Consider the following 57,671-nt stretch of genomic DNA (forward strand, 5'->3'; position numbering starts at 1 on the left):
GCCAGAAGTTTATTCTTACAAATATTCGAGTGTATTTCGATAAAACATGGGAAAAGTTTATCTCTGCATTAGAATATAAACCAGTAAAGACATCAAAAGGAAGACAAAAGGTTCCAGATAAACCGACGAAAGAAATATTCTACGGAAGTGTTGCGCTAATTGGTGAGAAAAAGAAACGTATTAAAAGGAAAATAAAGTAAAGAAAATACCAAAAAATGGGAACAAACAACAATTTTATTCATGATTGTTGTTTTAGCTCCCAAGCAAAAAAACTAACTGTAAATATATTACTTTTTATCAAAATAAATGCAATTATGCAAAGCTAGTGAACCTGTCCCCTTGTCCCTTTATTTATTTAATTTAACTCGTTGTAATCGTAATGCGTTTAAGACAACCGACACGGAGCTAAACGCCATTGCGGCGCCTGCTACCCATGGTGCAAGGAATCCTGCTGCAGCAATTGGAATCCCAATTGTGTTATATGCGAATGCCCAGAATAAGTTTTGTTTAATATTACGCATTGTTTTACGGCTCATTAAGATCGCATCCGCAATGCTGTTAAGGTCACCACGAATGAGTGTGATGTCTGCAGCTTCCATGGCCACATCCGTACCTGTTCCAATGGCCATCCCAATATCCGCAGTAGCTAGTGCTGGTGCGTCATTTATACCGTCACCAACCATCGCCACCTTTTTACCCTGTTGCTGTAGCTTTTTCACCTCTTCTGCTTTGCCTTCAGGAAGTACTTCGGCAATAACGGAATCAACGCCTACCTCTTTCCCAATGGCTTGTGCTGTATGCTCGTTATCACCAGTCATCATAATGACTTGAATGCCCATGTCATGTAAGCGACGGATTGCTTCTCTAGAGGTTTCTTTAATCGTATCCGCTACTGCAACTAAGCCAGCATACTGTCCGTTGATTCCTGCTAGCATCGCAGTCTTACCATCAATCTCTAATTTTTCCATCTCCGGTAAAACCGTTTGGATGTCAATCCCGTATTGTTGCATAAGCTTCCGTGTACCAATAACAATCCCTTGACCTGAAACTGTTGCAATGACACCATGACCTGGAATCGCTTCAAAGAATTGAACATTTCCAAGTTCAATACCTTTTTCCTGGATACCTTCAACAATCGCTTGTGCAAGTGGATGCTCAGATTGTTTTTCTGCTGCCCCAATTAGTGATAAAAATTTCTCTTCATTCTGACCATCTGCTACTAATATATCTGTTAAAACAGGTTTACCATGGGTTACCGTACCTGTTTTGTCGACAACAACTGTATCTACACCTTGTGTTTGTTCTAAGTGCTCGCCACCTTTAAATAAAATCCCAAATTCAGCCGCACGACCACTTCCTGCCATGATGGAGGTCGGCGTTGCTAGCCCAAGGGCACATGGACAGGCAATCACAAGGATCGCAATTAACACCTCAAGTGCTGGTGTAAATTCTCCCGGACTTACCCAAATGATCCACACTAAGAATGCAAGAATGGCAATTCCTACTACAATCGGAACGAAAATACCTGAAATTTGGTCCGCTAAACGCTGGATCGGTGCTTTTGAACCTTGTGCATCCTCAACTACTTTAATGATTTGGGCTAAGGCTGTGTCGCGCCCCACTTTTGTTGCTTTCATTTTAATGAAACCATTTTTGTTAATCGTTGAGCCATATAAGACGTCACCTGACGTTTTATCGACTGGTAAGCTTTCACCTGTTAACATGGATTCATCGACAGCTGTTGCTCCTTCAACTACTTCGCCATCAACAGGAATTTTTTCACCAGGCTTCACTAAAATAGTATCGCCGATAACAACTTCCTCTAACGGAACCTCTTTTTCAACTCCATCACGAATGACAATCGCTGTTTTTGCCTGAAGCCCCATTAATTTTTTAATCGCTTCAGATGAACGCCCTTTTGCTTTTGCTTCAAATAATTTTCCTAAAAGTATAAGTGTAATCAGAACCGCACTAGTTTCAAAGTATAGGTGTGGCATGTGATGTGTTCCTGCTGTAACAATTGCTTGATATACGCTATAAAAGTAGGCTGCTGATGTACCCATGGCAACCAGCACATCCATGTTCGCACTTCCATTGCGAAGCGCTTTATACGCACCTACATAAAACTGTTTGCCGATAATAAATTGGACCGGTGTCGCCAAGATCAGTTGAATCCAAGGATTCATTAAGAAGTCTGGGACATATAAAAACGATGTAAATGAAAAGTGCCCAACCATCGTCCATAAAAGTGGTAACGATAAAATGGCTGAAATGATGAATTTTCGTTGTTGATCTTTAATATGCTTCTCGCGGTAGTCTACCTGCTCTTTATCCTCTTGCTTTTGGTGTGCCCCATAACCTAGTTTTTCTACCTTTGCAATAATGTCTGCAATCGCTACTTCAGAAGGATTAAATTCAATCGTTGCTTTTTCGAGAGCTAAATTGACATTTGCTGTTGCAACACCATCCATCCGATTTAGCCCTTTTTCAATGCGCGTTGCACACGCTGCACAAGTCATTCCTGTAATATCAAACTCAGCTTTTTGTTTCACAACACCATAGCCTAATGCTTCAATTTTCTTTTCAAAATCGGCTTCACTCAATTTTGAAGGATCATATTTAATCGATGACTTTTCAAGTGCTAAGTTAACGGAGGCCTGCTCGACACCTTCCATTTTATTTAGCCCTTTTTCGATACGTGTTGCACACGCAGCACAAGTCATACCAGATATTTGTAGACTCGCTTCTTTCAACTTACTAGCTTCTGTGGCTTCGGTACTCATGATCTGTCCTACCTCCCTCATACCTCATAGGGGTATATTTTTACGAAAATGAGAGAGTGCTATGGAAGCACTCTTACTCTACGTCATATCCTTGATCTTCAATTGTTTCTTTAATTGTATCAAGAGAAACTTGTGATTCATTAAAGGATACTTCAACTAAAGCTTCATCTAATTTTACGCTTACTTGATCAACACCGTCTAATTTACCAACGCTGCCTTCTACAGCCTTTACACAATGACCACATGACATTCCTTGTACGTTTAATGTTACTGTTTGCATATTTTTTCTCTCCTTTTATTATATTGTTTCATACTCCAGTGGGGTATATATGACTTAAAAAGTTTTATTTTTTCATAAGTTTTTGGATAGTTACAACTAATTCATCTAAAACCTCGTTGTCACCCTCTGATAAACGGTCCACGACACACCCTTTTAAATGACCTTCTAAAAGAATTTTAGCCACACTATTTAATGCGGATTGTGTTGCAGAAATTTGGGTAATCACATCGTCACAGTAGACGTCCTTATCAATCATTCCCTTAATGCCTCGAATTTGACCTTCGATACGATTTAAGCGATTTGTTAAATCCTTTTTGACTCGCTCAGGATGATGGCTTTTACGTCCGGACGTTTCACAATCTGTATGACAAGCTACATCTTCGGTTTTATTTTCCATAGCACAACCTCCTAACCTGATTTCATCTTACCATACCCCTGTTAGGTATGTAAAGTAAGAAGTGGCACTATTTTTTGAAATAATTGTGACGCCTATTCCCACTTATACCCAATACCCCAAACTGTTTTTAAATGGCTTTCAATCGGAAAACCCGTTTTTCTAAATTTATCCCGTATATTTCGAACATGTGAGTCTACTGTTCGATCCTCAATACTGGCATCATACCCCCATACGGTTTCTAATAGTTTCTCTCGACTAAAAACAATATTCTTGTTATTCATCAACAGACCCACCATTTCGAATTCTTTTGGAGTTAGAATAATACTTTCTTCATTAAAATACAGGGAGTGATTATTTTCATCCCAAACCAATCCGTACATTTCAATTTTGGGAGATTGTTTCGTTCTTCTTAGGACCGCTTGAATGCGAGCAATTAATACACTCTCATCAAATGGTTTCGTAATATAATCATCGGCTCCTATACTCAATCCTCTAACGATGTCTGTACTAGTATCTCTTGCAGTTAACATGATAATGGGTACATCAGAAAACTTTCTGATTTCTGCAGCCGTCTCCCAACCATTTAGATGGGGCATCATAACATCCAATAGAATTAAATCAACATGATTATGTTCGAGATACTTCATTCCTTCCTCACCGGAATTGGCTGAAATACACGTAAAACCATGATGCTCTATATATAATGTTAGTAATTGCAGCATTCTTAATTCATCATCTATTAGTAAGATTTTGGACACATGAATCACTTCCTTTAAAAAACTAAGTTATTGAAGTCCCTTCTAATAGTATAATTTAAAAATTTGCAGAAACTGTGGATTGAACTGTTCTTTTTTGTAGTTTCAAAAAAGAAAAATAAATTACAACATTCTAGATGTTGTTTCGAAATTTCTTCATAAAAAAAGAGATTGGTCTCGTTCGCCAATCCCTTAGTAAATCCATAGTCATTATTCAACAGGTGAAAGCTCATCTTCGGTTACCCACTTATGATTTGTTATCTTTTCTCCTGTTTTTGTATCGGTGAAATCCACCATATACACAGTCGTTTGTTTAGCTGTATCGATTGTTGCAGTCGCACCCTTCATCCCTTCCATATGATCAGCATTTAAAACCACTTCATCGCCCGGCTTGTACGACTCAACACCTGCATTTTCGATTTCTTCATGAATTACCCACTTGTGGTTTTCCACAGGTTCACCACCAGTTGTCGGGGTATAAGTAACTGAATAGACTGTTGTCGTAAAAGCTCCCGAAACGGTTGCTTCAGCTCCATTCATTCCTGGCATATGATCAGCATGCATCATCACATTAGTACCAACTGGATAGGTTGGATTTTCTGCCTTAGCCAAACCTTCTGGAATTTCGCCCGAACCTGAGTGATTCATACCTGTATGATCCATATCTTCCTTCGTTTCAGATTCTTCCTCGTTCATATCCATATTCTCATGTGCACCCGAGTCAGTATCAGCATTTTCATTAGTAGTTTCATCATTACCGCCACATGCTGCCAAAAAGAATACCAACAATAAAGATGTTAGGGTCCATACCATTTTTTTGTTTTTCACTATTACCAACCTCCAAAACTTATTTAATTCCATCTTAAATTATCAATAAAATTTGCAGATTTTATGCAATACCTATGGGACTTTCTCCGCAATTTTCAAAAGATCATGACACGACTTTTTACCTTCTTGCAACAACACGCATTAATCGAAAACTTTCCAATAATAAAATGCTCATACTTAGCCATAGTCCTCCAAAAACGTAGCCCGCAACTATATCACTTGGAAGTTGAATGTCAAAATAGACTCTACTAATCGCCATAAAAAGAAAAAGGATAAGAGCACCAATGACTACTCCTGTTTGAACCCGAACACTCTTAATGTGGCGTACGAGCATATATATCAAGAATCCATAAATGACAAACGCCATTAAGGACTGTTCACTAGGAAAGGAATAAGAAATGGGTTCCGTTTGTTTAACATGATTTGGAGCGAGTTGATGAAAAATCCGTCTTAAACTCTCTTCATAAAGTTCACCTCCCACTAAAACGATCATTAAAAACACACTTTCTAGCATTTTGTCTCTTCCTTTCCACAATATAAAAAGAAGGGTTACAATTGTTAGACTGATGAGTACTTTCTGCATACCTACATTGGAAAGGATTGCCATAAATGGCTCCCAATTTTCATCGAAAATGAGAGGTACTAATAAAACGACGATGTCATTGAAATCAACAAACTCATTTGCGAGATAGTCTTGTATCATACCAATCATTACTAAAACAAATCCTAAAGTAACCAGTAGAATTCCTACTATAAATACCCCGGTACGTCTTTGTGTGTGAAATAAATCGATTCCTTTATTGATCCACACCATCGTACCTTCCTTGATTTGAGTTTTGTATTTTTTTATCACATAAATAATACCTATCAATATTGCAGCAATTATCCCTGCAATCACTAGATATTTCTTAACAGCTCCATGAAACTGCTCCCACTGTGGACCTAATATTTTCCCTAACGAAATAAAAACACTAACCCAAATAAATGCGCCTCCATATGCAAAAAGTGCATAGCTTCGAATTGGTATTTGTGTAATTCCTGAAAAATAACCCGTAATGTGACGAACACCAGGAATATAATAGGCTATCATAATCACTTTATTTCCATAGGTTGTAAACCATTGTGATACCATTTTTAGTCTTTCTGGACCTAGATGGATTCGGTGACCATGTTTTTCAAAAAACGGCGAGCCTAATTTAAAGCCAATCCAGTATGAAATGGTCATCCCAATCGAACTTCCAAGTCCTGCAACTAAAATACTGAAAAACCAATTAAGACGTCCTTGATAGACGAGATATCCTGTATACCCCATTACCACTTCTCCAGGTATAGGCAGTGCCAAAAGCTCTAATAATAATGCAAAAAATAATACCACGTAACCATGTTGATCAAGATATGTCGTTATAAAGTCCATTTTGGTTTTTGTCCCCTTTTAAAGCGGCTAAGAGATTATTAACACATATCATAGGTTTACCCTATTTAAATGAAAGTATATGAATACGTCCACAAAGTGTCTTAAATTTTTCACTCTTTTTTCAGATTCAATTGATATTATTAGAGTTAAAAGACGCTATTAAAGAAGGTGTAAAAACGTAATGAATATCTTATTTGCAGAGGATGATGAAAGTCTAGGAAAATTGATTTTTCATTTACTGCAGAAGGAATTTCTCAGAGTCGATTGGGTAAAAGACGGCCAGAGTGCTTATGAATATGCCATGTTGACTAATTATGAAGTGATTATTCTGGATTGGATGATGCCAAAATTAAATGGAATTGAAGCCTGTGAAAAGCTTAGAAAAAAAGGATATAAAGGCAGCATTTTATTTCTAACCGCTAAGGATGCATTGGCGGATGTCGTCAAAGGATTGGACTCCGGGGCAGATGATTACCTAATCAAACCGTTTAAATTTGAGGAACTAGCAGCAAGGCTTCGGGCACTGTCGCGTCGGACAGAGAAGCCTTTTGAAGAGATCCTATCTGTGGATGATTTGCAGTTGAATCTTAATACACATGTTGTGCAACGTAATGGACAGGTGATTGAGCTTTCAAAGAAAGAATTTTTGCTGCTCGAATTATTGCTTCGCAACAAACATCAAATTCTAACTAGGGAAATCCTGATTGAAAGAATCTGGGGATTCGATGTGGATGTAACAGAAAACGCATTAGATGCATTGGTTAAGCTCGTTCGAAAAAAAGTAGACCTACCCGGCAAGCCTTCTATCATCAAAAATGTAAGAGGAGTTGGCTATAAATTGAGGGGTGATCATGGAATTTAATCCCGTAAAATCAAAACTCAACCTCATTTATACAGGATCACTTCTGATTATTTTAAGTATTTTTATCGTGGTGCTGTATCTTTTTATTTCTGGAGCGATAAAAAACGAAGAAATCGAACAGTTAAATCGATTTTTTGAAAAGGAAAAACACGATTTTGTTGAGGAGATACAGGAACATGGCCATAGGATTGATAAAGACGATGAACGTGAACATGAACGTTTAGAATATCAACCGGGTAAGAATATCTTTTATTATATATTTGATAGCAGTGCAAATCTGGTAGAGGGTGAAGAGACTGTAGAAGGGTTAGCGCAATTTCTCACCAGAAAAGATCTCGATTCATTACCTATGAAATTTACGAAAGAAATGGAATTGAAGGAGACACATGTGCTTTTAATCCAATATCCTCTCCATGTTCAAGAAAATAACCTCGGAAGTGTAATCATCGGGATGGATATTACAGATGAGAAGCACTTAATTCAACGTATTATTTGGATACTTCTGTTGCTCACTCTCTTGTTTAGTATCCTATTTGCTTGGGCGGGTAATTTTTTTGCAGGGCAAGCAATGAAGCCTATACAAATGGCTTTTCAAACACAACGAAAATTTGTCTCAGATGCTTCACACGAACTAAGGACCCCGCTGAGTATCTTTTATAGTTCAATAGATGTTCTGGCCAGAGAGGAAAGCGAACATTTAAGTCCATTTGGCAGGGAGATTTTAGAGGATGTCAAAAATGAGTCTGAAATGATGAAAAAACTGCTTAATGATTTATTGTTTTTGGCAAGAAATGATCAGAAGAATTTTGAATTAGATATAGAAGAGTTGGATCTTTCCCTTTTACTTCACTCTTTAGTAAATAGATTTAGACGGATTGTTCCATCACATCTTTCGCTTGAAGAGCATATTCAAAATGGTATTTCAATGAAGGCAGACAAGGTCAGAATCGAGCAATTGGTCTATATCCTTTTAGATAATGCTGTTCGATATTCAAAGGAAGGTAAAATTACGTGTTCATTAGCAAATCATGGACCAGAAATTGTGATTAGTATTAAAGACACTGGGCCAGGTATACCTCAGGATGAAATCCATCATATTTTCGACCGGTTTTATCGAGGGGATTCATCAAGAAAAAGAGATGGGTCAGGTCTGGGACTCTCGATTGCAAAAGCCATCGTAGATGCACACAGAGGAAAAATTGAAGTAAAAAGTGAAATAGATCAAGGAACTGAATTTGTGATAAGCTTTCAAGTAAAATAAACGCCGTTATGTATTACGGCGTTTTTTTCACTATCTTTCTTTTGTTGTTACCAGTAGACTCAAGGAGACCTTCCACATAACGAAAGACCAGTAACATTATGACCAGTACAGTCCCGCTACCATATATAAAAGCAGCCCATGGTTGGGCAGAGTCTGTCCCGATGATGATGCCATGAAGGACCATTAGAATCCATGCGGGTATGACAAGAAAGTGAATTTTTTTCCACAATGTACGTCCTAACGCTTTGATGAAAAAATCTGAAGTCCCTAGGGTCACCAAAAAGAAATAAAAGGATATCGTTCCAAGTCCTGAAAAGAATGGGTCATTTTCGGATGAAAATGGAATCAATATTTCAAAGATAGTGTATGGCATATATGAATCTACCAAAAGTAATGTTGCATGAAAAACAACTGTCAGCATTCCAATCCACCCGCTTAATTTATGCAATTCAAGCATTAGTGGCTTTTGCTTTTTGAAAAGAGATAGACGGTTCATCAAACCGGCTGCAATTGAGAGTGTAAAAAGAAAGTATGCTAAGAAACCGGATATACGAATTAAACTCCAAGTGGAAAGCCAATCAATGTTCATTTTCTCTACTTCCCCCAATTTCTATTTTCCCATTAGATTCAACAAGAACATAACTAAATTTCCGGTTGATGTTAGAGAGCACTGATTTTACTGTTGTCACATCGTCCATAAAAAATAGTTTCGCACTGATTTCGGCATCTAGACAACGTTCCGTTACAACTGTTGCCTGAACGACCTCTGATACTGTAGGCATTCCGGTTCTTCCGTCCAAAATATGATGTTTCTTGGTTTCCCCCTGCAGCCAGCTTCTATAGATGGTATTGGATGTCGCAACGCCTCCATTTCGAATCGAAAAGGATCCGATTTCTATTTCTTCATAAAAAGGGTCCCTAATTCCAATCGTCCATGCTTTATCCCCTTTTGACCACATCGCCATATCACCGCCACCATCGACAATTCCATATGTGCTACGCGTGTGGTTCTGCAACCACTTTGAGATAGCTTCCACGGCATAGCCTTTCGCAATTCCACCAAGGTCCACTTTTTGATCTGTCTTTTTCATAACCTGATAACCTTCTGTAAAAATAAGTGGCTTATCTTCATTTTTGAATCTCGGAATCGTTTCTTCGTGTTGTGCAACCTCAAAGGGAAATGATTGCTTATATCCATGAACCTCTAGCCGTATCAACAGATAGGGTGAAAAACGGTCCTCTGTTTTCAACCGATATTCTTCTGCCTTTTTTAAGATGTCAAAAAGGATTGGCGAAACAACAATGATTGAGTCCCTTTTAGCTTCATTCAAGCGGCTTAGTTCATTGTTGCTAAGAAATCTTGAAAATTCCCGTTCCATGTATTGGAGAAAAGAAAGAATGGTTTCCTTCCAATTCGTGTTGTACTCATTCGAAATGGCAATATAGAAGGAAGTGTTCATCACATTTACTTCTACAGAATCAATCTCATTAAGATCTTCTGGTGGTACGATCACGTTTAACCACCTCTTGATTGTCATTTACTTGAATGGAAAAGTCACTCCAGTCAAGCTGGATTAACTCTTTTTCCCGTTCACTCATTGAATCATTTATTTCAACAGCCATTGCAGTTGAATTCTTTGTATCCACATCGGAATCATTTATTTGACCAATTACGATTGCAGAAAATGCAGCACCTGTGATACCAACAATCCATTTTGCTTTATTGTTCGCTTTCATCTATCATCACCTCTTACATGATTTTATTCATCGTAATAGTACTGCTAGCTTCATCCCAGTTCACTCTATAACCGAAAGCATTTGCCATTACCGAAATTGGCAGAAAGACAGACTTCTCAAAGTACTGAGCCTTCGTTGGCATCGGTGTTTTCACCATATTCTCATAGACTACATTGGAACCTGCACGAACAATCAGCTCATCCTGATTAGTTGAAGCTTCGAAGATTCTACTTTCTTGATAAAATGTGTATTCCGCTCCAAAAAACTCAGCCATTTTCTCACCAGAAATGAGCAATTGACCGTCCATAGGTACAATATAAAAACGTTCACTTTTTCCATTCAGTACAACTGTTACTTCTTTTGCCTCTTGAAAAGGAAGGGTTTCAGGTAGAGAAGCAACGGTGTCTCTCGTCCAAATATTCCAATAAGATGGTTGAATCTGATTTTCTTGGATATAGTTTCGATTTTCATATTCCCCCTCTTCCTCCCATTCATCATGATCATCATCATCGTCTTCGTATCGTTCATACCTTTCATGTTCGTCTCGTTCATAATCGTCATCATCGGCTTTTACAATATTGACAGAATGAAAAATGAACAAGAGCAAAACCACCGATAAGATCCATACAAATTTTCTTGTTTTCACACTTTTCGCCTCCTTGTAAAAACATATTAATCATCATTTCTGAAAAAATAATGAAAGACCGATTACTTTTTTATACAAAAAAGCATTCAATTAGTTTTTCAGTTATTTTTCATTTTCCAAGTTTAGTCTAGTAACCATAAATCTTAATTTAAGAAGGAGAATTTTATGAAATACATTAAAATCTTGCTACTCCCATTTTTTATGGTTTTTACACTTAGTTTCTTAATCGTAGGAAACCCCACTGTTTCGGCAGACCATGATTTTAACGAAACATATGAACACGATGATGACGAGGATGGAATATATGAGGATGTAGGTAAAGCTGTTGGCTGGGGGACAGTCATTACACTAGGTGCTGCTGGGTTCATTTTTCCGATTAGACGATCCATGAAATGGCTAATCAGTCATTATCCAAAGTATAAAAAAACGTTTATTTCACTTTCTAAGTTTTTGGGAAAATATCATATCTCAATTGGGATTCTTGCCTTGGCTATAAGTATCATTCATGGAATAACCATGTATGGAAGTGAAGGGGAATTGGAGAGTGACGGGATTATTGGATTGGCAGCCGTTCTATTAATGATAGTTGCTAGCCTATTCGGCTTTATTTTATCCAAGAACAAAAAAGGAAAAAGTCTGCGAAATACACATATGACTTTGATTGCTTTTACACTTCTTATTGTGTTTGTTCATATCGTTTTGTAATAGAAAGGGCCAGCTTCCCAGATTGATGGGGTCTGGCTCTTTTTTTGTGGCTTTTATTAGTCAATTGTTCGTTATTCATAAGGTTACTAAATCAAATCGCACAAACAATATTTACAATTGTCCTTATTTTCGAATTTTTACATTGCCAGATGAATATTTTATAAGTAATTACTATTTAACCCTAAAATTTCCAAGTTAGCTTTTTCGTAAAAGAAAGGATTGATCGAATGAAAAAAGTCGAACTCATTAATATTTCGAAATCCTATGATAAGACAACAGAAGTCATTTCAGATATCACTGTCACGATAAACCCTGGAGAGTTTTTTGTATTAGTAGGACCTTCAGGTTGTGGAAAAAGTACGATGCTTCGAATGATTGCTGGATTGGAAGATATAACAGGAGGCGTTTTAAAGATAGGTGATAAAGAAGCAAATCTATTGCCACCAAGTAAAAGAGATATTTCAATGGTCTTTCAAAACTATGCCTTGTATCCTCATCTCTCTGTCGAGGAAAACATCGTGTTTGGTTTACATGTTAAAAAGGTTTCAAAGGATGAACGAAAGAAACGCTGTACGGAAGTAGCAGACATGCTAGGTCTATCAGAATTACTTAAGCGAAAGCCAAGAGAACTCTCTGGAGGTCAAAGACAAAGGGTAGCATTAGCAAGGGCAATAGTGAATCAGGCGCCGATATGTTTAATGGATGAACCTTTATCAAACCTTGATGCGAAATTACGTGCACATATGAGATCTGAAATTAGACAGATCCAGCGAAAGCTTGGTATTACGATGATTTACGTCACACATGACCAGGTTGAAGCCATGACAATGGGTGATAGAATTATGATTTTACACAACGGAAAAATCCAACAAATTGGAGAGCCGATTGAAATCTATAACCAGCCTGCAAACCCTTTTGTAGCCACCTTTATTGGATCTCCCCCAATGAATTTAGCAAGGGGAACTGTACATAAGGAAAAAAGAGAAATTTCATTCGGAGACCATGTTACTATCAAAGTTCCAGAAAAAGATACACATCTATTAACCTCTGAACAAATCATTGTTGGAATTCGACCAGAGCATTTAAAGCCTGCCGTTAAGGAAGCAACAAACATGAATCATATTTTTGCAGAAGTAAAAAATGTTGAGGTTTTAGGAAATGAAACGATCCTCGCTTTTGCTTTAGAGGACAAGGGATGGTTGGCAAAATGGAATGGGCAATGGAAAGTTCAATTAAATCAAGTCATACGGATTGCAGTAGACTATGACTCTATTTGTTTGTTTGACGGTGAGACTCATGAGTTACTCAAGTCACCTTCTAACATTGAAAATTATGTGATTGATCGTGAGGTGATCATCGAATGAGTTCTGCTTTAGACAGCAAAGAATACAAACCTCCAAAAATAAGTTTTTGGAGACGGTCCCTGAATGCACGAACTGCGCTTTTGTACTTATTACCCTCTATTGTCTTATTTAGTGTGTTTGTTTTCTATCCGATGTTTCGAACGATATACTTAAGTTTTTTCCTTACCGATCAACAAGGTCAGGCAGCCCTTTTTGTTGGACTAGAAAACTACAGCTATTTATTTGAGTCAGATAGCTTTAAACAAAGTACAAAAGCAACCATATTATTTGTACTTTACACGGTACCAGCAACCATCATTCTTGCCTTATTTCTAGCATTATTAGCCAATGAAAAATTGAAAGGGATTGGTTTTTTCAGAACGATTTTTTCATCGACGATGGGGATTTCAGTTGCAGCCTCTTCTGTTGTTTGGTTGTTTCTTTTTCATCCTAGTATTGGAATGTTTAATCGTTTTTTAGGAATCTTTGGTTTAAAGGACATTCAATGGTTATTAGACCCCGAATGGGCCTTACTATCTGTCTCCATTTCAACCATTTGGCTTAATCTTGGATTCTCGTTTTTAATTATTCTTGGTGGGTTGCAAAACATAGATGAACATTTGTATGAGAGTTCAAAAATTGATGGTGCCGGTTATTTTTATCGGTTAAGAAGAATTACGATCCCTATGCTCTCTCCTACTTTGTTTTTTATCATCACCATCACGATGATTAATGCCTTTCAAACGTTTGGCCAGATTGACATCTTAACAAAAGGTGGTCCTTCAGAATCTACCAACCTTATTGTTTATTCAATCTACAAGGAGGCGTTTATCAACTATCAATTTGGAACAGCTAGTGCACAAGCAGTCTTTTTATTCATTACGATTTTAATCGTTACAATTCTTCAGTTTAAGTTTGGAGAAAAGAAGGTGCACTATCAATGAACAAGCCCACGAAAATTTTATTTTATGTTCTTTTAGTATTGGCTGCTTTCTTAGTATTTTTTCCGATTTTATATGCACTCATGATCAGTTTCATGGGCAGTAAGGAAATCTTACAAGGAAGCTTCTTCCCCGAGTCCATTAACTTTGATAACTATGCCAAAGCATTTGACCGATTACCCTTGATGAAATATTTATTAAATAGTTTTATCGTCTCCGCAACTGTAATGTTAGGCCAATTAATTGTTTCAAGTATGGCAGCCTATGCTTTTGTTTTCATCCCATTCAAAGGTAGAAATTTCGTTTTCTTTCTATTCATCTCTACCATGATGATTCCATGGGAAGCAACGATGATTCCAAACTTTTTAACAATTCAAAAGTTAGATTGGATTAACACGTATCAGGGATTAAATGTCCCCTTTTTCGCTCTAGCATTCGGGACGTTCTTACTGCGTCAGCATTTCAAGACCATTCCAAAGGAACTGCATGAAGCTGCGCAGGTTGCCGGTTTAAGTAGATTCCAATTTTTTATTCGGGTGATCCTTCCTGTTTCTCGAACTAGTTTGGTTACCTTGGGGGCTTATGGATTTTTAACAACATGGAATATGTATTTATGGCCACTTTTAGTCACAAACAACGATTCTGTAAGAACCGTACAAATAGGCTTAAAGCAGTTGCAAACACAAGAAATGGCGACAGATTGGGGGGTGGTAATGGCAGGGGTTATGGTAGTAATTATCCCAACGTTAATTTTATTATTCTTAGGACAAAAGCAGTTACAGAAAGGTTTATCACAAGGGGCATTAAAATAAGAGGGAGGTTAAAAGAGTGAAGAAATCCACAAAGTTTTTTGCTGTGTTATTCATCATTGGCTTACTTTTTACCACGGCTTGCACGAATAGTGCTAATAAAGATAATGAGCCTAAAGATGAAGGATCGGAATCAACAGGACCAACAGAAATTGTCTTTTGGCATGCAATGTCAGGTGCTGGTCAAGAAGCGCTTGACGAGATTGTGAATGACTTCAATACATCACAAGATAAAGTAAAGGTGAACGCCGAATTCCAAGGTACTTACGAAGAATCATTAACTAAATTTAGAGCGGTTGGAGGCACGAATGATGCTCCAGCTATTATTCAAACCTTTGAAGTTGGAACAAAATATATGATTGACAGTGGTTTTATTGAACCCATGCAATCATTCATAGATAAGGATAACTATGATCTTTCACAGCTTGAAAAAAACATCTTAAACTACTATACCGTTGATGATAAATTGTATTCAATGCCGTTTAACTCTTCTACACCGATTTTGCTGTATAACAAAGACGCTTTTAAAGAAGCCGGTCTAGACCCTGAAAATCCACCAAAAACCTTTAGCGAAGTGAAAGCTGCAGCAGAAAAATTAACAAAGAAAAATGGGGACAATACAGAGCAATACGGTTTTTCTATGTTAACCTACGGCTGGTTCTTTGAAGAACTCGTAGCTACCCAAGGCGGTTTATATGTAAACAATGATAATGGTCGTTCAGATGATGCGACAAAAGCCGTTTTTAATGGGGAAGAAGGATTACGCGTATTCAAGTTTTTAGATGAGATGAATAAGGCTGGTACATTTGGTAATTTCGGCACAAATTGGGATGACATTCGTGCTGCCTTCCAAACTGGAAAAGTAGCCATGTATATGGACTCCTCTGCTGGAACGACAAACGCTGTTAAAACGGCTCCATTTGAAGTAGGTGCTGCTTTCATTCCACATGCGGATGAGGTTGATAGCAATGGGGTAATCATTGGTGGGGCCTCCTTATGGATGTCAAAAGGAATTGATGAAGCAAAGCAAGACGCAGCATGGGAGTTTATGAAGTATATGGCAACTCCAGCAGCACAAGCGAAATGGCATGTGAAGACAGGATATTTCGCAATCAATCCTGCAGCATATGAAGAACAAATCGTAAAAGATCAATGGGAAGAGCTACCACAATTAAAAGTAACGGTCGAACAGCTTCAAGCAACGAAGCCGTCTGTCGCCACACAAGGTGCGTTGATTTCTGTATTCCCAGAATCAAGGCAACAAGTGGTAACGGCATTAGAAAACTTATATCAAGGTCAGGATCCTCAAGAAGTACTTGATAAAGCAGCTGCGGAAACCGACCGTGCGATTGAAGTAGCAAATAAAACGAAAAAGAATTGAACTATTCGTCACTAAAGTAACGAGATTCCTGCGAACACCAGTGTAACCACCAGTTATATAACAGGCTAACCCCGTAGTTCCTACGGTTTAAGACTTCTATGTACTTAGGAGTCTTTTTCCTTCTTGAAGAATATAAAATCGTGGTACTTTATTTTGCTTTTTGTAATAGCGGGTGTAGGCATCATGGAGGATTTCAACCGATTTTTGTAGAGAAATACTGTCTACTTCTTTGAGGAATGTATAATGTTGCTTTAGTTCTTTTACTACTTTAATCGCTTCATATTTGTTAAAGAAATCGCCTTTCCAATTGTTTTGAGGTAGTTGACCATTTTGAACCATTTCTTCCACAGTACGCCAATACGCATCAATTTGTTTTTGTTTCCCTAAGAAATGGTTAAAGACAAAACGAGTACAGCCGATGGTCTAATTGATTAATGTCGCTTGTTCTTTCGTTGGATAGATGCGAAATTTATAGGCTTTATGCTGTTTCAAACGGTACTCCTCCCTTGGAATGATTACCTTTATTATAGAACATATGTGCCTATTTGTAAAGGGGAAATCGGTTCCATTCATATCATGACTAAAGTCAAAAGTGTTCTGGAACCATTCATAAAAAAGAGGCCATCCCCTCAGTTCTGTTAGGGGGTTGGCCTCTTCGTTCATTTTCCAAAAAAGGGACCAGGAGAACCGTCCCTTTGGTTCTTAAACCAATACGCCTGATAATTTTTTAGCTACGGCTTCAACTTTTTCTAGTCCTTCAGCAACAATCTTGTCGGCTTGATCTGGTGCTGAAGCATGACCTTCAATAATGACTTCATCTGTGATTTCCATACCGAATACGCCGCCAGCAACGTTTTTAATATAAGTAGCAGCCATTTCCATTGGTGCTGTTTCTGGTGTGGAGTAGATACCACCTCGCGCACTTAAAATAACAGCTTTTTTATCAGTCAATAATTGCACTAATTGACCATTTTCATCATATTTGAATGAGTAACCCGCTTGGTACACATAGTCAATGAATGTTTGTAATTTAGCTGGGATTGTTAGATTCCATAATGGGAATACAAAAACAACTACGTCTGCTGCTGTAACAGCATCCATTGCTTTTTGCTTTGCCGCTAAAATACGTTTCTCTATGTCTGTCATTTCTTCGCCTGATTGGATTTTACCAAAAGCGTTGAATAAATCTTGTCCTAAGTAAGGCATATCTTCTGCGAACACATCGTAAGTTGTTACATTTACACCTTCAATGTTATTCATGAAAGTTTCATACATTTTACTTGAAACAGCTTCAGAAGCTGGACGATTATTAGCTTTTACTACTAAAAGATTCATATATTAACTCCTCCATATATCTTGGATTTAATTATCTTGAAAGTATTATATTAAGATAATATGAAAGATAATTCAATACAACTTTACTACCAATTTTTTCTGTTACTTTCTATAAACAGTGACTTTCCCCAGTGCAGAATACACCTATGCCGCTGCAGTAATCACTTTCATTGAATATCGATCTTCTGATGTTTTTTCAAAATGTTACCAACAAAATTATTCAACGGATCCTTCCCATGCGAGCATTCCGCCCTCCATGTTGATCACCTTGAACCCCTGATTTTCAAGGAATTGAGATGCTCTTCCACTTCTGCCACCGGAACGACAAACCATTACATATTCCTTTGATTTATCAAGTTCGTGCATGCGAAATTCAATTAAACTTAACGGAATATTGACTGCTCCTGGAATTTTACCTGCTGCCACTTCATCTACTTCGCGTACATCTATAATATTTAATGTTTTACCCTCTGCTACTAATTCTTCGACTTCTTTTGCAGTAAATTTTTTCATGGTCCTTCCTCCTAAATCGTTTATCATCTCTAGGCACTTATCGTACCCTCTATACTTATTTAAAATTATATTCAGTCACGATTTTATCTCTACCTGTTACTAGGTCATTAAAGTATTCATACAAGTTAACACCTAAATAAGACCCAGAAATATTGAATACATTGTCAAAGCCTAAATGTTGCAAAGCCATTACCATATTATAACTTCTTTGCCCTGAACGACAGTGAACATAGACAGGTTGATCTTTTGGAATTTCATCAAGTCTATTCCTAAATTCACTTAAAGGAATGTTTGTTGCATTTTTAAAATGACCTGCACTATATTCCCCTTTTTCCCGAGCATCAATAATAAACGCATTGTTTTCTACTAATTCTCGAACCTGTGATACTTTCACTTCTTTATATCTACCTTGAAGAAGGTTTAGACCCACTAATGCCGCATGATTTACAACGTCTTTAGCCGTACCTAACATTGGAGAATAGCTTAATTCAAGGTCTTTTAGGTCTTCCAATGTACCGTTCATCGTAATCATCGTTGCAATGACATCGATTCGTTTATCGACATTTCCTTTTCCAATTGCCTGTGCACCTAAAATTCGACCTGTTGGGTATTCATAGATTAATTTAAAATGCATCGGATTACTATTTGGCATGAGCCCCACTTTATCTCCTGGCATTAGATAAACATAATCATGCTGAATTCCAGCTTGTTCAGCTGTTCTAGCATTTAATCCAGTTGAAGCGGCATTGAGATCAAACAGATGGATGGATGACGATCCGATTACTCCCAAATTTCTACTTGGAATTCCATATATATGGTCAGCGACCGCTCTTGCTTGTTTTTGGGCAGGGCCTGCTAATGCTAATCTCGTTGGCTTGTGTAACAATCGATGGTACACTTCAATGGCATCCCCAACCGCATAAATATTTTTGTCATTTGTTAAATAATTGTGGTCCACCTTAATACCACCCGTTTCACCAATTTCAAGACCCGCTTCTTTTGCTAAACTAGTTTCAGGTCGTACACCAATCGCCAATACGACAGCCTGCGCATCCATTTTCTTACCTGAGTTTGTTGTAATATGTCCCTCACCAATCTGGGCTAACCCATCATCCAGAACAAGGTTTACACCATGGTCCACCATTTCTTTATGAAGGATTTGTGCCATATCATAATCAAAAGGTGCCATGACTTGCTTAGCAAACTCAACTAAGGTTACATGATAACCAGCTAACTTCAGGTTTTCCGCAACTTCAACCCCAATAAAGCCACCACCAATAACGGCTATATCTTGAATGTTGCTTTGTTTAATATATGAATTGATTTTTTCGATATCAACTACATTACGTACCGTAAAAACATTGGAATTGTTAATCCCCTCTATGTTTGGACGAATTGGTGTAGCCCCTGGGGAAAGTACTAATTTATCATATTTTTCTTCATAGGTTTTATTAGTTAAAACATCTTTTACAGTGATTGTTTTTTTATCGCGGTTAATTTGGATAACCTCTTGATGAACCCTAGCCTCAATATTGTAACGATTTTTAAACATTTCTGGAGACATTAACACAAGTTTCTCACTATCTTCAACAATCCCGCTTAGGTGATAAGGTAAAGAACAATTCGAAAAAGAAACATGAGGTCCTTTTTCAAACATGATCACTTCCGCACTTTCATCCAATCTTCTTACCCTTGCAGCAACTGAGGCTCCACCAGCTACCCCGCCAACAACTAATACTCGTTTTGACACAGATATCCCTCCCAAGAATACATTTGCTACCTATATCTTTCCTAAAAACAATACATTTTTATCCATCTACCCCCACGGGGTATGTTTTTTATACTTTTTTACAGTGAGGGGAAATCCCCCACTGTAGATTAGTGTCCTATTATCATGTCTTAGAAAGTTAGTGTTGGAGATGCATCTTTTGCGTATTCTAGAAATGTTACAGCTCCCCCAACCTCTATACCATCAACGAAATCTTCTTTAGTAAGTCCCATCACGTCCATTGTCATTTGACATGCAATAAACTTTACACCTAAATCTTGTGCCATTTCAACTAATTCCGGGATACTAGGTACATTCGCTTTTGCAAAACCTTCAGCAAAATGTTCCTTTCCAGCTGGCATTTCCAATGCATGCATTGCTTGTTTATGAATGAGATTTAACCCTTCAAACGTAAAGAAGATCGCTACCTCTTTATCTGAAGCTGCTGCTGCTGTTGCGATATTAAATACTTTGTAAGCATCAAACATTCCACCATTTGCTGCAATAATTGCTACTTTATTTGACATATTAAATACCTCCATTACCTATTTTTTTATTATGTTTCTACTCAACTCTGTTGAGCTAGGTAGAACATTGTTCTTATTAATAAAGTCACTACAGATACCCGTACAGGTATAATTTCGTTTAAAAATTTTTTCGTAGTGAATTTCTACATGACTTATGATATACCCCTATGGGTAAAATGTCAATGTGTTTTTTTATTTGCCTTTTTTGATCGTTTATTTACACATAAGAATTCAGACATATACGGATAATAAAGGTCGTATTAGAAGCTATTTTGAGGAGGTTATTCATGGGTATTTTATTCGGTTTATTATCCCTAGTGGGTTTACTATTTATAGCGTGTCTTCTAAGTAAAAATAAAAAGGCCATCAAATGGCGTACGATTATAGTAGGAGTGGTGTTAGAAGGGATATTTGTTTACTTTATGCTTAATGTTCCGCTTGGTCGTTGGGTTCTGACAAATGCTGCCCAAGGTGTGCAACACGTCCTCAACTATAGCCAAGAAGGCATTCATTTCTTATTTGGTGGTTTGTTTGCAGAAGGAACGAATATCGGATTTGTTTTCGCGATTCAGGTATTATCTGTTATCATTTTTATCTCTGCACTTGTATCCGCTCTATACTATCTACGAATCATCCCAATTGTTGTACGTGGACTCGGTTGGGTTGTCGGTAAAGTATTTGGCACCACTCGTGTTGAATCTTTTAATACAGTTGCAAATACAATGTTAGGCGTAGTAGAATCCCCGTTACTGATCAAGCCTTATCTAGCAAAATTGACACGTTCCGAATTATTCACTGTTATGGTTGGGGGCACAGCTTCAGCAAGTGGTGCAATTCTCTTATCCTATGCTCAAATGGGGATTGACATTAGGTATTTACTTATCTCCGTATTCTCCGTGCCATTTGTATCTATTGTTATGTCTAAAATGATGGAACCTGAAACAGAAAAATCTGAAACGAGCGAAGATGTCAAAATGGAACAGGCAGGATACACAAATATTTTTGAAGCTATGTCTGAAGGGGCTGTGAGTGGAGTAAAGCTTGCTGCAAGCATTGGTGGTTTGCTTATTGCGTTCATTAGTATACTAGCTCTAGTAGATGGCATCTTAGGCATTATCGGAATGGATTTAGCTACGATATTTGGTTATGTATTCTATCCTTTCGCCTTACTTGTTGGGATTCCCGTTGAAGATGCTTTCCGTGCAGCATCCATTATCGGAACAAAGATTACAGCCAATGAACTAATTGCCTATCAGGACCTACTCAAATTACAAGGCGAATTAAAACCACAAACGATTGCAATTTTAACCGTTGCATTATGTAACTTCGCAAACCTCTCATCCATTGGACAGTTAATTGTTGGTCTTGGTTCATTAGCACCCTCAAAGAAAAAGCAAATTGCCTCTATGAGTTTTAAGGCCATCATTGCCGGAACGTTAGCAGGCTTTATTACAGCTATTTTTGTAAATATGTTTATATAAGCACAATAATAAAGACCTGCTCCCATGTAACGCAATCGTGTTAACGGTGGCAGGTCTTTTCTTTACTTTTGTTGAACTACATCTATAGCGGACTTGACCGTTTGAGCAAGTGTTTCGGTTTCACCTTTACCTTGGAAATGGAGATAAAGGACCATTGGTTTCTCAAACCAATGATTATGCAATGCTGAAACTTGTATACCCCCTTTTCGAAGTGCATCAATGACAGGATTGACTTCTTGAGGAAGCAATGCAAACTCTCCCAGGACGATTGTTGTATTTTCAGTCCTTTCAAAATCAGCATTAAGTGACAGCCCCGCCAGTTCCGGAGAAACTTTTACTCCCTCTACCGAAACGTTCAGGTTTTTACGACTAACCTCCACTTTACAAATTTTGCCCGTCTGCTTTACGTGATCTGCAAACAGATTTTCAAACAAACGACATTCAGATTCTCCTGCTCCATAAGATGTATCAACTGGATACCATAGGGACAAGCACAGAACGAAAATTGGAATTATTGTTTTCAAAAGCAAACCTCCTAATTTTTTCTTTATTATGTGCTTAACAAGTAATTCCAAGCCCCTTTTCGGACAAGTGAAAGCGAAAAAATCGCGGTTGTGTCCGAAGTCGAGACATCTTCTGACAAAGGAAAGCTAAAAAATAGCGCTTGTGTCCGAAGTCAAGGCATCTTCTGACAGAGGAAAGCGAAAAAATTGCGGTTGTGTCCGAAGTTGAGACTTCTTCTGACAGAGGAAAGCGAAAAAATTGCGGTTGTGTCCGAAGTTGAGACTTCTTCTGACAAAGGAAAGCGAAAAAATTGCGGTTGTGTCCGAAGTCGAGACATCTTCTGACAGAGCAAAGCTAAAAAATCGCGCTTGTGTCCGAAGTCGAGACATCTTCTGACAAAGGAAATTGAAAAAATCGCGGATGTGTCCGAAGTCGAGGCATCTTCTGATGGTAATTACTCATTCTACCCTGTAATTTGAAAAAACACGCTGAAATTCCTCAGCGTGTTACCTTTAATCCTATTATCATACACCTTGGTTCTTAGGCTGTCTTGTTTAGACAGCTCTTACCCTATATCCAAAGTCTCGTTTTTCCTAGCACGAACAATTCAAGGCTTCGGATTAATACCAACCCAGGATAAGCCGATCATTAAAAATGTAAAAAGTAAGATAAACAAACTAATCCCAATTCCCCATACTGCATATAGTCTTGATCTTTTAGATGTGATCAAACCAAGCAACCCAAGGACAAGCCCCACAACGGGTAAGTTGACAAGAACCATTTGAGGAAAGTCATCAAAATCCATCAATAACGAAATATTAACCCCTGCTAATGCGAGTAGCGCGACCAGAAAGGATAGGAAACCCGAAATGGTGGGTAGCTTTCTATGTTTTCCTTTGTTCTTATTGTTTACTTCTAGTTCCATAGCTTCACTTCCCCCACCTTCATGACACTAATTTGTTTATTTTCCTTTAGTTTTCTTAATTCGGGAGTTGGTCCAGTGACCACCGCTCCATAGACTTGGATCCCATTTTCTTCAATAAAAGGGATTCTTTCTTTTAAAACTAAAGATCGTGCCTGCGATATTCTTTCAGCCGTTTTTTCATCCTTGGCTAGGAAATGTAAAATATCTAAAAATACCTCTTCATTTGACTTTTGTCGACCATTAAATGGTGACCATGTGGTTGTGTCAACCTGTAGCGGATAGCCAATTGGCGCAACCGAGTATCCCGCATCATATAAACTCTTGTCTTCAATACCTGTATAAACGGCTACCCATCTTACTTCAACATTTTCCCCAAGCTGTTTTTCAATTTCCCCAGGCTTCATTAATTGGTTCAAAGAAAGATAAATCTCCCCCACTGTTCCATCTGGAAGGTGATCAAGAATATCCCAGTCTGATCCAACTGTTTTTCCATATGGTCCACCCGGATGAAAAAGCTTGTTAGTCTCCATGTCTCCCCTGATTGGAAGTGGCCTCTCTAGTTTCATATCCCGCTCAGGAAAGTTGGGATTATCAAGTGCAAAACTAAACGAATACTCGCCCGCTTTATAGTCCTCTTTCCCGATCCGCTTAAACACATCAAAATAAAGATCCATCGTAAAAAATCCGATATCCTCCTCTACTTCCATCTCTTCTAAACTCATATTCGGTTCCGTCACATAAATGGTTTTTGTGGTGATATCAATTAGATGGTTCGCTTTTCCGCCAATCGCGTAATACAAATAACTGCTTAATGTAAGGATTGGCACAATTAATAATAAAACTGCCAGGCTAATCATTATATTCGTTTGTAATGCGTGATTTCTCCCCGCTTTAAGCAGTCTTTTTTGTTGTGTTTCTGGTACCTTGTGACTTTTTTCATAGTCTTGCATCGATTCATTTAAAAAAGAGTGATAAAGTTCCTCATCTTGCTGATTTTGCTCTTTATCCATCGTGCCTCATCCTTTCCTTAACCCTTTCAACCACCTTTTTCCTACCCCTTGATAAATGGCTCTTTAGCGTATTTATATTTAATTGAAGAATGTCAGCCGCTTCTTTTAAGCTTAACTGGTGTAAATCACAAAGAACCAGTGCATGCATTTCCGTTTCTTTCAACGTATGAATATCGTTCATAAGAGCGGTAAAACCTTCTTTCTCTAAAAGATAACTTTCGGGTGTTTTAATACTGATTTGATGATGTACTTCATCAGTTATGACCAGCCGACTGTGTTTTCTAGTAAAATCGATAAAAGCATGGTAGGCCACTTTAAACAGCCATGGTTTAATAGTTTGGATATCATTTTCCGATAGCTGTAAATACGCCCGGTAAAACGTCTCTTGAACCAAATCTTCCGCCGTATGGTGATTTTTTGAAAGGGAAAATAAGTATCGATATAGATCATTTACATATGCTTGAAACACTTCATCTAAATCCACCGCTTCCCCCCCCAATCTATCCACGAAACAGCTATAAAAAAAGTTGCAAAATCTGAAAACTTATTTTCGATACGTATAAAAGAATATCGAATCATAGTATGGATGGATAAAAATAAAACCAGGGTCCGCCTACGTCCGTTACTCATGTAAGTCCACCCTTAGGAAAAGATAAATATCCCTGTTCCTATTCGGGATATATTCTCAAAGTTGAAAAGGATTCCTTGAGTTTATTTTTCTATTATACCGGTTTAAATCCTTCATTTAAGGAATCGCACTTTAAGAATCTACCTCCTTTTTCGCATAATTTCACTAGGGTTTGGCATTATAAGATACTAAAAGGAGTGTGATATCACTGTGTACTTTTATAAAGAGGATTTAATAAATTTGATCGTGCCTGATAAGCCTGACCCGTCCGCAGCCAAGGTCTTACAAGAAACATTGGGAGGAAGATTCGGTGAAATGCGGACTATGATGCAATTCTTTTTCCAAAGTTCAAACTTCCGCGGAAACCAAAAGCAGTACCGAGATTTAATACGAGGTGTGTTTTTAGAAGAAATCAGCCATGTTGAACTTGTCCAAACCACTATTAATCAACTTTTAAATGGATCAGGAGAAGAAGCTGTTGGGGCAGAAGGAAGCAATGATGCCCCACTTGAAGAGGCTATAAAACATGCGAATCCACATCATTTCATAATGGCTGCTCAATCGTCATTGCCAGTAGATGCTGCAGGTAATCCGTGGAATGGTAACTATGTATACAGTCACGGAAACCTAATTAGCGATTTATTGGACAATTTGGTTTTGGAATCTACTGGTGTTCTCCAAAAATCACGTATATATGAAATGAGTTCCAATAAGACTTTTAGGGAAACATTAGCTTTTTTAATTGTAAGAGACAACGCACATCAGAATGCTTTTGCAAAGGCTTTAGAAACATTAGGAGTCGATTGGGGAAAACTATTCCCAGTGCCAAATTACGATATAAATAAATATCCAGAGTGTCGTAAATATGTTGAAATGGGATTTCACAACGCGCAATTTAATTTTAGATTGGATGAAACAAGGATAGGTGAAATATTCCAAGGAACAACTCCAAGTAGAAATGGTGGAGACCTATCTATTATTGAACCACCAAAAGGCTATCCAGTCCCAGAATTGCCTGTCATGCCTAATGAACATTCTCCAGGGCTATATGATTTGAATAATTAATAATCATTTTTGAAGTGTTTAATAATGCTTCTTTGTTAATCAAAAATTTGTTCATACTAAGAAAACCGGGCAATCGCCCGGTTCTATTTGTCTATAAACAACTTAGTATGCGTGAACTAAAGTACGTTTTAAGAATTCCCTCGTACGCTCTTGTGTTGGGTTATTGAAGATGTGTTCTGGTCTTCCTTCTTCTGCAATAACTCCCTTGTCCATAAAGACAACACGATCCGATACTTCTTTTGCAAATTCCATTTCGTGCGTTACGATCAACATCGTTAGACCCGATTCAGCAAGTTCCTTCATCACTTTTAGAACTTCTCCTACCATTTCAGGATCAAGAGCTGATGTTGGTTCATCAAACAACATGACATCTGGTTCCATCGAAAGTGCCCTTGCAATCGCCACGCGTTGCTTTTGCCCACCCGATAATTGCTTCGGCTTGGCGTTAATATATTGATCCATGCCCACAACTTTCAAATATTTCATCGCTACTCTCTCGGCTTCTTCTTTGGAGCGTTTCAATACTTTTACTTGTCCTACTACACAGTTACTAAGGACATTATGATTATTAAATAAGTTAAATTGTTGGAAAACCATCCCTAAATGTCTACGATAGGTAGCGACATCATGATTGTTATCTAATATATTTTCACCTTGATAAATAATTTGCCCGCCGCTCGGTCTTTCTAATAGATTAATACAACGAAGAAGAGTTGATTTACCAGATCCGGAGGAACCGATGATGGAGACAACTTCTCCTTTATTCACCGAGAAATCAATATCTTTTAATACTTCATGAGTGCCAAAGGATTTGCTTAAATGTTGAATATCAATAATCTTTTCCATTTTCTCTCCTCCTTCTTCCTATTGTTGTTGATTAACTTGTACCGGACGATCGTTCCCAATCATCGTATAGTTATCAGAGCCATCTAATTTTTTTTCAAAGTATAGTAGGATTCTAGTGACAATAAACGTCATCACAAAATAAATCATACATGCTACGAAAAACGATTCAAAATATCTAAAATTATTCCCTGAAATTGATTTTGTCACGAAATATAATTCTGTAACGGAAATGACATTCAGAACCGATGTATCTTTGATATTTATCACAAATTGATTACCTGTTGCAGGGAGAATATTACGTATAACCTGTGGTAATACAACATTCCACATTGTTTGGAAATGATTCATTCCGATTGCATGTGCGGCTTCAAACTGTCCCTTGTCAATCGATACAATCCCACCGCGAACATACTCAGCCATATAGGCGCCTGTATTGATTGATACAACAATAATCGCTGCAACAAAAACATTCATATCTATACCAAATGCTAACGCAGAACCATAATAAATAACCATCGCTTGTACAATCATCGGTGTTCCACGGAAGAATTCAATATAGATGGAGAGGATGGCATTAACCACTTTTAAAAATAGCTTGTTCATTCCACGTTCAGGCATCGGAATGGTACGAATCACTCCTGCTAATAATCCAATCACTGCCCCAAAGATTGTCCCAATAAGAGCAATTAATAGTGTTACACCAGCACCACGAAGGAACATTGGCCAGTTTTCTGTGATAATTCGTATAACCCACTCAAAACTCATCTTTCTTCCTCCTTTGCTCTTTAAAACCGACTGTAGTAGTGGTACAGCCGGTTTCTAGTATTTTTTATTGTGCTGCTGGTTGATTTTTAATTGCTGTATCCATAATGCTTGTACGTTCTTCTTCAGAGATACCTGTTAAAGTTTCATTGATTTTATCTGTTAAGTCACTGCCCTTTTGAAGTCCAACAGCGATGGCTGTATCATCTGGTGATGTTTCAAATCCATCTTCAAACTCTACCATTACAAAGTTCTCATTTGCTGATGAAGCACTCACACCTTCTGGGCGCTCAGAAACATATCCATCAATCATTCCTGATTCAAGCGCAACTCTCATTGCTGGGAAGTTGTCCATTGCTGTTTTCTTTTCCACACCTTGAATTTGATCAATTACTGAATAGTGGAACGTATTTAACTGAGCTGTAACCTTTGCTCCCTTGAAATCTTGGATAGAGGTAGCATTTTCAAACTTGCTGCCTTTCTTGACAACCATTACTAGATTTGAAGTATAGTAATTATCCGAAAAGTCGATTGCTTCTTTACGTTCTGCTGTCGGTGACATACCTGCTATGATCGCATCAATTTTTCCAGATGTTAGAGCAGGTACAAGTCCATCCCACTCAGTTTTAACAATCACTAATTCTTTTCCTAATCCTTCAGCCACCTTTTTCGCGATTTCTACATCATAACCGCCCGCATATTCTTGTGACCCTTCTATTTTAACTGCGCCGTTGGAATCATCGTTTTGAGTCCAGTTAAATGGCGCATATCCAGCTTCAAGACCGACCTTGAAAGTATTATCCTCTGAAGACGATCCAGAATCAGAACTACTGCTTGTCCCACACCCCGCTAATAAAAGAGTGCTTGTAATTAATAAAACGACGAATAATGTTAATTTGTTTCTCATGATGTATTTCCCCCTATTTTTTGGTAGATTTCGACACAAAAAAACGACCTGAGATATACCCAGGTCGCTGTATCGTTTCCCTAAAGTCCTCTCTTTTATCCCAAATGAGATAGCACAACTCAATAAACGGAGGGTTTATTGAGACAGTCCTGCAGCTCTTAACTACAGACCCAGCATGTAATACCGAGAATATTACACACTTCGGCGACATTTCCTTCTCCTTAGCATCACTGCTTCTCAAACTCCACTAAGGACTGTTAAATATCGCGCCTCTACCTCACTATGTAAAAGTGAGGCCTTATTCGATTATTTCTTTATACTACAATAATATCTATAATTCCGTCAATCATTAACTACTGGAAATACCTAGCAAACTATATTTATTGCGTTCGAAGACTCTTTCTTTTAGGTTAATTCAATCTGCTTTGTTTCCTTCCCAAGAAGGGCAAGTGTAATCACACCAATCACAATACTTATGCAAAACAGCGTAAAAATGAAACTAATGGATTGACCTGCAGAAACAAGTGCGCCGACGAGGAGTGGTCCAAGAATTCCACCTACACGCCCAATCGCCGCGGCCATTCCAGTACCTGTCCCACGAATAACAGCAGGGTATTGTTCTGGCGTGTACGCATATAAAGCCCCCCAAGCACCGAGGTTAAAAAATGATAAAAAGATACCTGAAACAATGAGAACTGCAGTCGTTTCTGCCTCTCCGAAAACGAAGGCAGATGCTGCGGTTCCTAGCAAATAAGTAACAAGTACAAACTTTCTTCCTACCCGTTCAATTAGCCAGGCAGCTGTAAAATAACCCGGTAGCTGAGCGAGGGTCATGATTAATACATATTCGAAACTTTGAATCATACTAAATCCTTTCATGACCATCACACTTGGTAACCAAAGGAACATTCCATAGTATGAAAATACAACTGTAAACCAGACCATCCATAGAACGAATGTGGAGCGGGCATATTTCTTCGACCACACATCTCGGACGTTTTGGAAAACTGTACGTTTCTCCACCTTCTTTGGTGAAAACGCTGGAGAATCTGGAAGATTAAGTCGTAAATAAATCGCATAAAGAGCAGGTAGCGCACTAATAATAAGGGCAATTCGCCAACCATATGACGGAATAACAAAATATGAAATAAGTGCTGCAAGAAGCCAACCAAATGCCCAAAAGCTTTCAAGTAAAACCACTACTCTCCCACGTTCTTTCGCCGCCACACTCTCTGAAACGAGTGTTGAAGCAACCGGTAATTCTCCGCCAAGGCCCATCCCAACAAAAAAGCGTAGTACTAAAAATAAAAATAGGGAAGTGGTTAATGCGGAAAATCCACTCGCAAGTGAAAACAGTAATAAAGTAATAATAAATATATTTTTTCTACCAATCCTATCCGCCCATAATCCAAATAGAAGAGCACCGATAGCCATCCCGATTGAGTTCACACTTCCGATCCATCCCATCTGTTGCGGTGTCAAATCCCAATCTACTTTAAGTGCTGCAATTATAAAAGAAAGCATCCCGACATCCATTGCATCAAACATCCAGCCGAGCCCCGCAATACCAAGAAGCCTCCTCTTTGAAACTGTTTTTTCTGTCATGATTTTTCCTCCTAGTGTCTTGACAGTTGTCATTACCACTTTACTATAATCTGCTTGAATCAAAATGACAAGGTATTTTTCTCAATCTGGATTAAGCTCATATCCTTTCAACTCATACGATCTTTACAGCTTTAAAACAAATTTAATCTTGAATAGTGAAGTAAAAAATGAGAATAGTACAAGATTGACCTCCTGTGTCAAGATTTATACACAAAAAAAGATCTTGTTCACAAAAAAACACGCTGAAATTCGTCAGCGTGTTTGCTTATTTAATATCATGGGGATTTGGTGTAACTCTTTTAAAGGAGACTCTCTTATTTAACAATCAATTTTCCTTTTGGGGCTTTTAATCAATCATTCTTTCTTGCTTTGTTTTAAACAAACAAACTGCCTAGTTTAATTCCAATAAAAGCAAGTAAGATTCCAAACGTATAGCTGATTCCTAAATATAAAAGAACCTCTTTCCAATTTCTCTTGGCAAGCAGTTGTATATTCTCAAGTTTGAATGTTGAAAACGTCGTAAATGCTCCCATGAAACCAGTACCAAAGAGTAATTTCCATGTATTTTCTAAATGGGCTCCAAAGATTAATCCTAATAGAAATGAACCTATCAAATTAATGAATAAAGTAGCAATCGGAAAAGCAGATGGATATCTCCCTTTTATAAAATTACTTAACCCAAAACGAGAGATGGCTCCCAAAAAACCTCCAACTGCAACCAAAGCTATATGTAATATCATGATTTCCCACCTACTTCTGCCACATTTTCATCCTTAAGACCGAGTCTATAGCCCATCCATGAGAATAAAAGACCTCCCCAAAGACTAAGAAATACGTATAGTATTGCTGTTCCCCATTTGGCCGCACTCATTAACTGAACGGTTTCAACACTAAACGTTGAAAATGTGGTAAATGAGCCAATCAGACCTGTACTCAATGCTGTGACGAGATGCGGTTGTAAAAATGTAAATCTCGGTAAAAAGTGGGTAAACCAACCTAACATAAAACTTCCGACCAGATTGGTTACAAATGTGGCTAATGGGAAGTCATAAAACCACCAATGACCAAAATAAATACCTATTAAATACCGTAACAATGCCCCAATAATGCCAGCAATCCCCACTAATAAATAGTTCAAAATTTTTCACCTCAACTATAAAGTTCCCCAAAAAAATAGACTCCTACCAGATATATGTTACTGGTAGGAGTCATTAGCCCTTTAAGGCGTTTCTGGCGAACTCCATCGCCTTTAAATGATAAATGTATTTTACCAAAAAGTGTTTGTAATGCCAACACTTATCTGTTTTAGCTTAACTTCCAAAAATTAATTTTTGTGAGTTACTTAGAATTCATGTATAGTAAAAGTATTCGAAAATGAAATTGGGGGGTGAACATCCTTTGTTGATAGATTTTCTTTTATTAGATCCGGAAGTTTATACGCAAATGGCACTTAACGTAAGTGTCTGTATTGGATTAATGTTACTATTGCTTTCTACACAAAGGGTTCAGATTGGTTTTAGTTCACCCTTATCCAATTTCACGGACACGAAAATTAGTGAATGTAAGAAGTTTGATGGGAATCGAAGCCTTTTAATTCAGTACTTTATCACAAGGAGAATTACAAAATCGATTCGAAATAAAATATATACAAGTGATGATTCTGAGAGTGTTGTTTCCTTTTATCTTAACAGTTAAATCTAACTTTTAAGGAGGAAACATGAAAAATTCTCGTTTTCACACCAAACTGATCATTCTTTTATCCGTACTAACAGCACTACTTTCAGGATGCGGAATAAATTCAAGTGACAATCATGTAGGCTTTTTCAACAAATTTGTAGTGGACCCTATCACACAGTTCATAAATTTTATCGCAAATACATTTGATGGCAGTTACGGTATTGCGATCATTGTTGTAACCATATGCATACGATTGATTATGATGCCATCTATGTTAAAGCAGTATAAAAATCAATCTGTTATGAAAGAAAAGATGGATTTAGTAAAGCCTGAAATGGAAAAGATCCAGCAGAAAATCTCAGCTGAAACCGATCCGAAAAAGAAACAAGACTTACAACGCGAAATGATGGGCCTTTACCGACAGCATGGAATTAACCCACTTAATATGGGGTGTTTGCCATTACTTATTCAAATGCCGATCTTAACCGGACTATATTATGCAATTCGCAGTTCAGCCGAAATCTCGCAACACACTTTCTTATGGTTTAGCCTAGGGCAGCCTGATTTAATGTTAACCATTATTGCTGGGGTTATTTATTACACTCAATTTAGAATCTCCCAGTTAAATTTGTCCCAAAGCCAACAGCAACAAATGAAATTTATGGGCTTATTGTCACCGATTATGATTGTTGTCATTTCATATAATGCTCCTGCTGCACTACCACTTTATTGGGCAGTAGGCGGAATCTTCTTGACACTTCAAACACTGATTGGTCATCGACTTTACCGAAACCAAAAGGTTGAAAAACTCGTCGAAAATAAACAAATTTAATAATGAGATAGGACCAGATCCCATAGTAGCAACTTAGGGGCTGGTCCTTTTTTTCGTCTTTTCTATGAATCTTTTTCGTTAATGGAACTTAAAAAATACCCTGAGAAATCGATAATACAAAATGGTTAAGGACGTAACAAATAAATACACTGGAAAAGAATAAATAGACTTCCATTCCTTGAATGTGAAAACACCAAACACGACAGTAATCCATTCATATCCCACACTAAATATCGAAAACGCCACTATATATAAAAAGGTGTAGATATGTTTTATTTTAAATTTTTCATATAAATAAAGGTATATATAAGCAAATGGACCGTATAGAAGATAGGAAAAAATATCAAACATCTCAAACCTGCTACTATCCATCAGATCATATAAATCCAAGGGTGGGCCGGCTAATAAATGGTCAGAAATTCTTGCTATTGTTGCAGAGAATACAAGAATTAAGATAATTATACTCAAAGAGAACTTTCTTCTTGGTAAAAAGAATACCGAATAGGAAGCTATTAGAGATAGGATCACAAACCATTCATTTTTGCTAAATTCAATAGGTAACGGAAGCAAATTCATGATAAAATTCCTTCCTTACGAAGTAACAACCTGAATCCTTGATGAGCAAGTAAAGTAAAGAAAAATATAAAACCCCACATCATGCTTAACATCACATGATTCCAATCATGAAATTGATAGACACCATAAAGTCTTAATATATAATCACCTATGTACAAGAGAATGAAAAAGCACACTAACAGGAAACCAGATCTATAGAAATTACGTTTTGTTCCCAGCCACAGGTCGATTAGCCATAAGAGTGTTAGAGGAACATAGATGACTCCGTACAGACGAAATGCAACAAGATCCTGTAGCTTTTTACTAACTTCCCACAATTCAAGGTTTACACAAATAATCGATACAAAACTGGTATAGATAAACACCAAAATAAATAATATAAATACCTGTTCAAGAATACTCAATTGCATCTTTGTCGAAAAAAAAGCGATCACCAATAGCATGGTCAAACAAAAAGTAAGTGTTAGTGACATAACAAATACCTCCAACCAGGTTTTTATAGCTAAAACACAATCACAAACCGAATCTTCATGTTTTTTATTTTATAACTTACGGATTTCAAAAAGTTGGTTTGTGGTTATGTTTCCCAATAAGATGAGAATTATTGTTAGTTACTATTTGTTTGTTAATAACAGAGATTAAGTTGTTACCTCATAAAGAAGAGGCAAAATGGGAATTTTAAGGAGAATAATGGAACTAGGAGGAGGTTAAACATGGAACTATCGTTTATTTGGAAATCATTTGTACTAGTTTTAGGTGGTATTCTTTTGATAAGAATAGCAGGCAGAAAATCGGTATCACAAATGACACTTGCTCAAACCATTGTGATGATTTCAATTGGGACGATTATCGTACAACCTATGTTACAAAAAGATTTAGTAAAGACACTTGTTGGAGCAGGTATCTTTGTGGCTACTATGCTTATTATTGAATATTTGGAATTAAAATTTAACATTGTGGAAAAATTCATTACGGGTAAATCTAAAATCGTGATTGAGAATGGTTCATTGAATATCAAGAATTTGAAAAAGCTACGTCTCACGGTTGACCAATTGGAGATGCGGTTTCGCAATCAGGGAATATCTACTCTTAACGACATCAAAACGGCAACCATTGAGCCTAATGGACTGCTTGGTTATGAATTAAAAGAAGAGGCTAAACCATTAACCGTTGGCGAATTTAAAAAACTTTTAGATTCTTATTTCCCATCCCTTCAAAATCAGGAACAAAATCAATCAACACAAAAGGATTCTATTTTTGAAGAAATTAGTCATAACAAACCGCAAGATCATCCAAAATATTTACAGTAATACAGTGCCTTTTGAGCAAAAAAAGAATATCAGATTTAAAGTTCCGTCTGATATTCTTGATTATTTTTGTTTCGTAAGGTTTTTAAATGTACACTCTTCCACTATAAGTGCCGTTCATTCATCATTTTTGTGTTTAATCTTTCTTCTAAAATATGAATCATGTAAAGGAAATGGTCAGCTTCCCTTACGACATGATCTGCTAATAATGGATTAATAACGTTCCGAATTTGGCAGGATTTAATGAGGTCCAGACCGGCCTTTTTAAAGTCACGTATTTCTTGAGCAGCACTCTCACTATCTTTATTCATTTTTCCGATAATAGGATAAGTAGGCTGCTTACGGTATAACATGGATTCTACATCTCTAGCTTGATTCAAAAGTGTTTCAAAATCATCTCCAAATTTTAAGGCAGCCTTTACCAAATTTCTCTCTGACTGGTCAAGTAAAGATGCAATAAATCGAGAGTGTTCCATCATAATTTTTAACCAAAATACATTTTCGCTGATGATCGCATCCTGGATAGGGTCCAAGACTCCCTGGTTAAACTTTTTCAGTGTCCTCATAAAATATTCCGCTTCACGAGCAATATGGTCAACGAGCAATGGGAAATTGAAACCACTTACCTTACAATTGATGATTAAGATTAGGAGGTTCCTTTTGAAATTTCGAAACCCATGAACCAACTCAATACTTTCTTCGTTTAATTTCCTTACTAACGTTACATTGTTTGGAATTTGGTGCGCCTTTTTTTCCTGTTGTTCAAAGTAATAGTAAAACCTATCTGTTTGTTGAATGAGATGAGTATCTTTCCGGTTAAATCCCTCCCCCAAGAACAAGGCATGCTCCTTCATGATCCTTAGCCAAAATCTATTTTCTGTGAGGGAACGCTCAACAAATAATTGCTCTGAAAGTGATTCGGGTTTTGCAGCAAACGATTCAGGCGCAACTAACATTTGATTAAACTGCCCCATACTTACATGACCAGGGAGTTGAGGCTGATTTTGCATGGTATCCCACCTTTGCTCTGACTTTATTACTAAAGATATTTGCCTAGTGATTCAAATATGTTCTGGACAAGAACAAATATTTATAAGCCTCCAGAGCGAATAAAAGTCAAACAGCTACTTATGCCATTCCCCAAAAGTTTTTCCTCGGGTAAAAACTCTTTCCTAATCAGTTATATTGTTGCTATTTCACAAAAACGTTGCCATAGACTAACACGAAACCCCTTTGTTACAATAAGATTCGATGTTAATTTTTGGAGGATGAAAAATGGAACAGAGATATCAAGATCTGAAATTAGGGGAACGTGGTGCGATTTTAAGCATTGCTGTATATATCTTGTTATCATTATTAAAATTAATGATCGGGTATATTTCCGATTCAGAGGCTCTAAAGGCGGACGGTTTAAATAACACAACTGATATCGTTGCTTCAGTTGCCGTTTTAATTGGTTTAAAGTTTTCTCAAAAACCCGCTGATGATGATCATCCTTATGGCCATTGGAAAGCCGAAACCGTTTCGTCCTTAATTGCTTCTTTAATCATGATGGTTGTCGGGGTTCAAGTTTTATATGGTGCAGCTACTTCTATTTTCATTGGTAACCATGAATCTCCTGATATGATAGCAGCTTGGACAGGATTTGTTTCAGCCTTTATTATGTTATTGGTATATCGATATAATAAAAATCTAGCTAAAAAAGTGAAAAGTCATGCCGTTATGTCCGCTGCTAAAGATAATCTCTCCGATGCATGGGTGAGTGTTGGTACCGCAATCGGTATTTTAGGTTCCCAACTCGGTCTACCTTGGCTTGATCCAGTGACTGCATTTATAGTAGGATTATTAATCTGTAAAACCGGATGGGACATTTTCCGAGAATCTTCTCATTATTTAACGGATGGCTTTGATATAGAGGATTTAGCCGAATACAAACAGACCATTTTGAATATAAACGGGGTTCTTGAAGTAAAAGATATTAAGGGACGAACATATGGAAATAGCAATGTTGTGGATGTTGTCATATCTGTTCCGAGTCATTTAGACATTACCGAAGCACATGAAATATCAACAAAAGTAGAGGTCACGTTAATGAAGGAACATAACGTACAGGATGTCCATGTGCATGTTGAGCCAGTTGAAGATGACAAGTTTATTATGAGTTAAGCAAAAGCAACGTCAAATGACGTTGCTTCTTCTCCTTTAATGACAGGAATTGCGACTCATCTTAGGCATTAACTTCTTTTAACAAATATTCTTCAAATGCTTGACTATTCAATGGTTTGCTAAAATAAAAACCTTGGCCAAACAATAAGCCATCTTTGTTAAGTTCATTGACATGTTCCTGCGTTTCGATTCCTTCTGCAATAACATTTAAACCTAAAGTCGTTGCCAGTGTTAAAACAGATTTTACAATGGCTTTGCTTTCATCATTCTCATGAATATCTTTAATGAATGAAGCATCGACCTTCAGCGTATCAATCGGAAGATGCTTAAGATAACTAAGCGAACTATATCCCGTTCCGAAATCATCGATTGAAATTTGAATCCCTAACTGGCGGATTTCCTCAAGAACAGATGCAGCATCATTCACATCCATAAAAACACTTTCGGTCACTTCAATTTCAAGCCATTGTGGGTCTAAATCTGTTTCTTTTAGGATATTCTCAACCGTTTTGATGAAATGAGGATCCTCTAGCTGTCGGATGGATACGTTAACCGAAATGACCAATGATTGATAGCCATTTGCTTGCCATTTCTTCATTTGCCTACAGCTTTCCCGCAAGATCCATTCTCCTAATGGCACAATCAATCCCGTTTCTTCAGCCAATGATATGAATTTTCCAGGTGGAATGGTACCTAACTCGGGATGTTTCCATCGAACCAGTGCCTCCATTCCAATTAGTTGTTTGGTAGATATATTTAGTTTAGGCTGGTATTCTACATAAAATTGTTCTTCTTTTATCGCATGTCTCAATGCATTTTCAAGTAATCTGCGTTCTAACGATTCATTTTTAATTTTATTATTAAACAGTAAATAATGATTCTTCCCTGTATTTTTGACATTATAAAGAGCATCATCTGCATTCTTAATTAATTCTCTCGAAGTAGTGCCGTCTTTAGGATAAGTAGCGACCCCAATACTACATGTCAAGATATAGTCCTGTCCGGAAATAGAAATCGGAGAGTTGAATTTTGTTAGGATGTGATTCACATATTTTTTTAAATCCTCTTCATCTTTTATATCCTTTAGCAATACGATAAATTCATCCCCACCAACACGGCCTACAAGATCGCTTGGGCGAATCGAATCCTTTATGATTCTTGCAGCTTCAATTAAAACTTGATCGCCTACATCATGGCCCCACTGATCGTTAATCGATTTAAAATTATCAAGGTCAATAAATAGAACCGACATTTTAGATGGCGTGTTCAACTTTTTCCTGTCGAGAACTTCCCTATTCAATTCGTTCATAAAAGAACGTCGATTCGGCAGATTGGTTAATGTATCATGAAAAGCCAGATGGTATATTTTTTGTTCAAACATCTTTCTATATCGAATATCACGCATGACAACGAGAATTAAATCATTTTTAGAAAATGATGATTGGTCAATGACACTAAAACTCGCCTCTATATCTATGTATTCTCCATTATTATCGCGGATACGAATCTCAATATGTCGGACTGTTTTCTTCCTCTTGCAAAAGATCCTTATTTCCTTGTTCACCATCTCTTGATCGTCTGGATGGATCATTTCAAAAAAGTTAAGATGCCCGATGTGGGATAGGTCATAGTTTAATATAGCTTCAAAGGAAGGTGACGCATATTGAAAAGAGCCGTCTACTTCAATGAGACTAATTAAATCTGTAGTGTTTTCAGCTATCAATCTATATTTTTCGTTTTGTTCTTCAATTTGTTTTTGTTTTGCTATATCAGAGCTTATGGATTTATTTACATAATTTAGGGTACTATTCATGTTTTCCATATCATTAAACTCCTTTAATGTTTGCAATTACCTTCATTCGATTGAATTAAGGAATCGTGAGACTTCACTTTATATTAGCATTTAATGTATTTTGCGTCAATTTAAGATTCTTGAATTCAAGATATTTTGATTTCGTTAAATAAAAAATATGAGTACAGAATTACTCTGAGAGTAAAAGCACCAAAAATCAGAACCCTTTACCCTATTGGATACACACTTTACTCCAATAGGGGTAGACCTGATTTTTTCTTCAAAGATAAAAATGGATCATAGCTCGTAATTTGCTTGTTTCACGCAAAATGCAAAAAGACCAGCCCAAGTGCTCACTTTACTCAACTGGGGTCTGGCCTACTATTCATAACTCGATCGGGATATAATTTAAAGTGTGATTTTTAAAGTTCCTACACTCGGAGGACCTTAAATTGTCCGCCGCCAAATAATGCTTTGACGTAATCAAGTTTTGTATTTTCGAAATACACTTTGTCTCTTTCGTTCACTAAAAATTGAATTCCATCCTGTTCAGTGATTTCATCACTATCTAAAGCCGACTCTTCCAGAGTCAGACGAAGCTGTGGACCCCCTCAGCCAATTCCCATTGCTAAGCGAATAAATGGCTTTTTACCTTCTTCAAGAACATCCTTCACTTCATCTTTAATCACTGATATAGCAGCATGCGTAATTTGAAGCATGAATTCACCTCCTTCTCCTTATAAGGATAGAGTTTGCAATCCGATACGTTTTATAACGCAAGCGAAGGTATTTCTTAATGCTTTACCAATTGCATTACTTTTTCGGGATCAAATCCTAATACCCATTGGCCATTAATTTCGGTTTGGGGAACTCCCATCTGTCCTGTCGTTTTAACTAAACGATTTGCAGCAATCGGATCTTGTTGGACGTTTACCTCTTTAAAAGAAAATCCATTCTCCTTTAAAAAGTTTTTCATCATAACACAGTAAGGACATGTGTTTGTTGTATAGACTGTAATTTGGTTCATAAAAAGATCTCCTTTTTAATGGTGTTTTTGATACTTAAGGTTACCTTTAGCTGAATGCTTTTTGAACCTCCCATGACTAAAGACATAGGATTCCTACGCTATTACTCCTTATGGAGCAAGGTAAGTAGGCTATCCCCGTAGTCCCTACGGTTCTATAATGTTTATGCTGTTATGAGACGTTTCCCTTCGGCAAGTATATTGATACTTGCATTGTGGTCTCGGTCATGTTGTGCATGACAAGATGGGCATACCCACTGACGTACTTGAAGATTCTTCACTTCTTTATGTTGATAGCCACAGCAAGAGCATAGCTGACTGCTTGGAAAGTTCTTCGAAACGACAACAAGTTTCTTCCCATACCAGTTGCATTTGTATTCCAACATCGTACGAAATTCAGCCCATGAGACATCGCTAATGGCTTTGGCTAATTTGTGGTTTTTCAGCATATTGGCTACTTGTAAATCTTCTATAACAATCAGGTCGTGGTTTTTGACCAATTGTGTAGAAGTATTGTGCAAGTAATCATTTCTTCGATTGGAGATTTTCTCATGAAGTCGAGCGACTTTGACTTTTTGTTGTTGCCACTTCGAAGAACCTTCTATTCTACGAGAAAGGGTACGTTGTTCCTTGATTAATTTTTGTTCCATGCTCCGTAGGAAATGGCGGTTTTCAATTTGTTCCTTATGAGAAAACACAGCAAAATCCTTCAACCCAAGATCAATACCGACTTCCTTTTGGGTTTTTGGAAGGTGTTTAATGTTTACTTCTGAAACTATGGATACAAAGTATTTGTCCGAAGAGTTGAGTCTAATCGTTGCATTCAGGATTTTACCTTCCACGTCTCTTGATTTGGCAAAACGAACCCAGCCCAATTTTGGCAATTTTACTTTATTGCCGACAATCGCAATGTTTCCATTCGTATATTTTGTTGTATAGGATTGCACAGGGTTCTTTTTGCTTTTAAAACGCGGTGAGCCATTCTGTTTCTTGTAATTACGAGTATAAGCATCATTGAGATTTTCAACGGATTTCTGCAAGGCAATGCTGTCTACTTCTTTTAAGAAGGAGTAATGCTGTTTTAATTCTTTGACAGCTTTAATCGACTCATTTTTATTAAAAAATGAGCCTTTCCAGTTGTTAGTGGGAAGTTGACCATTTTGAACCATCAGTTCAACTATATACCAATAAGCATCTTTTTCTTTTTGCTTCCCTAAGAAATGATTAAACACGAAACGAGTACAACCAATGGTTTTATTGATTAAAACTGCTTGTTCATTCGTTGGATAGATGCGAAATTTATAGGCTTTATGTCGATTCAAAATGTACACCTCCTTTGGAAAATAGTTACTCTAATTACAGAACGTATGTACGGTTATGACAACAAAAAAGGTTCAATTCATCTTATGACTAAAGTCAAGTGTGTTCTCGAATTACTAAATAAATAAGGTAAATGGCTCCTCCCAGGAGCCAGACTAATGTCCCTGGTCATATGGGAATCGGTTTTCTTACCGGTTTTCCTTCTTCAGAAACGTTAGGTCGACTAATTCCTCAGGAACCCGTTGTGGCGCAATCCTTTTTTTGATTAGGGTTATCAGACATGTTAAGACCTCCCTTCTTTTGTTACTTTTATTGAAAAAATTCTATTGTTATTCTTATACTCATTATATACCCTTGTGGGTATATTTGCAATTTAATAGATGTGCATAAAGCATTACCGGTATACCACTAAACCGCAAAACAATAAATGGTATACCGCAAGCGGCTTTATCGGTATACCACTCAACCGCAAAACGATAAATGGTATACCGCAAGCGGCTTTATCGGTATACCACTCAACCGCAAAACGATAAATGGTATACCGCAAGCGGCTTTTTCGGTATACCACTCAACCGTAAAACGATAAATGGTATACCGCAAGCGGCTTTTTCGGTATACCACTCAACCGCAAAACGATAAATGGTATACCGCAAGCGGCTTTACCGGTATACCACTCAACCGCAAAACGATAAATGATATACCGCAAGCGGCTTTATCGGTATACCACTCAACCGTAAAACGATAAATGGTATACCGCAAGCGGCTTTATCGGTATATCGCTCAACCGCAAAACGATAAATGGTATACCGCAAGCGGCATAAACGGTATAATCCCAACCCGTTAATATAGCTAAAGTACGGTTAGGACCAAATCAAACAAAAATCGGCGGGATGAATTCGGTTCAATACCGTTCACACCCGCCAATTCACTACTTTCTATAAACGATAATTTTTGAAGCTACATCTACTATTCTAAAGTCCCATCAACTTTCTCTAAATCAAAGTTATCGAGCAAAGCACGAACTTCATCTGTTGACTCTGTGTTCATCAATTGAACTCTTAATTCACTTGCCCCTCGAAATCCTTTGACATAGATTTTGAAAAAGCGATGAAGAGGCTTGAATGAACGTGGCTCTATTTTTGAATATTTATCATGGAGGTCCAGATGCAATCTTAAGAGATCGAGTAATTCCTGACTACTGTGCTCTCTTGGCTCTTTTTCAAAGGCAAATGGATTTTTAAAAATACCACGCCCAATCATAACCCCATCAACACCATATTGATTAGCCAGCTCTAGGCCCTTTTGACGGTCAGGAATATCCCCATTGATCGTTAAAAGGGTATCGGGCGCCACTTCATCACGAAGTTTCTTAATCTCCGGAATCAGCTCCCAATGCGCATCTACTTTACTCATTTCCTTTCTTGTACGGAGATGAATAGAAAGATTCGCAATGTCTTGTTTCAATACATGTTTTAGCCAGTCTCGCCATTCGTCTATATCCGTGTAGCCCAGCCTTGTCTTTACACTTACAGGTAATCCTCCTGCTTTTGCTGCTTGGATTAACTCTGCTGCCACTTCCGCACGGAGAATCAGACCAGCTCCTTTCCCTTTCGATGCCACATTATGGACAGGGCAGCCCATATTGATATCTATTCCCCGAAAGCCAAGCTCCGCCATTCCAATACTCATTTGTCGGAAGTATTCGGGCTTGTCGCCCCATATATGAGCCACAATAGGCTGCTCATCTTCTGTAAAAGTCAATCGCCCACGCACACTTTGGTTTCCCTCAGGGTGACAATAACTCACCGTGTTTGTAAACTCAGTAAAAAACACATCGGGTCTAGCTGCTTCACTCACAACATGTCGGAAAACAACATCTGTCACATCTTCCATTGGTGCTAGTATAAAAAATGGTCGTGGTAATTCACGCCAAAAATTTTCTGTCATGTTCCACTACAAATCCTTTCATAATGGGATACTAAGCCTAACTCTTGTCCCAAAATTAAAAAGCAAAAATGTTTTTGCTCCTTTTACACTTATACCATGCTTAGGTACTTTTTATCAAATGTAGGTTTTGAAAGTAATAGAGAAGACCTGAGTATTCTTGTTTGACCGGTTGTTCCATGGAAAAACAATTTGAGTTACTTGACTCTTAATATCGAGAATGCATGTCGTAACAAGTATTACTTGTTCAAAGAAAAACTGCCCTCGTTTTTTGAGGACAGTTCTCTTTAGACTACTCTTTAGATTAATATGCTACTAACAAATCAGGTTCGTGAACTAATTTTTTAAATTCATTTACAGCCTTCTGCGCGGTTGCTCCATCAATTAAGCCGGTGATCATATTTTAATTAAAACCTTTAAAATAGTGAAAAAAGAACGAACCTTTAAGGCTCGCTCTAAGTTATCCACCGATTCTTAGTTTGTCATTCATTCTATTTAATGTCCCGAGGATACTCATTGCTGCTAAATAGCTTGTCTTTGGATTATCTGGTAGTGGATTGTTCGTAATCGAAAATGTTGCTTCCCCAAAATCTCCTACTATCTCCACTTGATGAATGTTTTTTTCAATATGTGGATCGGCCACTAGACACACACTCGTCTTCTCTATGCCTACCCCAGCCAACGACAAGACAATGGAGACATTCATGTTTTTCGGAAACTGCTTAATGGCATCAATCGCTTTTCCCTCAAAAACAACCTTTGCTTCATCGATAGGCCCGTCGATTAGTGAGCTAGCAGGTTTCCGGGTAGTCAGCAAAACGCTTTTAACTGCACCAAGAGCGTGTGCATTTTGCAATAAGTCCAAACCACCAATTGCACCAGAAGGCAAGTGAACTACATTCTTATATTCTTTTACAAGAGTACTTAGTTCTGTCAAAAGCGCTTCATCTGCAAGAGCGCCTATACTTATTAACACTACATCTTTTTTCTTCATAACCGATGGTAACAAGGTTTTCACTGCATCTATATTCGCTGCCTCCACCACAATATCGATTTCCGAATCAAGAAAAGCTTGGAGGTCAGTAAACAACTTCACCCCAAAGTTTGACTCCAACACCCCATACTTTTCCTTATTCCGTACCAAAATACTATTAATCTCTAGATTTTCATGTTGATTTTGATTGATTTCTTTCAATAAAAAAGTAGCAATTGCCCCCGCTCCAATTACACCGATCTTCATAGTTACCTCCCCATTTTATGTGATATGCGTAATAACTCCATCCTTTACCCATTTCGCTGTTAATGTGTCTGCATCTAATATCTCTTCTGGTGTGCCTTCAAATATAACTTGTCCGCCTTGTTTTCCTCCTGATGGACCCAATTCGATTACCCAGTCACTTGCCGCTATAAAGTTTAGATTGTGTTCGATGATGATAACAGAGTTTCCTCTGTTTACGAGATTTTGAAATACGTCTAAGAGTTTTTCATTATCTTCTGTGTGCAGTCCTAAGGATGGCTCGTCTAACAGGTAGATTTGTCCTTCTTTTTGCAGGTGGCTTGCGAGTTTTAGACGTTGGATTTCTCCTCCACTTAGCGAACTTGTCGTCTGGCCTAAGGTTAAATATCCTAATCCTACTTCCTTTAACGTATGCACTCTTTTTATGATCTTTGGTAGTTTAAAATATTGATTAGCTTCGTCGATGGTTAAATCTAAAATGTCTACTATATTTTTATCCTGATAGCGATAGACAAGCGCTTCATCTGAATATCTCGTGCCGCCACATGTCTCACAAGGGATTGTCACCGGATCTGCAAAGGCTACGTCAGGCTTTATGACTCCTTTTCCTTTGCAGATAGGGCATGCCCCTAGGGAGTTAAAGCTGAACAAACCCGCTGGTTGTCCTGTTTCTTTTGAAAATATTGCACGAATATCATCCATTATTCCCATATATGTAGCTAAAGTCGAACGGTTAGAAATTCCGATGCTTCCTTGCCCTACCTTGATCGTTTCAGGATACTTGTTCGTGAATGCTTCCAATAATAAGGAGCTCTTACCTGAGCCTGACACCCCACATACAGAGACTAAGACATTTTTGGGAATCTGGACGCTAATATTTTTTAAGTTATTGATGTTTGCGTTATTAAGTGGAAAATAACTTTTAATTTCCCTTGGATTTTTATTAATGTTTAGCTTGCGGGTTAGGGCCGCTGCAGTTGGAGAGTTTTTGAGGCCTTCTAATTTGCCTTGATAGACAACTTCTCCACCATTTACTCCTGCCCCTGGTCCCATTTCTATGATTTGATCCGCTATTTTTATGACTGATAGATTATGTTCAATTACGATTACCGTATTATGTTGGTCTTTTAATCTTTTTAGCATCTGGATCAACAAATTGACTTCTTCTGGATGAAGTCCTGCACTTGGTTCGTCAAAAATGTATGTAATGTTATTTAGGCTACTCCCTAAATGACGAGCGATTTTAACCCTTTGAGCTTCCCCACTGGACAGGGTGCCCATTTTTCTTGCCAGACTTAAATATCCGAGTCCCATGTCAATGAGTTGTTTTACATGCGGGATTGCTTGTTGCGCGATCGACTCCCCCATCGGCTCTTTAATGTTTTTGAGTTCTGCTAGTAATTCTGGAAGCTCTAGTTGATCATATTCTGCGATATTCAATCCATTTATTCTACATTCTAATACTTTTGGATTTAGGCCAGAGCCATGGCAGGTTGGGCATAAGGATTGAGTTGTCACTGCTAAAACATCATCTTGGGATACTTCTTTCAGCTTTGAGATGTCTCTATTGATATAAAGGCGCGTAAATCGAGGCAATAGCCCATCCCACTCATGATCCTGTGGTCCATTTTTTGTATGGAACGGTGCATAGACTTTTTCACCTTCCGGGGGACCATATAAGAGCAGGCGGCGTTTTTCATCTAAGTAGTCCTTGATTGGTTTATCTGAATCAAATAATCCGCCCGTCATCATCCATCTCCCTTGCCAACCTGAAGGAGATAATGGCTTAAATCTCACCGCATACTCTCGAAGTGATTTATCAAAATCGACCATCTTATGTAAGTCTGGTGCAATGACCTCTCCAAATCCACCACATTCTGGACATCTCCCAAAAGAACTTTGACTCGAAAAATCGGTGGCAGAACCGATTGATGGCTTTCCTATTCTCGAGAACAAAAGTCTAAGTAATGGATTGATATCCATATAGGTACCAACTGTCGAACGTGTATTGCCCCCTATCTGTCGTTGTTCCACTACAACAACCGGGCTTAAGTTTTGCATAAGGTCAGCGTGGGGTCTTTCGTACCTTGGCATTTGATTTCGGACATAAAGAGGATAATTCAACGTCATTTGTCTTCTACTTTCAGTTGCCAATGTATCAAAAACAACCGAACTCTTTCCTGAACCTGAAAGACCAGTAAATACGATGATTTTTTCTTTCGGTATATTTAAATCGATATTTTTTAAATTATGTTCTTTAAGCCCTCTTAAAGTGATTTCATCTTTCACTTTTGACATTTTATCCTCCTTTCCTGGAAACGCATGCCAAGTTATCTGCCAAGAAATCGTTTCCAACTGAAAGTATATTTGTGTACTATTCTTTCTTTTCCACTAGTTTCGATAGAATCTCTTCGCAAATTTCATGGGTTTCAAGTGCATCCCACGCTGAAATTGCAGGTTCTGAATTTGTGCTGACGGCCTGAATAAAATCTTTCACCATTTGCTCAAACCCTCTTTTAACCAAAGTAGGTTCCCAATCACTGCTCCGGATCTCACTATTTTTCATCCCTTTCGAAATGACTAAAGTCGATACGTTTGTGACTGTCCTCTTCTCCAATGGACCCATAACCTGAGCCATTTCCTCAGTGGTTCCATTATCCCTATTCATGATGCCGATCGCTGTTCCAGATTGGGAAATAAATTGAATCACAACGTGGTATAACGCTTCATTTTCCATGCGACCGTTCACGATAATATCCTCAATCGGGTGAGGAAACAAGTACCTCATTGTATCCACAACATGGATAAAATCATCAAAAATAAACGTCCTTGGCTCACCTGGAAGATTATTGCGGTTCTTTTGGACAACCACCATATTTGGCTGAGCAACTTCCTTCAATCTTACATATGAAGGGGCAAATCTGCGATTAAATCCCGCCATCAGAATAAGTCCTTGATCTTCCGCCAGTTCAACAAGCCTTTTGGCACCTTCATAATTGTCCGTAATGGGCTTGTCTACAAACACATTGATTCCGCTATGGAGAAGCCACTCAACAATCTCTTCATGAGTGGCTGTTGACGAATGGACGAATGCACCCGTAATCCCACTATTAACCAGGGATTCGAGGTCGGAGTGAATATGTTCAAACCGATACTGGCCAGCAATTGATCGTAACTTTTCTTGGTTTCGTGTGTAAAAGTGAAACTCAATCTCTTTTAATTCGCTATAAACTGGTAGATACGCTTTTTTTGCAATGTCTCCAAGTCCAATAACTCCAATTTTAATCATTGATTTATCCCCCACATTATTATTCGTAGTGCTATTTTATAAAAAAGGTAGAACATTCATCTTGAAATCAGCATAACTGTCGAGGTGAAAGTCCGCCTCAATATCCGGATTTTCGAAGGCAACAGTTTTGATACCTAATTCCCTCGCTGGTATTAAGTCTAATTCGCGGTCGCCAATCACCAAATCAATTGGATAGTCCTTGATTACATGTTGATATGATGCTGCATGTGGTTTTCGGGTAAAGCCTTCTTCCTCAACCGAAACTATCACCTTAAAGTAATGCAATAGCTTGAATTTTTCCAGAAGAAACAAAGTGGACTCCTTGTCGCGATGCGTGACGATAAAATTGTCATCGGCCACTTGTAAAACTTCTTCTAAATGCTCAAATGGCTGGCTGTTAAAGGAATACTGATTATAGAGTTTGATGTATTCCTGACGTTGACTTTCCTCAATTCCATAATGCTGAAAGGCCACTTTCGAGTTGACCTTGAGCCACTTCAGAACTTCATTTGGATCCAAATCCTTGCCACTTAAATGGATAAACCCTTTGACAAGTGCTGGATACGTGTTAAACAATGTTCCGTCAAAATCCCATAGAATATTAATGTAAATCCCTCTTCTCTCTCTTCTGTGATACCTACATTATAGAAATGATACTCCTGAAAATAAAGTTTTGCGTTTAAGCAGTTGTCCAAAAAATAATATCCGTCACAAAAATGAAGAGCAAAAAGCCCAATCTTTTTTATGATTGGGCTTTTTACCTGTTCGATAAAATTGTTTTCACTCGAATTTAAATTAAATTCGATTCTATGTAATATGTGGATACTCGTAGAATCTCATGAACCTCTATTAAAATGTTGGTGTTGAAACATACACATTCTTATTGCATTATGATATTCACCGCCAACAAAAAACTCATCGATTAATTCTCCTTCAAACTGAAAACCTAGCCTTTTATAAATATGAATGGCTTTTTCATTCGTTTTATCCACGATTAAATATAATTTGTACATATTTAATACAGAAAACGCATAATCCATTGCGAGATATGTTGCAGACTTCGCATATCCATGTCCTTGATGATTCGGATCAATAATAATTTGGAATTCTGCCCGACGATGAATATAATCAATCTCTACTAATTCAACCAGGCCCACCATTTCATCGCCTTTTTGGACAATAAATCTTCTTTCACCTTGATCGTGAATATGTTTATCATACAAGTCCTGTAATTCAACAAATGACTCATACGGCTCCTCAAACCAATAGGACATGATGTTTGCATTAATATTTAATTTATGGACAAATCCTAAGTCAACCCGTTCTAACGGTCTTAATTTTACATCTGTCATTCCTTTTCATCCTCCGAATCCTGCGTACAACCTTCTTAACATAAAGTCTTTCCTTTTCTTCCGCTTTTTGTCCATTTTTCTAAAAAAAGAAACTACAAAAAAGCAGATGGTATAGAGATTTTCTATAACAACTGCTTTTATTATACCAACACCCAACGCGGGTACGTTCCTGTCATTCTTATTATCTTTGTACTAACGTCTAAATACGCTTTAATGCGCCATTAGGCTTGGGTAACTCTTGCTCGATTATTTGATTCATTTTACAAAAGTGCTCAAAGAATTGTTGTGCAAGCTCTCGTTCCTTTGGGTCATTTTTCAACGAAACAATATCAAGCAAAATTTGGGCCATCCATGAATTTTCAAAGTAACGGTATTTACCTGTGTTCCATGTCATTTTGTGAGGGAATTTTTGATTCACATAATAATCCCAGAATAGCATCTGATCCGATTCCTGTTTTGTCAGTTGGAGTCTGTATTGTGAATGAGCAGGAATATTTCCATCTTCACAAAGCTTACCGATAAAACCTTCATCCACCATATAAACACCTAAGATACGTCTGTCTTTTTCAGGCATTCCAGGATCAACTGATGTTAATAGAACAGCGCTATTTTGGTGCAAACGGATGGGTTTGTTTGGCTTCCCCTTGTTATTCCCACTTTTGATTTCGCCCGAAAATACCTTCCACTCTGAAAAAGAAGTTTCCTGTTCTTCTGGATCACACCAAAAAACCATTTGTGATTCGGGATGAAGTTTATGATTTTTCATAAGTTTTTCATGTTCCAAGCGAAGTTCCAGTCTTTTTCGGTATAGCTTTTTTTCCTCTTCCTTCTTCCATTCTTCTTGCTTTCGTTCCATTTCCTTCTCTTGTATCATTTTTTCAAGTGAATTAGCAATACTTTTATCATGCAGCTTTAGGTGCTTTTCAAATACATCAGGGAAAACAAACTTTTTATTTTCCGAATCAAAATGCACTTCAATACTAGAATCATTATGATTTACTATACTACCCATGCCAAAACGCTTGTGTGAAACTTTCTTATTGATTAAATTCATTTTCTAGTCCTCCTTGTAGAATAAAAAACCCGTTACTTTTAGATCGTAAATGGATCATTTTATTCAACTAACATACTTTTAAAGCTCACATGACTGTTTGAATTTTTCTACGTTTTTTTAAAAAAGGAGATTGAATTAATAATTGTAAAACTATTATAACATTTTTTTGAAAATATCACAATTTTCTTGTTGACATCATATTTTATTGTGAGGTAAAATTAAATTTTATTCTCTCAAACTATTAAAAGACAGCTAAAAAAAAGACCTCCAAAAGTAACGAAACTTTTGAATGGCCTCTATAGAGTTACCACTTAACATTCACTAAACATACCCAACCTAGCAATCTCTACTAAAGCATTGGTTTATATTAATAAACTACAACCGCATATTTGGTTAAATTATAACTCGCTTCAAATGCACTTGCTTTTACCCAATATTTCCCGGCCGCTGGGTCTGTTACATGATAATAACCTTCCTTATAACCACTTAATGTCATAACGTGCGCATTATCGATACCTGTTCCCCAAAAATATTGACCATATTGTGGTGAACCCCAATTCATGGTTACATAAACAATCACTGGATTTCCATTTTCTAATTGTTTTTTAAGATTCTCTATTGAACTTCCTGTCATATTGGAAACACTACCGTACTTACTTCCCCATTTACTTAATGGAGCCGGATAAATCGATTGGTAAACCCCACTTACTACTTTATAAGGTGTTCCACCAAATCCATTATTTGGATTGCCTTCTTGATCAACAGGCATCTCCTCTAAAAATCTTTCTAGTGTATAATTTTTCGCATATCCTTTATACTGTAATGCCTGCAATAAAGCAGCAGCTTCACACCCCATAGGAGCATTAGCTAGATACTGATTTAGATAAGGTACTTTTAACTCCACTATTTTTAAATTGCTGGATGTTGAAGTGTTGTTGGACTTTGCCGAAGATTTATTGGATTTTTGCTCTGTTATACTCTCTTTTTCTCTTTTTTGTTTCTCAGCTTCGGCTTTTGCCTTTGCTTCTGCTTTTGCTTTCGCCGCTTCCTCTTGTTCTTTAAGGTGAAGGTCTATTTTTGCTAGTGTTTCAGATAAGCGATTTTTAGCTTTATGATTCTTCACCTTTTCTACCTCTAATTTCATCGAATCATAGTCTTTTCTTGTTACTCCTTCTGCTACTTGGCCATCTTTATAAATTTCTAACGATTTTGTAACTGCTCCAATTTGATTTATTTGTGTTTCTGCTTCTTTTACCAAGTCGTTTATTGTAGTTTGCCACTCATTTACATCTCCTTCTTTATCCTCAACAAACACCATGTTTTTAATCTCTATTACTTTTTCTGCATGTAAATCATCAGCAATCACTAAGTTTTGAGAAACTGTATCTCCATTTATTGCTTTCTCATCTCCACCAAACAACGAATTGACTTTTTCTTGAATAAAAAATTTGTGATTAATTTCTTCTAGTTCTATCTTTAATGATTCTTTCTCCGTATTCATTTTCTCGATTTTAATTGTTAGTTCATTTCCCTTGGTATCAAAGTCGAATTTTGGACTCTTAAATGTATTTAATGAACTGTTTACTCCGTCAATTTCCTTTTGTGTTAAATCTGCTTTTAAAAAATCAGGCGTATCCGATTTAAGAAGGTCTGCTTGATCTTTGATTAAAGTTAATTCCTTATGTAAATCCGATAAACGATCCTCAGCCTTAGCCATGTTTTGTTTGTAATTGTAATGGTCGTATGCAAACAATCCTCCAGAAATAACGAAAACAAAGATAATAATAGTTGCTGCTGTTACAATTGTTTTTTTTGGTAGTTTTAAATTCATCTCTTTTTCCCCCTGCAAATTTCAGTGCACAATAATATATTTGAATAGTTATACATAAACATAGATACGGCGAAAAATACAGAGTTTATTGGAAATTGACAAAAAAAACCCGGATTCCTTTTGGGGAAACCGGGATTGAATTACCCTATTCTGAGGAAACTCTAGATATATCAAAGTTAAAAATGATTTGACATACCCCAAACGGTGACTTGCCGTGTATGTGGCAACACATGGGGTGCTGGTGCAGTGACAAAGGTAAAGTTTACAAACACCAACAATGGCCTTAAAGGAACGTTGTGAAATAGAAACTATCTATTTACTAACTAATTGCTTCGATTGGAATACTATGTCTCCATCAACCATGGTTAACTCAACCTTAATATCTTTTAATTTTTCGGATTCCGCATGTAAGATACTTGAATCTAAAACAACAAGATCAGCTAGTTTTCCAACCTCAATGCTTCCTTTTTTATCTTCCTCGAAACTGGCATAGGCTCCATTATAGGTATATGCACGGATTGCTTCTAGAACATCAATACGCTGGTTTTCCCCAACCAATTGATCTTTCCAAGATTTTCTGTTTACTGCAGCGTGAATCCCAAGTAGAGGATTAACAAATGTTACAGGTGCATCCGAACCGATTGCAGCAATGATTCCTTTGTCGATATAATCGCGAAGCGGATACATAACATTCACCCGTTCAGCATAATATTCAAGATACTTATCCCCATTTACATACATAAAAACAGGGTTAGGGATTGGGATAACACCAAGTTTCTGCATCCTATTCTGCAAATCAGCGGATGAAATGCCAGCATGCTCGACCCGGTGACGGTGATCTATTCTCGGATGCTCCTCCAATGCTTTTTCAATGCAATCCAGTACCATTTCAACAGCACGGTCTCCCTGGGCATGTGCCGTGATTTGAAAACCTTTTTTATGGGCTTCTCCTAAAATTCGGTTCAACTCATCTTGACTATAATATGTAATACCATAATCATTTGAATTATGAGAGTATGGTTCACGCGTTGCAATTGTAGGCCCAACACTGCTTCCATCGGTAAACAATTTAGCAGGACCAATCTTAAAATAATCATCGCCAAGTCCTGAAATTAGACCCGCTTTCACCACTCTTTCGACGAAGTCATGAGAGTTCGTTAATGAACCAATAATTGCGTACACGCGTACTCGAATTTCCTGCTCTTTAATTGCCTGCTGCATAATTCGAAGGGATTCCGCCCCATCCCCATATGCTCCGGCATCATGTATACTTGTAATACCTGCTTGAATAAATTCATCTGATGCAAGCTTCATACCTTTACGTATTTCTTCATCCGTATAACTCGCATATTCAAAAAGCTGCATATGTGCATTTTCAATTAATGTCCCTGTTAGAGCACCATTCTCATCGCGTCCAATGATCCCACCTTCAGGGTTTACCGTGTCTTCTGTAATCCCCGCAATTTCTAATGCTCTACTGTTTGCAATCGAAGTGTGATTACATGTACGAATAATTACAATTGGGTGATCAGTGGAAACCTTATCTAATTCCTGCCTTGTTGGAAAACGATTTTCTTTTAATTTAGATTCATTAAATCCCCATGCCCGTACCCACTGACCCTTTGGTGCCTCTTCCGCTTTTTTTTGTAAATCAATAAATATATCTTCCAATGATTGAATATGAGGTTCTATGCAACTTACGCCTAATAGGTTCGTTCCATAAATCGTTAGATGCAGATGGGCATCAATAAAACCAGGCAGCACCGATTTCCCATGGAGATCAATCACATTTGTTTCATGAGAAATATATTCTTGAATCTCTTGATTTGAACCAACTGCTATTATATGATTCCCTTTCACAGCAACACTTTCTACAACACTATTATCATCGTCAACCGTAACAACTTCACCGTTCATAAAAACAATATCCGCCTTCATACATAGCCCCTTCCTTTCGTAACAGTTACCATATATTAGGAAACACTCTCTACTTTTAACAAAGAATCGTCGGTCTCTTTGGTTTGAGAAACCGACGATATCATTTTTTTATGCAGCATCTACATATTTCTTAACATCTTCTTCGTCTTGTGGTTTTGTTAAGTAGCTGACAGTAACCATAACTACGATATTTGCGATTAATCCTAAAATACCAGCGTGGATCTCAAATGGTGTCGAGGTGGCAACAAGCTGATAATAATAGTTTACTAATGTTCCAACGACAAGACCTGAAATGACTCCCTTTGCATTGGCGCGTCTCCAATATAATGCGCTATATATACCCGGTGCGAACTGTGCAATTGAACCATATGCACCGAGCAACAAGGCAATTAGACCCTGACCTCCAAAAACAGTGATATAATAAGCCAACGCACCAATAACAAAAACACCAATTCGCATGATTAATAATGTCTTTTTATCAGATAAATTCTTCCAAATATTTTTAATAATTCCGTCGGTAACCTCTAAAGATGCACTATGGGTAATTGCATCTGCAGTTGACATTGCTGCTGCAAGAGCCCCGGCACCAACCAGTCCATAAAGCCAACCAGGTAAATTCATAACAACTGTAATTAAGTATGGTAAAATTTGATCTGAGTTTGCAAGTTCACCCGAATCTACTACTCCTTTGGCTGCAAATCCCACCAGTAAGAGCGGAACAAGGAACAAGGCAAATACAGGATAGGCAAGTACGGTCTTTTTAATTGTTCTTGAATTCGATGCGTACGATTTGGAAAATAAATGTGGCCACATTAAAAATCCGATTACAGATATTAATATCGTGGTTGTATAAGCGATTGCACCCATCGACGATCCTTCTTTACCAATTTGCAAAAACTCAGGCGTTTCCGCTACCATTTTTGTAAACATATCAGTTGGCCCGCCATGTAATTGATAGACAATCGCCATACCAACGACCCAGGAAACGATAATCATTAATAATCCCTGGAAAACATCTGACCAGGCCGCAGCACGCAATCCACCTGTAGCCACATAAATAACCACAATTCCATAAGAAATTAGTGCACCTAACCAGATAGGGATTCGTCCTTCTGTCATGATATCAAAAATAATCGCCATACCCGACATTTGAGTCGCTAAATATTGAACAGAGGCAAACAACGCAATCAATCCTACAATAACAGCGATTGCAGGACTTTTAAATCTTCCTTTAAGAAATGCAGCAACTGTATAAAAATTATGTTTCTTCCCAATTTTCCCAATTTTGGGTCCAATAATATACCACGGTAAAATAGCAAATGCCGTATACGTAATAATGTATAAGGCAGGAGCACCTTTTGAATATGCCCATCCAGGAGCTCCTAAAAAGGAAAATGCACTGAAAACGGCACCACCCATAAGAAACCACATTACAAACAGGCTTATTCCTCTGCCTGCCACCGCAAATTCATCTAGAGACCCGCTATCTCGCCCTCTTCCGGCCATTATTCCAACGATTAACGCAATAACTAAATAACCAATCATCATTATTAGAGCCATTTGATAACCGGGCATCAGGCATCTTCCTCCTCATTATCAGGATCCATTCTGTATAAAACTATTAGTGCTACGAACGTAATAACAATCCATAGAATGACCCAAAAAAAAGAAAATGGTAATCCCATTATGATAGGTGTTGCCCGATTTCCAATTTCAAATAGAGGAAAGACTAACATCAAAAAAGGAACTACACTAAATAATACATATAGTGTGGTAAATTTCTGTTTACTCATACTTCATCCCCTTTTCTTAAATATTAGTAGAGGTGCGTGAAATGCATCTATAAAGAATAATTCCATTACAACCCCTGTTTCACCAATCCTTTAAATCTGTGCAAGGTCATTAAATACGTTACTCCAACCAACAAAGAATGTATTGTCAGCGCTTGTAAAATTATTAAAACCCCTCCTAATTATTAGAATTTATAGAATCTTTCGTCTCTAAATTATATAAGAAAATATATGATTTATACATGTTACATAACATGTTTAAAAGATTACTCGTATTTTTCCAAACCTGTCCATTAATGGACAAAATAATGGGCGTAGACCAAATCATATATCACATAAAATAGGCTTAGAGATGCAAATATCTCTAAGCCCTTATTTGAATTCTTTTAATAAAGCCCCGTAAGTATTACCAGTTCATTAGCCGCTAAATCGAATTTGATAAATACGCTGAGAAATTTCCTCTAAATAAGAAGTTAGCAGTGAAAACGGCTTAAATAGACGGAAGAGTTCCGTCTATCTACTCAAAAAACGTGAAAATGGCTCACTTTGTTTTACTTAATCGGAGAACTTCCGCCTATTACCCCAAATCGGGCTCTATTCTACAGTCTTACCGGAAATTCTCCGCTTATTTTAACTATTACTGGTTTTCAAGTGCCGAGTCTGAAACGAAAAAGATTTTTTACAAATTTACTTCTGATCTTCTGAACTATTTTCAATCCGATCTTGGATTTCTTTCTTTTCGTCATGCCACCATAATGCCTCTTCGGGTTCTTCTAAAATTTCTTTTATTTCAGCTTTCTCTTCAACAGCTGGTGGTGATCCCCGAAGTGCTTTTCCTGCAGTCTCTTTTAGAAAGATGCTTACAACAACTATCCCTATAATTGATGCGAATATGAGATAGTAGGCAGGTACCATTTCATTCCCCGTTTTGCTAATAAACCAAGATACGACTAATGGGGTCGTACCACCGAACAATGATGCTGAAATATTAAATGTAATCGCCAATGCCCCGTTACGAACATTCGTGAAAAATAAGGAAGGCAATAGCGCAGGCATTGTCCCCTGAAAAGAAGCGGAAAAGACGGCAAGAATCATTAAGCCAAAAAATACCAGGAGAGTGTTTCCGCTACCAATAAGATTAAATGAAGGTATACTTAACAGGATTAACCCTACTAAACCAAATTGTATAATCTTTTTTGCTCCAATCCGGTCACTCAAATATCCCATTAACAGAACAATTGGAATCATAATGACCATCACAATCACGATTAATAACAGCCCTTCTGCTTCTCCGTACCCAAGAACAGCAGTTAAATGTGATGGCATGTAAGATAAAACGGCATAGTTAACAACAATATAAAAGAAAACAACAAACATACCGATCAGTATGGCTCTCCAATGATACTGTAGAATATCTTTTACAGTTATATTTTCATCATCTGATCTCTTTTCTTCCATCGCTTCAAAAGCAGGTGTTTCTTCTAAGTTATTCCGCAAATAAAATCCAACTAAGCCAATTGGGGCTGATAAGAAAAAGGGAATACGCCATCCCCACTCTAACATGGTATCGTCCCCTAAAATAAAGGTGAGCAACGTCACAAGACCTGCTCCAGCAATATAGCCAATTAAGGTACCAACCTCTAAGCCGCTTGACATGAAGCCTCTTTTCTTATCAGGTGTGGATTCAGCTATAAACGTCATGGCTCCCGAATATTCTCCACCCGTTGAAAATCCTTGGACTAAACGGGCAATGAGTAAAAGCACCGTAGCAGTTGATCCAATGGAGGCATGACCTGGAATCAAGCCAATACTTAAAGTCGCCAGAGCCATCATGATTAAGGTAATCGCTAAAACTTTTTTACGACCTAAACGGTCCCCGAGCATCCCAAAGAAAATCCCACCAATGGGTCGAGCAATAAAGGCCACCGCAAATGTGGCAAAAGAATAGACCAACTGCATGGGACCACTTACTTCAGGAAAGAATACTTGTCCAATTGTAGCAGCTAAATAAGAATAGATGCCAAAATCAAACCATTCCATTCCATTGCCCACAGCTGTTGCTACAACAGCTTTACGTGCGGATTTTGAGTCAACAACTGTGATATCATCTTTTTTCAGCTTTGGTTTCGATTTTCTTTTCAACTTTCGGCTATTATTATTTGGGTCGTTAGCCAATCAAAACCCTCCTCATTGATGAACTGATATTAATTTTACTGTCTCCAAAACGTTACTCATTTATCTCATTTGGAATCGTTTTTTTCTGCAACTTCGTAAGTTTACGCAAAAAATCCATTTTAGACTTGAACTCTTTCTTTTTAATAAAACAAAATCTCCATTGGTAAAATTTGATGTGTACCCTTTTTTTGATTTGCATTGTATTATGAGTTTCAGAGAGTGATGGACGACGCAATTCGACAAAGATAGAGAGAGTCAAAAATCGTTCTCATTCTGCAACAAAGGCAAACTAGTTGAAAAATTAGGACGCAAAGCTACAGACCTACTGTGATGGTAATCACTATGGTGG

General features: G+C 37.5%; 54 protein-coding genes, 4 pseudogenes and 3 riboswitches (1 of these 61 running past the window's edge). Of the genes and pseudogenes, 14 read left to right on the forward strand and 44 right to left on the reverse strand.

Features of this window, described 5'->3' with window-relative positions; genetic code table 11:
- Positions 1-200 (forward strand): annotated as a pseudogene (locus E1I69_RS24370) (hypothetical protein); the annotation flags it as partial.
- A 147-nt stretch (positions 201-347) separates the two neighbouring features.
- Here the strand turns inward: E1I69_RS24370 and E1I69_RS07165 are convergent.
- From E1I69_RS07165 to E1I69_RS07190, 6 genes are all read right to left on the reverse strand, one after another.
- Positions 348-2,783 carry a heavy metal translocating P-type ATPase gene (locus tag E1I69_RS07165; RefSeq protein WP_136378925.1) on the reverse strand — a complete coding sequence of 812 codons (2,436 nt, stop codon included), beginning with the start codon at positions 2,781-2,783 and terminating at the stop codon, positions 348-350.
- Positions 2,784-2,856: 73 nt separating this feature from the next.
- Positions 2,857-3,063, reverse strand: coding sequence for a copper chaperone CopZ (gene copZ, locus E1I69_RS07170; protein ID WP_136378926.1), 207 nt, complete (start codon positions 3,061-3,063; stop codon positions 2,857-2,859).
- Between the two features lie 64 nt (positions 3,064-3,127).
- On the reverse strand, positions 3,128-3,460 hold the full coding sequence (locus tag E1I69_RS07175) for a metal-sensitive transcriptional regulator (protein ID WP_136378927.1): 333 nt from the start codon (positions 3,458-3,460) through the stop codon (positions 3,128-3,130).
- Between the two features lie 92 nt (positions 3,461-3,552).
- The gene (locus E1I69_RS07180) at positions 3,553-4,218 is read right to left on the reverse strand and encodes a response regulator transcription factor (RefSeq protein ID WP_136378928.1); all 666 of its coding nucleotides are present in this window, start codon (positions 4,216-4,218) and stop codon (positions 3,553-3,555) included.
- Between the two features lie 207 nt (positions 4,219-4,425).
- Positions 4,426-5,043 (reverse strand): YdhK family protein, encoded by a 618-nt coding sequence (locus tag E1I69_RS07185; protein WP_136378929.1) that lies wholly within the window; start codon positions 5,041-5,043, stop codon positions 4,426-4,428.
- A gap of 118 nt (positions 5,044-5,161) precedes the next feature.
- Positions 5,162-6,457 (reverse strand): bifunctional DedA family/phosphatase PAP2 family protein, encoded by a 1,296-nt coding sequence (locus E1I69_RS07190; protein ID WP_136378930.1) that lies wholly within the window; start codon positions 6,455-6,457, stop codon positions 5,162-5,164.
- Between the two features lie 181 nt (positions 6,458-6,638).
- Between E1I69_RS07190 and E1I69_RS07195 the strand changes: the two genes are divergently transcribed.
- Entirely contained in the window at positions 6,639-7,319 is a 681-nt protein-coding gene (locus tag E1I69_RS07195) for a response regulator transcription factor (RefSeq protein ID WP_136378931.1), read from the forward strand.
- Positions 7,309-8,580, forward strand: coding sequence for a sensor histidine kinase (locus tag E1I69_RS07200; RefSeq protein ID WP_136378932.1), 1,272 nt, complete (start codon positions 7,309-7,311; stop codon positions 8,578-8,580). Before E1I69_RS07195 ends, E1I69_RS07200 begins: the two co-directional genes overlap by 11 nt.
- A gap of 13 nt (positions 8,581-8,593) precedes the next feature.
- Here E1I69_RS07200 and E1I69_RS07205 read toward each other — a convergent pair whose 3' ends face one another.
- The 4 genes from E1I69_RS07205 to E1I69_RS07220 are packed head-to-tail and all read right to left on the reverse strand — an operon-like array spanning position 8,594 to position 10,963.
- Positions 8,594-9,169, reverse strand: a complete 576-nt coding sequence (locus E1I69_RS07205) for a ferric reductase-like transmembrane domain-containing protein (protein ID WP_136378933.1) — start codon at positions 9,167-9,169, stop codon at positions 8,594-8,596.
- Positions 9,159-10,094 carry an FAD:protein FMN transferase gene (locus tag E1I69_RS07210; protein ID WP_161974854.1) on the reverse strand — a complete coding sequence of 312 codons (936 nt, stop codon included), beginning with the start codon at positions 10,092-10,094 and terminating at the stop codon, positions 9,159-9,161. The genes E1I69_RS07205 and E1I69_RS07210 overlap by 11 nt, the downstream gene beginning before the upstream one ends.
- Positions 10,069-10,317, reverse strand: a complete 249-nt coding sequence (locus E1I69_RS07215) for a hypothetical protein (protein ID WP_136378935.1) — start codon at positions 10,315-10,317, stop codon at positions 10,069-10,071. The genes E1I69_RS07210 and E1I69_RS07215 overlap by 26 nt, the downstream gene beginning before the upstream one ends.
- A 13-nt stretch (positions 10,318-10,330) precedes the next feature.
- Positions 10,331-10,963, reverse strand: coding sequence for a copper amine oxidase N-terminal domain-containing protein (locus E1I69_RS07220; RefSeq protein WP_136378936.1), 633 nt, complete (start codon positions 10,961-10,963; stop codon positions 10,331-10,333).
- Between the two features lie 165 nt (positions 10,964-11,128).
- Between E1I69_RS07220 and E1I69_RS07225 the strand changes: the two genes are divergently transcribed.
- The 5 genes from E1I69_RS07225 (at position 11,129) to E1I69_RS07245 (ending at position 16,142) form a co-directional block, all read left to right on the forward strand.
- A complete protein-coding gene (locus E1I69_RS07225) occupies positions 11,129-11,668 on the forward strand; it encodes a hypothetical protein (protein ID WP_136378937.1) in 540 nt (179 codons plus the stop codon).
- Between the two features lie 227 nt (positions 11,669-11,895).
- Positions 11,896-13,032 (forward strand): ABC transporter ATP-binding protein, encoded by a 1,137-nt coding sequence (locus E1I69_RS07230; RefSeq protein ID WP_136378938.1) that lies wholly within the window; start codon positions 11,896-11,898, stop codon positions 13,030-13,032.
- Positions 13,029-13,955 carry a carbohydrate ABC transporter permease gene (locus E1I69_RS07235; RefSeq protein ID WP_136378939.1) on the forward strand — a complete coding sequence of 309 codons (927 nt, stop codon included), beginning with the start codon at positions 13,029-13,031 and terminating at the stop codon, positions 13,953-13,955. Before E1I69_RS07230 ends, E1I69_RS07235 begins: the two co-directional genes overlap by 4 nt.
- Positions 13,952-14,764 carry a carbohydrate ABC transporter permease gene (locus tag E1I69_RS07240; protein ID WP_136378940.1) on the forward strand — a complete coding sequence of 271 codons (813 nt, stop codon included), beginning with the start codon at positions 13,952-13,954 and terminating at the stop codon, positions 14,762-14,764. The genes E1I69_RS07235 and E1I69_RS07240 overlap by 4 nt, the downstream gene beginning before the upstream one ends.
- Before the next feature lie 16 nt (positions 14,765-14,780).
- Positions 14,781-16,142 carry an ABC transporter substrate-binding protein gene (locus tag E1I69_RS07245; protein WP_431731866.1) on the forward strand — a complete coding sequence of 454 codons (1,362 nt, stop codon included), beginning with the start codon at positions 14,781-14,783 and terminating at the stop codon, positions 16,140-16,142.
- Between the two features lie 135 nt (positions 16,143-16,277).
- Here the strand turns inward: E1I69_RS07245 and E1I69_RS25435 are convergent.
- From E1I69_RS25435 to E1I69_RS07270, 5 genes and pseudogenes are all read right to left on the reverse strand, one after another.
- A pseudogene (locus E1I69_RS25435) lies at positions 16,278-16,634 on the reverse strand (helix-turn-helix domain-containing protein); the annotation flags it as partial.
- A 210-nt stretch (positions 16,635-16,844) separates the two neighbouring features.
- Positions 16,845-17,477 carry an FMN-dependent NADH-azoreductase gene (locus E1I69_RS07255; RefSeq protein ID WP_136378941.1) on the reverse strand — a complete coding sequence of 211 codons (633 nt, stop codon included), beginning with the start codon at positions 17,475-17,477 and terminating at the stop codon, positions 16,845-16,847.
- Positions 17,478-17,693: 216 nt separating this feature from the next.
- Positions 17,694-17,990 (reverse strand): rhodanese-like domain-containing protein, encoded by a 297-nt coding sequence (locus tag E1I69_RS07260; protein ID WP_136378942.1) that lies wholly within the window; start codon positions 17,988-17,990, stop codon positions 17,694-17,696.
- A gap of 55 nt (positions 17,991-18,045) precedes the next feature.
- The gene (locus E1I69_RS07265) at positions 18,046-19,740 is read right to left on the reverse strand and encodes an FAD-dependent oxidoreductase (protein ID WP_136378943.1); all 1,695 of its coding nucleotides are present in this window, start codon (positions 19,738-19,740) and stop codon (positions 18,046-18,048) included.
- Positions 19,741-19,889: 149 nt separating this feature from the next.
- Positions 19,890-20,285, reverse strand: a complete 396-nt coding sequence (locus tag E1I69_RS07270) for a DsrE/DsrF/DrsH-like family protein (protein WP_136378944.1) — start codon at positions 20,283-20,285, stop codon at positions 19,890-19,892.
- A 287-nt stretch (positions 20,286-20,572) separates the two neighbouring features.
- Here E1I69_RS07270 and E1I69_RS07275 point away from each other — a divergent pair, with 287 nt between their 5' ends.
- Positions 20,573-21,766 (forward strand): NupC/NupG family nucleoside CNT transporter, encoded by a 1,194-nt coding sequence (locus tag E1I69_RS07275; protein ID WP_136378945.1) that lies wholly within the window; start codon positions 20,573-20,575, stop codon positions 21,764-21,766.
- 62 nt (positions 21,767-21,828) lie between these two features.
- On the opposite strand, the gene E1I69_RS07280 is transcribed toward E1I69_RS07275, so the two are convergent.
- The 4 genes from E1I69_RS07280 to E1I69_RS07295 form a co-directional block, all read right to left on the reverse strand.
- Positions 21,829-22,290, reverse strand: coding sequence for a DUF1259 domain-containing protein (locus E1I69_RS07280; RefSeq protein WP_161974855.1), 462 nt, complete (start codon positions 22,288-22,290; stop codon positions 21,829-21,831).
- Positions 22,291-22,877: 587 nt separating this feature from the next.
- The gene (locus E1I69_RS07285; RefSeq protein ID WP_136378947.1) at positions 22,878-23,195 is read right to left on the reverse strand and encodes a hypothetical protein; all 318 of its coding nucleotides are present in this window, start codon (positions 23,193-23,195) and stop codon (positions 22,878-22,880) included.
- Entirely contained in the window at positions 23,186-24,205 is a 1,020-nt protein-coding gene (locus E1I69_RS07290) for an anti-sigma factor (protein ID WP_136378948.1), read from the reverse strand. The genes E1I69_RS07285 and E1I69_RS07290 overlap by 10 nt, the downstream gene beginning before the upstream one ends.
- Entirely contained in the window at positions 24,198-24,689 is a 492-nt protein-coding gene (locus E1I69_RS07295; protein WP_136378949.1) for a sigma-70 family RNA polymerase sigma factor, read from the reverse strand. Before E1I69_RS07295 ends, E1I69_RS07290 begins: the two co-directional genes overlap by 8 nt.
- Before the next feature lie 354 nt (positions 24,690-25,043).
- On the opposite strand from E1I69_RS07295, the gene E1I69_RS07300 reads away from it, so the two are divergent.
- Positions 25,044-25,898 carry a manganese catalase family protein gene (locus E1I69_RS07300; protein ID WP_136378950.1) on the forward strand — a complete coding sequence of 285 codons (855 nt, stop codon included), beginning with the start codon at positions 25,044-25,046 and terminating at the stop codon, positions 25,896-25,898.
- A 102-nt stretch (positions 25,899-26,000) separates the two neighbouring features.
- On the opposite strand, the gene E1I69_RS07305 is transcribed toward E1I69_RS07300, so the two are convergent.
- The 6 genes from E1I69_RS07305 to crcB (E1I69_RS07330) all read right to left on the reverse strand — a co-directional run bounded on the left by E1I69_RS07305 (position 26,001) and on the right by crcB (E1I69_RS07330) (position 31,156).
- Positions 26,001-26,744: an amino acid ABC transporter ATP-binding protein gene (locus E1I69_RS07305; RefSeq protein ID WP_136378951.1), complete on the reverse strand. Its 744-nt coding sequence runs from the start codon at positions 26,742-26,744 to the stop codon at positions 26,001-26,003.
- Between the two features lie 18 nt (positions 26,745-26,762).
- The gene (locus E1I69_RS07310; RefSeq protein WP_136378952.1) at positions 26,763-27,509 is read right to left on the reverse strand and encodes an amino acid ABC transporter permease; all 747 of its coding nucleotides are present in this window, start codon (positions 27,507-27,509) and stop codon (positions 26,763-26,765) included.
- A 64-nt stretch (positions 27,510-27,573) separates the two neighbouring features.
- Positions 27,574-28,413 carry a transporter substrate-binding domain-containing protein gene (locus tag E1I69_RS07315; RefSeq protein WP_136378953.1) on the reverse strand — a complete coding sequence of 280 codons (840 nt, stop codon included), beginning with the start codon at positions 28,411-28,413 and terminating at the stop codon, positions 27,574-27,576.
- 102 nt (positions 28,414-28,515) lie between these two features.
- A riboswitch (Lysine riboswitch) is annotated at positions 28,516-28,696 on the reverse strand.
- Between the two features lie 122 nt (positions 28,697-28,818).
- Positions 28,819-30,018: an MFS transporter gene (locus E1I69_RS07320; protein WP_136378954.1), complete on the reverse strand. Its 1,200-nt coding sequence runs from the start codon at positions 30,016-30,018 to the stop codon at positions 28,819-28,821.
- A gap of 374 nt (positions 30,019-30,392) precedes the next feature.
- Positions 30,393-30,758, reverse strand: coding sequence for a fluoride efflux transporter CrcB (gene crcB / locus E1I69_RS07325; RefSeq protein ID WP_136378955.1), 366 nt, complete (start codon positions 30,756-30,758; stop codon positions 30,393-30,395).
- A complete protein-coding gene (gene crcB, locus E1I69_RS07330) occupies positions 30,755-31,156 on the reverse strand; it encodes a fluoride efflux transporter CrcB (RefSeq protein ID WP_207308517.1) in 402 nt (133 codons plus the stop codon). The genes crcB (E1I69_RS07325) and crcB (E1I69_RS07330) overlap by 4 nt, the downstream gene beginning before the upstream one ends.
- Before the next feature lie 57 nt (positions 31,157-31,213).
- Positions 31,214-31,275, reverse strand: a riboswitch (Fluoride riboswitch).
- Between the two features lie 141 nt (positions 31,276-31,416).
- Between crcB (E1I69_RS07330) and E1I69_RS07335 the strand changes: the two genes are divergently transcribed.
- Entirely contained in the window at positions 31,417-31,713 is a 297-nt protein-coding gene (locus tag E1I69_RS07335; RefSeq protein WP_136378957.1) for a hypothetical protein, read from the forward strand.
- Between the two features lie 22 nt (positions 31,714-31,735).
- Positions 31,736-32,527 carry a membrane protein insertase YidC gene (yidC, locus tag E1I69_RS07340; RefSeq protein WP_136378958.1) on the forward strand — a complete coding sequence of 264 codons (792 nt, stop codon included), beginning with the start codon at positions 31,736-31,738 and terminating at the stop codon, positions 32,525-32,527.
- A 572-nt stretch (positions 32,528-33,099) separates the two neighbouring features.
- Here the strand turns inward: yidC and E1I69_RS07345 are convergent.
- Complete coding sequence (locus tag E1I69_RS07345) at positions 33,100-33,576, reverse strand: hypothetical protein (protein ID WP_136378959.1); 477 nt, start codon at positions 33,574-33,576, stop codon at positions 33,100-33,102.
- A 240-nt stretch (positions 33,577-33,816) separates the two neighbouring features.
- Here E1I69_RS07345 and E1I69_RS07350 point away from each other — a divergent pair, with 240 nt between their 5' ends.
- Positions 33,817-34,413, forward strand: coding sequence for a DUF421 domain-containing protein (locus E1I69_RS07350; protein ID WP_242634552.1), 597 nt, complete (start codon positions 33,817-33,819; stop codon positions 34,411-34,413).
- A gap of 101 nt (positions 34,414-34,514) precedes the next feature.
- On the opposite strand, the gene E1I69_RS07355 is transcribed toward E1I69_RS07350, so the two are convergent.
- Positions 34,515-35,420: a DUF2935 domain-containing protein gene (locus tag E1I69_RS07355; RefSeq protein ID WP_136378960.1), complete on the reverse strand. Its 906-nt coding sequence runs from the start codon at positions 35,418-35,420 to the stop codon at positions 34,515-34,517.
- A gap of 265 nt (positions 35,421-35,685) precedes the next feature.
- Between E1I69_RS07355 and E1I69_RS07360 the strand changes: the two genes are divergently transcribed.
- The gene (locus E1I69_RS07360) at positions 35,686-36,576 is read left to right on the forward strand and encodes a cation diffusion facilitator family transporter (protein ID WP_136378961.1); all 891 of its coding nucleotides are present in this window, start codon (positions 35,686-35,688) and stop codon (positions 36,574-36,576) included.
- Positions 36,577-36,637: 61 nt separating this feature from the next.
- Here the strand turns inward: E1I69_RS07360 and E1I69_RS07365 are convergent, their stop codons facing one another.
- The 17 genes and pseudogenes from E1I69_RS07365 to E1I69_RS07435 all read right to left on the reverse strand — a co-directional run bounded on the left by E1I69_RS07365 (position 36,638) and on the right by E1I69_RS07435 (position 57,322).
- Positions 36,638-38,398, reverse strand: coding sequence for a putative bifunctional diguanylate cyclase/phosphodiesterase (locus E1I69_RS07365; RefSeq protein ID WP_136378962.1), 1,761 nt, complete (start codon positions 38,396-38,398; stop codon positions 36,638-36,640).
- Positions 38,399-39,161: 763 nt separating this feature from the next.
- Positions 39,162-39,395, reverse strand: coding sequence for a glutaredoxin family protein (locus E1I69_RS07370; RefSeq protein ID WP_136378963.1), 234 nt, complete (start codon positions 39,393-39,395; stop codon positions 39,162-39,164).
- Positions 39,396-39,556: 161 nt separating this feature from the next.
- Positions 39,557-40,654 (reverse strand): IS200/IS605 family element RNA-guided endonuclease TnpB, encoded by a 1,098-nt coding sequence (tnpB, locus tag E1I69_RS07375; RefSeq protein WP_431731867.1) that lies wholly within the window; start codon positions 40,652-40,654, stop codon positions 39,557-39,559.
- Positions 40,646-40,723 (reverse strand): annotated as a pseudogene (locus E1I69_RS25440) (helix-turn-helix domain-containing protein); the annotation flags it as partial. The pseudogene E1I69_RS25440 and the gene tnpB, both read right to left, overlap by 9 nt.
- Positions 40,724-41,678: 955 nt before the next feature.
- The gene (locus tag E1I69_RS07380) at positions 41,679-42,659 is read right to left on the reverse strand and encodes a tRNA dihydrouridine synthase (RefSeq protein WP_136378965.1); all 981 of its coding nucleotides are present in this window, start codon (positions 42,657-42,659) and stop codon (positions 41,679-41,681) included.
- A 301-nt stretch (positions 42,660-42,960) separates the two neighbouring features.
- A pseudogene (locus E1I69_RS25445) lies at positions 42,961-43,063 on the reverse strand (2-oxo acid dehydrogenase subunit E2); the annotation flags it as partial.
- A 53-nt stretch (positions 43,064-43,116) separates the two neighbouring features.
- Positions 43,117-43,896, reverse strand: coding sequence for an aspartate dehydrogenase (nadX, locus tag E1I69_RS07385; RefSeq protein WP_136378966.1), 780 nt, complete (start codon positions 43,894-43,896; stop codon positions 43,117-43,119).
- A gap of 15 nt (positions 43,897-43,911) precedes the next feature.
- Positions 43,912-46,191, reverse strand: a complete 2,280-nt coding sequence (locus tag E1I69_RS07390) for an ATP-binding cassette domain-containing protein (RefSeq protein WP_136378967.1) — start codon at positions 46,189-46,191, stop codon at positions 43,912-43,914.
- A 76-nt stretch (positions 46,192-46,267) separates the two neighbouring features.
- Complete coding sequence (locus tag E1I69_RS07395; protein WP_136378968.1) at positions 46,268-47,182, reverse strand: Gfo/Idh/MocA family protein; 915 nt, start codon at positions 47,180-47,182, stop codon at positions 46,268-46,270.
- Positions 47,183-47,218: 36 nt separating this feature from the next.
- Positions 47,219-47,794, reverse strand: a complete 576-nt coding sequence (locus E1I69_RS07400) for an HAD-IA family hydrolase (RefSeq protein ID WP_347561800.1) — start codon at positions 47,792-47,794, stop codon at positions 47,219-47,221.
- 224 nt (positions 47,795-48,018) lie between these two features.
- Entirely contained in the window at positions 48,019-48,534 is a 516-nt protein-coding gene (gene speG / locus E1I69_RS07405) for a spermidine N1-acetyltransferase (protein ID WP_136378970.1), read from the reverse strand.
- A 199-nt stretch (positions 48,535-48,733) separates the two neighbouring features.
- Entirely contained in the window at positions 48,734-49,588 is an 855-nt protein-coding gene (locus E1I69_RS07410) for a malate synthase (protein ID WP_136378971.1), read from the reverse strand.
- 367 nt (positions 49,589-49,955) lie between these two features.
- Positions 49,956-51,419 (reverse strand): C39 family peptidase, encoded by a 1,464-nt coding sequence (locus E1I69_RS24785; protein WP_207308518.1) that lies wholly within the window; start codon positions 51,417-51,419, stop codon positions 49,956-49,958.
- A 312-nt stretch (positions 51,420-51,731) separates the two neighbouring features.
- On the reverse strand, positions 51,732-53,357 hold the full coding sequence (locus E1I69_RS07420; protein ID WP_136378972.1) for an amidohydrolase: 1,626 nt from the start codon (positions 53,355-53,357) through the stop codon (positions 51,732-51,734).
- Positions 53,358-53,465: 108 nt separating this feature from the next.
- A complete protein-coding gene (locus E1I69_RS07425; RefSeq protein WP_136378973.1) occupies positions 53,466-54,932 on the reverse strand; it encodes a sodium:solute symporter family protein in 1,467 nt (488 codons plus the stop codon).
- Complete coding sequence (locus E1I69_RS07430; protein ID WP_136378974.1) at positions 54,932-55,150, reverse strand: DUF3311 domain-containing protein; 219 nt, start codon at positions 55,148-55,150, stop codon at positions 54,932-54,934. The genes E1I69_RS07425 and E1I69_RS07430 overlap by 1 nt, the downstream gene beginning before the upstream one ends.
- A 684-nt stretch (positions 55,151-55,834) precedes the next feature.
- A complete protein-coding gene (locus E1I69_RS07435) occupies positions 55,835-57,322 on the reverse strand; it encodes an MFS transporter (protein ID WP_136378975.1) in 1,488 nt (495 codons plus the stop codon).
- 273 nt (positions 57,323-57,595) lie between these two features.
- Positions 57,596-57,671: riboswitch (cyclic di-GMP riboswitch) on the forward strand; it runs 13 nt beyond the window's last position.

The organism is Bacillus timonensis, assembly GCF_004799755.1.
GTDB lineage: Bacteria > Bacillota > Bacilli > Bacillales > Bacillaceae_L > Ferdinandcohnia > Ferdinandcohnia timonensis_A.

What these genes read in the sequence shown, in the direction of transcription:
- E1I69_RS07165 (WP_136378925.1), bottom strand. Translation starts at nt 2,783, where the DNA reads ATGAGTACCGAAGCCACAGAAGCTAGTAAGTTGAAAGAAGCGAGTCTA.
- copZ (WP_136378926.1), bottom strand. Translation starts at nt 3,063, where the DNA reads ATGCAAACAGTAACATTAAACGTACAAGGAATGTCATGTGGTCATTGT.
- E1I69_RS07175 (WP_136378927.1), bottom strand. Translation starts at nt 3,460, where the DNA reads ATGGAAAATAAAACCGAAGATGTAGCTTGTCATACAGATTGTGAAACG.
- E1I69_RS07190 (WP_136378930.1), bottom strand. Translation starts at nt 6,457, where the DNA reads ATGGACTTTATAACGACATATCTTGATCAACATGGTTACGTGGTATTA.
- E1I69_RS07195 (WP_136378931.1), top strand. Translation starts at nt 6,639, where the DNA reads ATGAATATCTTATTTGCAGAGGATGATGAAAGTCTAGGAAAATTGATT.
- E1I69_RS07200 (WP_136378932.1), top strand. Translation starts at nt 7,309, where the DNA reads ATGGAATTTAATCCCGTAAAATCAAAACTCAACCTCATTTATACAGGA.
- E1I69_RS07205 (WP_136378933.1), bottom strand. Translation starts at nt 9,169, where the DNA reads ATGAACATTGATTGGCTTTCCACTTGGAGTTTAATTCGTATATCCGGT.
- E1I69_RS07215 (WP_136378935.1), bottom strand. Translation starts at nt 10,317, where the DNA reads ATGAAAGCGAACAATAAAGCAAAATGGATTGTTGGTATCACAGGTGCT.
- E1I69_RS07225 (WP_136378937.1), top strand. Translation starts at nt 11,129, where the DNA reads ATGAAATACATTAAAATCTTGCTACTCCCATTTTTTATGGTTTTTACA.
- E1I69_RS07230 (WP_136378938.1), top strand. Translation starts at nt 11,896, where the DNA reads ATGAAAAAAGTCGAACTCATTAATATTTCGAAATCCTATGATAAGACA.
- E1I69_RS07235 (WP_136378939.1), top strand. Translation starts at nt 13,029, where the DNA reads ATGAGTTCTGCTTTAGACAGCAAAGAATACAAACCTCCAAAAATAAGT.
- E1I69_RS07240 (WP_136378940.1), top strand. Translation starts at nt 13,952, where the DNA reads ATGAACAAGCCCACGAAAATTTTATTTTATGTTCTTTTAGTATTGGCT.
- E1I69_RS07255 (WP_136378941.1), bottom strand. Translation starts at nt 17,477, where the DNA reads ATGAATCTTTTAGTAGTAAAAGCTAATAATCGTCCAGCTTCTGAAGCT.
- E1I69_RS07260 (WP_136378942.1), bottom strand. Translation starts at nt 17,990, where the DNA reads ATGAAAAAATTTACTGCAAAAGAAGTCGAAGAATTAGTAGCAGAGGGT.
- E1I69_RS07270 (WP_136378944.1), bottom strand. Translation starts at nt 20,285, where the DNA reads ATGTCAAATAAAGTAGCAATTATTGCAGCAAATGGTGGAATGTTTGAT.
- E1I69_RS07275 (WP_136378945.1), top strand. Translation starts at nt 20,573, where the DNA reads ATGGGTATTTTATTCGGTTTATTATCCCTAGTGGGTTTACTATTTATA.
- E1I69_RS07285 (WP_136378947.1), bottom strand. Translation starts at nt 23,195, where the DNA reads ATGGAACTAGAAGTAAACAATAAGAACAAAGGAAAACATAGAAAGCTA.
- E1I69_RS07290 (WP_136378948.1), bottom strand. Translation starts at nt 24,205, where the DNA reads ATGGATAAAGAGCAAAATCAGCAAGATGAGGAACTTTATCACTCTTTT.
- E1I69_RS07305 (WP_136378951.1), bottom strand. Translation starts at nt 26,744, where the DNA reads ATGGAAAAGATTATTGATATTCAACATTTAAGCAAATCCTTTGGCACT.
- E1I69_RS07310 (WP_136378952.1), bottom strand. Translation starts at nt 27,509, where the DNA reads ATGAGTTTTGAGTGGGTTATACGAATTATCACAGAAAACTGGCCAATG.
- E1I69_RS07315 (WP_136378953.1), bottom strand. Translation starts at nt 28,413, where the DNA reads ATGAGAAACAAATTAACATTATTCGTCGTTTTATTAATTACAAGCACT.
- E1I69_RS07320 (WP_136378954.1), bottom strand. Translation starts at nt 30,018, where the DNA reads ATGACAGAAAAAACAGTTTCAAAGAGGAGGCTTCTTGGTATTGCGGGG.
- crcB (WP_136378955.1), bottom strand. Translation starts at nt 30,758, where the DNA reads ATGATATTACATATAGCTTTGGTTGCAGTTGGAGGTTTTTTGGGAGCC.
- yidC (WP_136378958.1), top strand. Translation starts at nt 31,736, where the DNA reads ATGAAAAATTCTCGTTTTCACACCAAACTGATCATTCTTTTATCCGTA.
- E1I69_RS07345 (WP_136378959.1), bottom strand. Translation starts at nt 33,576, where the DNA reads ATGTCACTAACACTTACTTTTTGTTTGACCATGCTATTGGTGATCGCT.
- E1I69_RS07350 (WP_242634552.1), top strand. Translation starts at nt 33,817, where the DNA reads ATGGAACTATCGTTTATTTGGAAATCATTTGTACTAGTTTTAGGTGGT.
- E1I69_RS07355 (WP_136378960.1), bottom strand. Translation starts at nt 35,420, where the DNA reads ATGCAAAATCAGCCTCAACTCCCTGGTCATGTAAGTATGGGGCAGTTT.
- E1I69_RS07360 (WP_136378961.1), top strand. Translation starts at nt 35,686, where the DNA reads ATGGAACAGAGATATCAAGATCTGAAATTAGGGGAACGTGGTGCGATT.
- E1I69_RS07365 (WP_136378962.1), bottom strand. Translation starts at nt 38,398, where the DNA reads ATGGAAAACATGAATAGTACCCTAAATTATGTAAATAAATCCATAAGC.
- E1I69_RS07370 (WP_136378963.1), bottom strand. Translation starts at nt 39,395, where the DNA reads ATGAACCAAATTACAGTCTATACAACAAACACATGTCCTTACTGTGTT.
- E1I69_RS07380 (WP_136378965.1), bottom strand. Translation starts at nt 42,659, where the DNA reads ATGACAGAAAATTTTTGGCGTGAATTACCACGACCATTTTTTATACTA.
- nadX (WP_136378966.1), bottom strand. Translation starts at nt 43,896, where the DNA reads ATGAAGATCGGTGTAATTGGAGCGGGGGCAATTGCTACTTTTTTATTG.
- E1I69_RS07390 (WP_136378967.1), bottom strand. Translation starts at nt 46,191, where the DNA reads ATGTCAAAAGTGAAAGATGAAATCACTTTAAGAGGGCTTAAAGAACAT.
- E1I69_RS07395 (WP_136378968.1), bottom strand. Translation starts at nt 47,182, where the DNA reads ATGATTAAAATTGGAGTTATTGGACTTGGAGACATTGCAAAAAAAGCG.
- speG (WP_136378970.1), bottom strand. Translation starts at nt 48,534, where the DNA reads ATGACAGATGTAAAATTAAGACCGTTAGAACGGGTTGACTTAGGATTT.
- E1I69_RS07410 (WP_136378971.1), bottom strand. Translation starts at nt 49,588, where the DNA reads ATGAATTTAATCAATAAGAAAGTTTCACACAAGCGTTTTGGCATGGGT.
- E1I69_RS24785 (WP_207308518.1), bottom strand. Translation starts at nt 51,419, where the DNA reads ATGAATTTAAAACTACCAAAAAAAACAATTGTAACAGCAGCAACTATT.
- E1I69_RS07420 (WP_136378972.1), bottom strand. Translation starts at nt 53,357, where the DNA reads ATGAAGGCGGATATTGTTTTTATGAACGGTGAAGTTGTTACGGTTGAC.
- E1I69_RS07425 (WP_136378973.1), bottom strand. Translation starts at nt 54,932, where the DNA reads ATGCCCGGTTATCAAATGGCTCTAATAATGATGATTGGTTATTTAGTT.
- E1I69_RS07430 (WP_136378974.1), bottom strand. Translation starts at nt 55,150, where the DNA reads ATGAGTAAACAGAAATTTACCACACTATATGTATTATTTAGTGTAGTT.